The organism is Enterobacter cloacae complex sp. SYL003 (genome assembly GCF_049236925.1).
Taxonomy (GTDB): domain Bacteria; phylum Pseudomonadota; class Gammaproteobacteria; order Enterobacterales; family Enterobacteriaceae; genus Enterobacter; species Enterobacter intestinihominis.
Map to the genome: position 1 here is coordinate 459,033 of NZ_JBMKJK010000001.1, position 55,714 is coordinate 514,746.

58 protein-coding genes, 2 pseudogenes and 1 other annotated feature (1 of these 61 running past the window's edge) are annotated in these 55,714 nt (G+C 53.8%); of the genes and pseudogenes, 27 read left to right on the forward strand and 33 right to left on the reverse strand.

Annotated elements, in window-relative coordinates:
* Positions 1–48: 48 nt before the first annotated feature.
* The 4 genes and pseudogenes from ACOT1A_RS02205 (at position 49) to ACOT1A_RS02220 (ending at position 3,469) form a co-directional block, all read left to right on the forward strand.
* The gene (locus ACOT1A_RS02205; protein ID WP_248046792.1) at positions 49–1,350 is read left to right on the forward strand and encodes an FRG domain-containing protein; all 1,302 of its coding nucleotides are present in this window, start codon (positions 49–51) and stop codon (positions 1,348–1,350) included.
* Positions 1,351–1,628: 278 nt separating this feature from the next.
* A pseudogene (locus ACOT1A_RS02210) lies at positions 1,629–2,059 on the forward strand (replication endonuclease); the annotation flags it as partial.
* A gap of 297 nt (positions 2,060–2,356) precedes the next feature.
* Positions 2,357–2,836, forward strand: coding sequence for a hypothetical protein (locus ACOT1A_RS02215; protein WP_239992664.1), 480 nt, complete (start codon positions 2,357–2,359; stop codon positions 2,834–2,836).
* Between the two features lie 204 nt (positions 2,837–3,040).
* Positions 3,041–3,469: a WapI family immunity protein gene (locus tag ACOT1A_RS02220; RefSeq protein WP_243452303.1), complete on the forward strand. Its 429-nt coding sequence runs from the start codon at positions 3,041–3,043 to the stop codon at positions 3,467–3,469.
* 157 nt (positions 3,470–3,626) lie between these two features.
* On the opposite strand, the pseudogene ACOT1A_RS02225 reads toward ACOT1A_RS02220, so the two are convergent.
* Both ACOT1A_RS02225 and ACOT1A_RS02230 read right to left on the reverse strand, forming a co-directional pair.
* Positions 3,627–4,088, reverse strand: a pseudogene (locus tag ACOT1A_RS02225) (DDE-type integrase/transposase/recombinase); the annotation flags it as partial.
* A gap of 307 nt (positions 4,089–4,395) precedes the next feature.
* Positions 4,396–4,692: a YciI family protein gene (locus ACOT1A_RS02230; protein WP_003856755.1), complete on the reverse strand. Its 297-nt coding sequence runs from the start codon at positions 4,690–4,692 to the stop codon at positions 4,396–4,398.
* A gap of 221 nt (positions 4,693–4,913) precedes the next feature.
* On the opposite strand from ACOT1A_RS02230, the gene tonB reads away from it, so the two are divergent.
* Positions 4,914–5,636, forward strand: a complete 723-nt coding sequence (tonB, locus tag ACOT1A_RS02235) for a TonB system transport protein TonB (protein WP_032622462.1) — start codon at positions 4,914–4,916, stop codon at positions 5,634–5,636.
* Positions 5,637–5,674: 38 nt separating this feature from the next.
* Here the strand turns inward: tonB and yciA are convergent, their stop codons facing one another.
* The 5 genes from yciA to ACOT1A_RS02260 form a co-directional block, all read right to left on the reverse strand.
* Positions 5,675–6,070, reverse strand: a complete 396-nt coding sequence (gene yciA, locus ACOT1A_RS02240; protein ID WP_022648341.1) for an acyl-CoA thioester hydrolase YciA — start codon at positions 6,068–6,070, stop codon at positions 5,675–5,677.
* Between the two features lie 98 nt (positions 6,071–6,168).
* Positions 6,169–8,355 (reverse strand): TonB-dependent siderophore receptor, encoded by a 2,187-nt coding sequence (locus ACOT1A_RS02245; protein ID WP_045622002.1) that lies wholly within the window; start codon positions 8,353–8,355, stop codon positions 6,169–6,171.
* Between the two features lie 180 nt (positions 8,356–8,535).
* Positions 8,536–9,075 (reverse strand): septation protein A, encoded by a 540-nt coding sequence (locus tag ACOT1A_RS02250; protein ID WP_003856762.1) that lies wholly within the window; start codon positions 9,073–9,075, stop codon positions 8,536–8,538.
* A 13-nt stretch (positions 9,076–9,088) separates the two neighbouring features.
* Positions 9,089–9,832: a YciC family protein gene (locus tag ACOT1A_RS02255; RefSeq protein ID WP_023300270.1), complete on the reverse strand. Its 744-nt coding sequence runs from the start codon at positions 9,830–9,832 to the stop codon at positions 9,089–9,091.
* A 25-nt stretch (positions 9,833–9,857) separates the two neighbouring features.
* Positions 9,858–10,262, reverse strand: coding sequence for a YkgJ family cysteine cluster protein (locus ACOT1A_RS02260; RefSeq protein ID WP_017384228.1), 405 nt, complete (start codon positions 10,260–10,262; stop codon positions 9,858–9,860).
* A gap of 282 nt (positions 10,263–10,544) precedes the next feature.
* Between ACOT1A_RS02260 and ompW the strand changes: the two genes are divergently transcribed.
* Entirely contained in the window at positions 10,545–11,177 is a 633-nt protein-coding gene (gene ompW / locus ACOT1A_RS02265; protein ID WP_126314944.1) for an outer membrane protein OmpW, read from the forward strand.
* A gap of 286 nt (positions 11,178–11,463) precedes the next feature.
* Here ompW and yedF read toward each other — a convergent pair whose 3' ends face one another.
* The 8 genes from yedF to trpL form a co-directional block, all read right to left on the reverse strand.
* Entirely contained in the window at positions 11,464–11,697 is a 234-nt protein-coding gene (yedF, locus tag ACOT1A_RS02270; RefSeq protein ID WP_003856774.1) for a sulfurtransferase-like selenium metabolism protein YedF, read from the reverse strand.
* Positions 11,694–12,905, reverse strand: coding sequence for a selenium metabolism membrane protein YedE/FdhT (gene yedE / locus ACOT1A_RS02275; protein ID WP_126314943.1), 1,212 nt, complete (start codon positions 12,903–12,905; stop codon positions 11,694–11,696). Before yedE ends, yedF begins: the two co-directional genes overlap by 4 nt.
* A gap of 174 nt (positions 12,906–13,079) precedes the next feature.
* A complete protein-coding gene (gene trpA, locus ACOT1A_RS02280; protein ID WP_063146359.1) occupies positions 13,080–13,889 on the reverse strand; it encodes a tryptophan synthase subunit alpha in 810 nt (269 codons plus the stop codon).
* Entirely contained in the window at positions 13,889–15,082 is a 1,194-nt protein-coding gene (gene trpB, locus ACOT1A_RS02285) for a tryptophan synthase subunit beta (protein ID WP_003856780.1), read from the reverse strand. Before trpB ends, trpA begins: the two co-directional genes overlap by 1 nt.
* Before the next feature lie 10 nt (positions 15,083–15,092).
* A complete protein-coding gene (gene trpCF / locus ACOT1A_RS02290; protein ID WP_022648333.1) occupies positions 15,093–16,451 on the reverse strand; it encodes a bifunctional indole-3-glycerol-phosphate synthase TrpC/phosphoribosylanthranilate isomerase TrpF in 1,359 nt (452 codons plus the stop codon).
* Between the two features lie 3 nt (positions 16,452–16,454).
* Positions 16,455–18,050, reverse strand: a complete 1,596-nt coding sequence (trpD, locus tag ACOT1A_RS02295; RefSeq protein ID WP_022648332.1) for a bifunctional anthranilate synthase glutamate amidotransferase component TrpG/anthranilate phosphoribosyltransferase TrpD — start codon at positions 18,048–18,050, stop codon at positions 16,455–16,457.
* A complete protein-coding gene (locus tag ACOT1A_RS02300; protein ID WP_063853504.1) occupies positions 18,050–19,612 on the reverse strand; it encodes an anthranilate synthase component 1 in 1,563 nt (520 codons plus the stop codon). The genes trpD and ACOT1A_RS02300 overlap by 1 nt, the downstream gene beginning before the upstream one ends.
* 23 nt (positions 19,613–19,635) lie before the next feature.
* Positions 19,636–19,730 (reverse strand) — a sequence feature (Trp leader region).
* A complete protein-coding gene (gene trpL / locus ACOT1A_RS02305; RefSeq protein ID WP_071524153.1) occupies positions 19,707–19,751 on the reverse strand; it encodes a trp operon leader peptide in 45 nt (14 codons plus the stop codon). It overlaps the preceding feature by 24 nt.
* A 139-nt stretch (positions 19,752–19,890) precedes the next feature.
* Between trpL and rnm the strand changes: the two genes are divergently transcribed.
* From rnm to rluB, 3 genes are all read left to right on the forward strand, one after another.
* Positions 19,891–20,772, forward strand: coding sequence for an RNase RNM (rnm, locus tag ACOT1A_RS02310; protein ID WP_032622438.1), 882 nt, complete (start codon positions 19,891–19,893; stop codon positions 20,770–20,772).
* The gene (locus ACOT1A_RS02315) at positions 20,769–21,389 is read left to right on the forward strand and encodes an L-threonylcarbamoyladenylate synthase (protein WP_276169788.1); all 621 of its coding nucleotides are present in this window, start codon (positions 20,769–20,771) and stop codon (positions 21,387–21,389) included. The genes rnm and ACOT1A_RS02315 overlap by 4 nt, the downstream gene beginning before the upstream one ends.
* 97 nt (positions 21,390–21,486) lie before the next feature.
* On the forward strand, positions 21,487–22,362 hold the full coding sequence (rluB, locus tag ACOT1A_RS02320) for a 23S rRNA pseudouridine(2605) synthase RluB (protein WP_003856794.1): 876 nt from the start codon (positions 21,487–21,489) through the stop codon (positions 22,360–22,362).
* Positions 22,363–22,397: 35 nt separating this feature from the next.
* Here rluB and cobO read toward each other — a convergent pair whose 3' ends face one another.
* Together cobO and ACOT1A_RS02330 are read right to left on the reverse strand one after the other, a co-directional pair.
* Complete coding sequence (cobO, locus tag ACOT1A_RS02325; protein WP_154051336.1) at positions 22,398–22,988, reverse strand: cob(I)yrinic acid a,c-diamide adenosyltransferase; 591 nt, start codon at positions 22,986–22,988, stop codon at positions 22,398–22,400.
* The gene (locus ACOT1A_RS02330) at positions 22,985–23,746 is read right to left on the reverse strand and encodes a YciK family oxidoreductase (RefSeq protein WP_022648324.1); all 762 of its coding nucleotides are present in this window, start codon (positions 23,744–23,746) and stop codon (positions 22,985–22,987) included. Before ACOT1A_RS02330 ends, cobO begins: the two co-directional genes overlap by 4 nt.
* A 252-nt stretch (positions 23,747–23,998) precedes the next feature.
* Here ACOT1A_RS02330 and sohB point away from each other — a divergent pair, with 252 nt between their 5' ends.
* The gene (gene sohB / locus ACOT1A_RS02335; protein WP_046619714.1) at positions 23,999–25,045 is read left to right on the forward strand and encodes a protease SohB; all 1,047 of its coding nucleotides are present in this window, start codon (positions 23,999–24,001) and stop codon (positions 25,043–25,045) included.
* Positions 25,046–25,080: 35 nt separating this feature from the next.
* On the opposite strand, the gene ACOT1A_RS02340 is transcribed toward sohB, so the two are convergent.
* Positions 25,081–25,332 (reverse strand): YciN family protein, encoded by a 252-nt coding sequence (locus ACOT1A_RS02340; protein ID WP_003856804.1) that lies wholly within the window; start codon positions 25,330–25,332, stop codon positions 25,081–25,083.
* Positions 25,333–25,730: 398 nt separating this feature from the next.
* Between ACOT1A_RS02340 and topA the strand changes: the two genes are divergently transcribed.
* The 6 genes from topA to acnA all read left to right on the forward strand — a co-directional run bounded on the left by topA (position 25,731) and on the right by acnA (position 33,216).
* On the forward strand, positions 25,731–28,328 hold the full coding sequence (gene topA / locus ACOT1A_RS02345; protein ID WP_276169787.1) for a type I DNA topoisomerase: 2,598 nt from the start codon (positions 25,731–25,733) through the stop codon (positions 28,326–28,328).
* Positions 28,329–28,514: 186 nt separating this feature from the next.
* Positions 28,515–29,489, forward strand: coding sequence for an HTH-type transcriptional regulator CysB (gene cysB, locus ACOT1A_RS02350; protein WP_006810844.1), 975 nt, complete (start codon positions 28,515–28,517; stop codon positions 29,487–29,489).
* Positions 29,490–29,825: 336 nt separating this feature from the next.
* Positions 29,826–29,966, forward strand: a complete 141-nt coding sequence (locus ACOT1A_RS02355) for a YmiA family putative membrane protein (protein WP_096168876.1) — start codon at positions 29,826–29,828, stop codon at positions 29,964–29,966.
* Between the two features lie 8 nt (positions 29,967–29,974).
* Positions 29,975–30,139, forward strand: coding sequence for a hypothetical protein (locus tag ACOT1A_RS02360; protein ID WP_162200559.1), 165 nt, complete (start codon positions 29,975–29,977; stop codon positions 30,137–30,139).
* Between the two features lie 137 nt (positions 30,140–30,276).
* The gene (gene ymiC / locus ACOT1A_RS02365; protein ID WP_032103392.1) at positions 30,277–30,375 is read left to right on the forward strand and encodes a small membrane protein YmiC; all 99 of its coding nucleotides are present in this window, start codon (positions 30,277–30,279) and stop codon (positions 30,373–30,375) included.
* 165 nt (positions 30,376–30,540) lie between these two features.
* Positions 30,541–33,216 (forward strand): aconitate hydratase AcnA, encoded by a 2,676-nt coding sequence (gene acnA, locus ACOT1A_RS02370; protein WP_276169786.1) that lies wholly within the window; start codon positions 30,541–30,543, stop codon positions 33,214–33,216.
* Positions 33,217–33,253: 37 nt separating this feature from the next.
* Here the strand turns inward: acnA and ribA are convergent, their stop codons facing one another.
* Positions 33,254–33,844 carry a GTP cyclohydrolase II gene (gene ribA, locus ACOT1A_RS02375; RefSeq protein ID WP_013096372.1) on the reverse strand — a complete coding sequence of 197 codons (591 nt, stop codon included), beginning with the start codon at positions 33,842–33,844 and terminating at the stop codon, positions 33,254–33,256.
* Positions 33,845–34,040: 196 nt separating this feature from the next.
* On the opposite strand from ribA, the gene pgpB reads away from it, so the two are divergent.
* The 5 genes from pgpB (at position 34,041) to yciH (ending at position 37,689) form a co-directional block, all read left to right on the forward strand.
* Positions 34,041–34,808, forward strand: a complete 768-nt coding sequence (gene pgpB / locus ACOT1A_RS02380; protein WP_032622464.1) for a phosphatidylglycerophosphatase B — start codon at positions 34,041–34,043, stop codon at positions 34,806–34,808.
* 148 nt (positions 34,809–34,956) lie between these two features.
* On the forward strand, positions 34,957–35,265 hold the full coding sequence (locus tag ACOT1A_RS02385) for a LapA family protein (RefSeq protein WP_006810839.1): 309 nt from the start codon (positions 34,957–34,959) through the stop codon (positions 35,263–35,265).
* Positions 35,266–35,271: 6 nt separating this feature from the next.
* On the forward strand, positions 35,272–36,441 hold the full coding sequence (gene lapB, locus ACOT1A_RS02390) for a lipopolysaccharide assembly protein LapB (RefSeq protein WP_003856819.1): 1,170 nt from the start codon (positions 35,272–35,274) through the stop codon (positions 36,439–36,441).
* Positions 36,442–36,625: 184 nt separating this feature from the next.
* Entirely contained in the window at positions 36,626–37,363 is a 738-nt protein-coding gene (gene pyrF / locus ACOT1A_RS02395) for an orotidine-5'-phosphate decarboxylase (protein WP_276169785.1), read from the forward strand.
* Positions 37,363–37,689: a stress response translation initiation inhibitor YciH gene (gene yciH / locus ACOT1A_RS02400; protein ID WP_022648317.1), complete on the forward strand. Its 327-nt coding sequence runs from the start codon at positions 37,363–37,365 to the stop codon at positions 37,687–37,689. Before pyrF ends, yciH begins: the two co-directional genes overlap by 1 nt.
* Before the next feature lie 104 nt (positions 37,690–37,793).
* Here yciH and osmB read toward each other — a convergent pair whose 3' ends face one another.
* The 3 genes from osmB to ACOT1A_RS02415 all read right to left on the reverse strand — a co-directional run bounded on the left by osmB (position 37,794) and on the right by ACOT1A_RS02415 (position 39,247).
* Positions 37,794–38,012, reverse strand: coding sequence for an osmotically-inducible lipoprotein OsmB (gene osmB / locus ACOT1A_RS02405; protein ID WP_003856823.1), 219 nt, complete (start codon positions 38,010–38,012; stop codon positions 37,794–37,796).
* Between the two features lie 262 nt (positions 38,013–38,274).
* Positions 38,275–39,027, reverse strand: a complete 753-nt coding sequence (locus ACOT1A_RS02410; RefSeq protein ID WP_022648316.1) for a DNA-binding transcriptional regulator YciT — start codon at positions 39,025–39,027, stop codon at positions 38,275–38,277.
* Between the two features lie 37 nt (positions 39,028–39,064).
* Complete coding sequence (locus tag ACOT1A_RS02415) at positions 39,065–39,247, reverse strand: hypothetical protein (protein ID WP_022648315.1); 183 nt, start codon at positions 39,245–39,247, stop codon at positions 39,065–39,067.
* Positions 39,248–39,438: 191 nt separating this feature from the next.
* On the opposite strand from ACOT1A_RS02415, the gene ACOT1A_RS02420 reads away from it, so the two are divergent.
* A complete protein-coding gene (locus ACOT1A_RS02420) occupies positions 39,439–40,308 on the forward strand; it encodes a crotonase/enoyl-CoA hydratase family protein (protein ID WP_022648314.1) in 870 nt (289 codons plus the stop codon).
* Here ACOT1A_RS02420 and pdeR read toward each other — a convergent pair.
* The 5 genes from pdeR to ACOT1A_RS02445 form a co-directional block, all read right to left on the reverse strand.
* Positions 40,305–42,293 carry a cyclic di-GMP phosphodiesterase gene (gene pdeR / locus ACOT1A_RS02425; protein ID WP_276169901.1) on the reverse strand — a complete coding sequence of 663 codons (1,989 nt, stop codon included), beginning with the start codon at positions 42,291–42,293 and terminating at the stop codon, positions 40,305–40,307. The two genes, ACOT1A_RS02420 and pdeR, sit on opposite strands and share 4 nt — an antisense overlap.
* Before the next feature lie 206 nt (positions 42,294–42,499).
* On the reverse strand, positions 42,500–44,434 hold the full coding sequence (locus tag ACOT1A_RS02430) for an exoribonuclease II (RefSeq protein ID WP_023300251.1): 1,935 nt from the start codon (positions 44,432–44,434) through the stop codon (positions 42,500–42,502).
* An 88-nt stretch (positions 44,435–44,522) separates the two neighbouring features.
* Positions 44,523–45,509 carry a CMD domain-containing protein gene (locus ACOT1A_RS02435; RefSeq protein ID WP_276169784.1) on the reverse strand — a complete coding sequence of 329 codons (987 nt, stop codon included), beginning with the start codon at positions 45,507–45,509 and terminating at the stop codon, positions 44,523–44,525.
* A gap of 153 nt (positions 45,510–45,662) precedes the next feature.
* Entirely contained in the window at positions 45,663–46,451 is a 789-nt protein-coding gene (gene fabI / locus ACOT1A_RS02440) for an enoyl-ACP reductase FabI (RefSeq protein WP_003856831.1), read from the reverse strand.
* A 281-nt stretch (positions 46,452–46,732) separates the two neighbouring features.
* The gene (locus ACOT1A_RS02445; RefSeq protein WP_022648310.1) at positions 46,733–47,134 is read right to left on the reverse strand and encodes a RidA family protein; all 402 of its coding nucleotides are present in this window, start codon (positions 47,132–47,134) and stop codon (positions 46,733–46,735) included.
* A 132-nt stretch (positions 47,135–47,266) separates the two neighbouring features.
* Between ACOT1A_RS02445 and ACOT1A_RS02450 the strand changes: the two genes are divergently transcribed.
* Positions 47,267–47,857, forward strand: a complete 591-nt coding sequence (locus ACOT1A_RS02450; RefSeq protein ID WP_022648309.1) for a TetR/AcrR family transcriptional regulator — start codon at positions 47,267–47,269, stop codon at positions 47,855–47,857.
* On the opposite strand, the gene sapF is transcribed toward ACOT1A_RS02450, so the two are convergent.
* The 6 genes from sapF to pspF form a co-directional block, all read right to left on the reverse strand.
* Positions 47,854–48,660: a putrescine export ABC transporter ATP-binding protein SapF gene (gene sapF, locus ACOT1A_RS02455; protein WP_003856838.1), complete on the reverse strand. Its 807-nt coding sequence runs from the start codon at positions 48,658–48,660 to the stop codon at positions 47,854–47,856. The two genes, ACOT1A_RS02450 and sapF, sit on opposite strands and share 4 nt — an antisense overlap.
* Before the next feature lies 1 nt (position 48,661).
* Entirely contained in the window at positions 48,662–49,654 is a 993-nt protein-coding gene (gene sapD / locus ACOT1A_RS02460) for a putrescine export ABC transporter ATP-binding protein SapD (RefSeq protein ID WP_003856840.1), read from the reverse strand.
* Entirely contained in the window at positions 49,654–50,544 is an 891-nt protein-coding gene (sapC, locus tag ACOT1A_RS02465) for a putrescine export ABC transporter permease SapC (protein ID WP_003856843.1), read from the reverse strand. The genes sapD and sapC overlap by 1 nt, the downstream gene beginning before the upstream one ends.
* Positions 50,531–51,496, reverse strand: a complete 966-nt coding sequence (gene sapB / locus ACOT1A_RS02470) for a putrescine export ABC transporter permease SapB (protein WP_022648308.1) — start codon at positions 51,494–51,496, stop codon at positions 50,531–50,533. The genes sapC and sapB overlap by 14 nt, the downstream gene beginning before the upstream one ends.
* Positions 51,493–53,133 (reverse strand): ABC transporter substrate-binding protein SapA, encoded by a 1,641-nt coding sequence (sapA, locus tag ACOT1A_RS02475; RefSeq protein WP_276169783.1) that lies wholly within the window; start codon positions 53,131–53,133, stop codon positions 51,493–51,495. Before sapA ends, sapB begins: the two co-directional genes overlap by 4 nt.
* An 88-nt stretch (positions 53,134–53,221) precedes the next feature.
* Positions 53,222–54,214 (reverse strand): phage shock protein operon transcriptional activator, encoded by a 993-nt coding sequence (pspF, locus tag ACOT1A_RS02480; protein ID WP_162882544.1) that lies wholly within the window; start codon positions 54,212–54,214, stop codon positions 53,222–53,224.
* A 151-nt stretch (positions 54,215–54,365) separates the two neighbouring features.
* On the opposite strand from pspF, the gene pspA reads away from it, so the two are divergent.
* The 4 genes in view from pspA to pspD are tightly spaced (at most 49 nt apart) and all read left to right on the forward strand, a layout consistent with a single transcriptional unit that may run on beyond the window.
* Positions 54,366–55,034 carry a phage shock protein PspA gene (gene pspA / locus ACOT1A_RS02485; RefSeq protein ID WP_022651342.1) on the forward strand — a complete coding sequence of 223 codons (669 nt, stop codon included), beginning with the start codon at positions 54,366–54,368 and terminating at the stop codon, positions 55,032–55,034.
* Positions 55,035–55,083: 49 nt separating this feature from the next.
* Positions 55,084–55,308 carry an envelope stress response membrane protein PspB gene (pspB, locus tag ACOT1A_RS02490; RefSeq protein ID WP_022648304.1) on the forward strand — a complete coding sequence of 75 codons (225 nt, stop codon included), beginning with the start codon at positions 55,084–55,086 and terminating at the stop codon, positions 55,306–55,308.
* Entirely contained in the window at positions 55,308–55,667 is a 360-nt protein-coding gene (gene pspC, locus ACOT1A_RS02495) for an envelope stress response membrane protein PspC (protein ID WP_006810819.1), read from the forward strand. The genes pspB and pspC overlap by 1 nt, the downstream gene beginning before the upstream one ends.
* A gap of 12 nt (positions 55,668–55,679) precedes the next feature.
* Positions 55,680–55,714, forward strand: partial view of a phage shock protein PspD gene (gene pspD, locus ACOT1A_RS02500; RefSeq protein WP_006810818.1) — the 5' portion only. The gene runs 190 nt beyond the window's last position; only the first 35 of its 225 coding nucleotides appear in the window; the start codon lies at positions 55,680–55,682; its stop codon lies off the right edge, out of view.

Consider the following 55,714-nt stretch of genomic DNA (forward strand, 5'->3'; position numbering starts at 1 on the left):
CATGTCGGTTTCTTGAGTTCACTTTTTGACTCTAGCCCATGGATAAAAATGAAAAATATTAAAGTTAGTACGCTTAATGAGTTGGAAGCGTTGATAGACGAATTTGGTCAAGACGTACTGTTTAGGGGGCAACTTACTCACTATGGTGAACCTGGAGAGCCATCCATTATCGCTTCATTTGATCGGCAGGATTGTATTCCAACAGAAACAATCAAATGGTCCCGTTATGCGAGCAAGGTTCTTGAGGTGCTAATTGGTGAGCATGTCAATGACATAGGTTATGTTCAGGCCCTTTTGCAACATTATGGATGGAGATCATTTTATATAGACTGCTCTTCTAGTCCTGCTGTAAGTGCATGGTTTGCTAGCCATAAGTATACCGAATCACCCAGCATCGACATGTGTGAAGATTGTGATGAAAACTTTCTATGGGAAAGAAAAAAATACGTTAGTTATGTCTATGAAGAGGGTGAAGGTCACCTTTATGTGATTGATAAATCGATTGCTAATGAGGTGGGGCTCATAGATCTTGCCACTTTAACAATTAAGGCGTCTCATCCTCGAACTGAAGCGCAAAAGGCGTGGCTCTTGGGACCTACGATGGGAAAGGCCGTTCCAAAAAATTGCTTCATTGCTCAAATAACAGCAAGTAGAGCTATTTTTCGTGATTATGCAGCCTTACATGGTTTAACGAAAACTGATTCTCTTTTCCCGCCTGTGTCAAAAGACCCCATTCTCAAAGCACTTTTAGATTTACCATGGAGAGAAATAGAGTCGCTACGTGATCCGGAATTCCCTGTGCCTGTATTTAAACGAGCGCTTGAAATACCTGAGTATCAGGATAGTTTTAAAAAAATTGCGTCACCAGATACAGCATTTTACCAAGGCGGTAAAATTAGTGAAATTTTCATGTCGATTGATACGGTTAAAGGTGAATTGACAGGGGGGAAGGTTGTTTCAGCTCCGGGGGTAATTATTTTTGGAACTGCACCAGCCGAAACTCCAATGAGATTTCCTAAAATCGAAAAAATGATTGAAGGTAAAACTTACCTTGCATTCGAAATCGATGAAATTATTAAGCATCCCGGCATGGGCCATAACGTCGTATACCAAAAAGGAATAGGTATAATCAATCATGCGCAGGATCTTTTTGAGGTTTGTGAGTTGGTGGTCATGCATCCTGGATTAGAGATGACAAACGCTGGTTTATGCCCTGGATGGTATTACCGCAGACAACCTTCTGGCTTATGGGAGCGTGAACATAACGCTAATGAATGTGACTGCAAAAACGACAGTATCCATCAACGACATATTTCAGCTCTTATTATAGCTGAGCATGAACTTCGTTAACTCTAGCGAAAACGATTTAATTAATGGATTTCTATTCACTGAGGACCGAAATTTGCTCATCAAGAGTAAGCCCCGCTACTGCAGGGCTTCTTGTAACGATGTGGTCAATCTGTGGACATGACATGAAATAAATCCTTTTATTTCATTGTGTTGAGGCGCATAAAAAAGCTCCTGAGGGAGCCTTTTTAATGTCTGGCGTAGCTGGAAAGCCGCGCCAGACAAGGCTTCACGTTTTACTACTAGCAGTCAAAAGCCATAAAAAGCGGCTCTGACGCGCCCGGAGTCCTGTCAATAACTGTGGAAAGCTCACAGGCGGTGGCGATCCAGTTATGACCCCCACACCGTCCGAGCAAGCCGCAGCGGTGTTAAATCTGATTGAGCGCGGGGTTATCGGTTGGAATGAGCCAGACGTTGTGTAGGTGCTTAACGAGGCGTTAAAAGCTCGCGCACCGCGCAAACATCGGCATCAAAGAAGCAATGCGCCGCTCAAAACCAGCGAGCAAGCGCCATCAGCCCGGATGACAAAGTCCGAAAGGGATCGCGTCGCAAAAATTCGTTTCGATTTAGCTCAGGACGGCATTACCCCGGAACGGTGTGAGCTCGACGCGCTGGCGCGTGGGGCACGGTGATTTATGGCAAGAAAAGTTTCAAATATCCGGCTACTGACGAGTGGCCTGGAAATTCAACTGAAATGGAGTGGACTTTATGAAAGATTATTTATTCAGATGGCTAATTATCGCAAGAGAAAATAACCGCAAATATAGCGAGATCAGCGATACGAAAATTGAGGGGTTTACACCGGTGATAGGTTCGATAATTCCGCCGCCACGTCGACGATAGCAACGCCGCCGGTGCTGAAACTCGCTTTCAGTGTCGGTGGTGTTGAACAACGAGCCCTGAGAGGCGTTAACTTCTAAGCCGATAAAATCAGAATCAGGAAAAGTAGATTGAAGTAAAAACGTCCTTTATGATGACTCAAAGGTTAGCCCAAAAGGAAATCATGACAATGAGCGTTGGATTAATTACAGACCAGCCAGGACGTTTCTACACCTTCCAGTCAACATTGCCAGCCGGTGAATATTTCGAATTTCGCCCACGCAATCCTCCACTGAACTCAAAACCCATCGTTGATGACGAAAGCGGGATGTGTATTGGTTATTCCGTCGCTCAGGCTCCCGGTTTATGGCAGATTTATGATGCAGACGGCATGTTTGTTAGGCTGGAAGAAGCGCCATTAGAAGCCCCCCTGATTGACCCAACAGACCTCGCTCTAATTGCTTTTGGTGCATTTCGTCTTTTACGGGCAGGTCAGTCGTTACTGAAAAGTGGTGTCAAAGCCGCCGTAACTGTGAGGCTCAGTGAGGCTACCATCAGTCTCTTGCGTGGCCGCCTTAAAATGGGCTTATCAGCTCGCGCGCTCAGGATGAGTGAGTCATCTGTAAAACACATGCTGACCCCAGGTCGTTATGTGCCTTTGCAGATTTAGGAAAAGGCCATTCGTTATGGCATAAGAACGCCGGATCCTCTCAAAAAGCCAGGGCTTTTCCGTTACGAGGCTCGTATGTATAAGCTTGTGGAAGACAGGCAAAATAAAGGCACTTATATTTATAAGTCTTACCGTCTTGAGGTTTTGGTCAGGGAAGCTGACTGGACTATCATGCATTTTCAGTACATGCCGTAAGGGGGGATCATGATAGATATCACAAGCGGTGACAGACACCTTAAATTAACGCCTTATGAAAGGCTGGCTGAACCCGAAGAGCCTGCCTATAGCCGTATTATGGTTTGGGTTGAATTCTCAATCCCAGCCTTAAAAACAGAGTTTGCTGCAGAGTTTTTTGTCGGTCAGTTGGAGCAGTTCAGGAATGATACACATGATTTCCATCTGGCCTTAAAGACAGGGGCGAAATTTAAGGATATTAATTTAACCTCGGCATTCGAGCAGGTTGTGCTTAAGTTTCATCAGGCACATTTTGCCGGGGCTGTTGGCGTTTGCATGGTACTTAAGCCTGAAAACCATGCTGACAGTATTACCCTTGATGATTCCTTCGATATTGATGAAAGTTACTTTCCCGACCTGCTCTCTGGACTGGACGACATCATTTCATGGCAAAACTGATGCTTGCATCAAGCCACAAGACCGGCACTCAGAATGCCGGTCTTGTTATGCCATTTACTCGCGATTTTCTCGTATTTAAGCTCTACATGCATCAGGTGCATGAGTTTGCATCCGTTTTTTACTCCAGCATTTGCCAGTCAGCGCCAGCGCTGGCACAGCTTTCCGCAACCGCGTTGTCGTGGCAGTTACAGCGACGACTCATGCTGCCTTCCAGACCGTGTGATTTCAGGAACGACTGCCACTCATGGCTCGTGTACTGACTGCCCTGATCAGAGTGAACCAGTACCTGCTTTTGAGGATTACGCCTCAACACCGCCATAAGTAATGCGTTCAGGACAATCTCTTTTGTCATGCGGGGTTGCATTGACCAGCCGATAACTTTGCGTGAGAACAGCTCAACCACCACGGCCAGATACAGCCAGCCTTCGTGGATTTCGGCCTGAGCATCTGACTGTTCATTATAAGTGGAAGAATCCGGACCGTACTTCTTTATCCAGGCGTAAAGACTGTGAGTGGTGATATCGAGACGTGTTGCAACACTGGAAACAGAATGACCGCGTTCAACAACCTGTTTGACTGCTTCAATTTTAAACTCTTCAGGATAACGCTTACCGCTCATGGGCACCTCTCTTTAAGTCATCTTAAATGACTCTGAGGTGTCTGTTAAACCCGTGGCGATTCAGAGCTAACAGTGGCATGTTCCTCTCAAGTCAAAATCTGAAATTTAAGTATGGGAACGTAATGCGTGAGCTTGTTAAGTAATCTTGCCGAGAAATCTTTTTAATAGAGAATGATTTAAATGAAACTTCCCGCATGGGCGGGAAGTGATGTGTCAATGTGGTCAATATGTGGACTCGGCCTGTAATAAACCATTTTATTTCATTGTGTTAAGGTGTTTAAAATGGCTCCCGAGGGAGCCTTTCATTTCAGAACACTTTTTTATACGGGCGAACCGTGACTTTCTCGTACACGCCGGCTGCGACGTACGGGTCTGCTTCTGCCCAGGCCTGCGCGGCTTCCAGAGATTCAAACTCGGCAATCACCGTGGAGCCGGTAAAACCCGCCGCGCCCGGATCGTTGCTGTCAACGGCAGGCATCGGGCCTGCGGTCAGCAACCGACCTTCATCCTGTAGCAGCTGTAAACGCGCCAGATGGGCAGGGCGAACGGAAAGACGTTTTTCCAGAGAATCAGGTACATCTTCAGCGTAAATCACATAAAGCACGGCAAAGCTCCTTAACCGGTAAAAGTGACATTTACGTTATGTGAAAGCACAAATGACTGCAATGTAAAGATAATAACAATGTTAAAACCCTGATCTGGATGCCCCTTTTTTGCCCTCTTATACGCTTAAATTGCGCCAGGACAAAGTGTCTTATTGAATATGATTGCTATTTGCATTTAAAATCGAGGTTCGGTTTTTTAACGTTGATGATTATGACTTCGATGACCCTTGATTTACCTCGCCGCTTTCCATGGCCGACGCTGCTTTCCGTCGTTATTCACGGTGCTGTCGTGGCGGGTCTGCTCTATACCTCGGTTCATCAGGTTATTGAAATGCCAGCGCCAGCGCAGCCAATTTCTGTGACCATGGTATCGCCCGCGGATCTTGAACCGCCGCAGGTTGCGCCGCCGCCGCCACAGCCCGTTGTTGAACCCGAGCCGGAACCCGAGCCGATTCCTGAACCGCCAAAAGAAGCGCCGGTGGTGATCCATAAGCCAGAGCCGAAACCTAAGCCGAAGCCAAAACCCAAGCCGGTCAAAAAGGTGGAAGAGCGTCCGAAACGCGAAGTGCGTCCGGTTGAGCCACGCACCACGCAGCCGGTTGAAAATGCCGCCCCGTCACGTCCGCTGATGAGTAACACCACGACCGCGACAAAACCGACGGTAACGGCGCCAGCGGGCCCGCGCGCGCTGAGCCGTAACCAGCCGCAGTATCCGGCACGTGCTCAGGCGTTACGTATTGAAGGGCGTGTACGGGTGAAATTCGACGTTACGGCTGATGGACGTGTGGATAACGTGGAAATCCTGTCCGCACAGCCGGCGAATATGTTTGAACGCGAAGTTAAATCGGCCATGCGCAGGTGGCGCTATGAAGCCGGTAAACCCGGCAATGGGTTGATTGTAAATATTGTCTTCCGCCTGAACGGCGGGGCACAGATGGAATAAAAGAAGCCTCCGCAAGGAGGCTTTTTTTTACCTGAGGATCAGCTCCGTGGGAGCTGGCGGGGCTTACCGTCGCTATCCACTGCCACGTAGATGAACAGGGCCTCCGTCGCCTTATAGCGCTGACCAATCGGTTCAGAAGAGACTTTTTTCACCCATACTTCAATGTTAATGGAGATAGACGTATTGCCGCGTTTTACGCAGCGTGCGTAACAGCAAACCACGTCCCCCACCGCGACAGGGCGCAGGAAGGTCATGCCATCGACCCGGACGGTTACCACGCGCCCGTGTGCAATCTCTTTTGCCAGGATTGCACCGCCCATATCCATCTGCGACATTAACCAGCCACCAAAAATATCGCCATTGGCATTCGTATCCGCAGGCATTGCCAGTGTGCGTAAAACCAGTTCGCCCTGTGGGGCGTCATTTGTTGTCATTGTTTTTAAACTCGTAACTGAAGACTTCAGGCGGGATGCTACTATGATTTCTGGCTGGAGAGAATAGGGTTAGCGCCCGCAGCGCGGGCGCCTGAAGGTCAGAAGGACATGGTTACGCCAGCGTAATAGGCGCGGCCCGGTTCGTTATAGGTAGATGCACCGTCATTTTCACGGTAAATCTGCTTGTCAAAGAGGTTGCTGATGCCGGCATTCAGGCGCAGGTTTTTGGTCAGCTGATAGTTACTGCCGATACCCACGATGGAATACGCGCCGATCTCTCTGTTGGACATCGCATTTTCCTCTTTGCGGATTTCAGCGTTTTCTCTGGGCTTCTGGCGGCCGTACATCGTCCAGCTTACGTTGGCTGAAAGCTTGCTGTTAACCTCCCAGTCCAGCATGGTGTTGACGGTATATTTGGGGATAATCGACAGCGGATTACCGGTGTCTTTACTTTCAGACTGAATCATATACGTCGCATTAGTACGCCAGGTTAGCGTGTCGCGAATAACAGGGACGGTGAGGTTGCCTTCCAGCCCTTCAACAACGGCCTTACCACCGTTCTCCCATTGCAGGATATTTGCGCCGCTGCTTGTCTGCCCCAGCACATCCGTTCCTGAAACGATCTTGTTTTTGTAATCATTGCGGAACCAGGTAATTCCAGCCTCGTAGCCTTCCAGGGCAAAGGCCAGGCCGATCTCTTTGTTCACGCTGATTTCCGGATCCAGATCCGGGTTACCTAACAGATAACAGCTTCCTTCGGAAACGTTATTCGGGCAGCCATTGCCGCGGGTGGAAAGCAGATAGCCTTCGCTGGATTGATACAAGTTTGGCGCTTTAAATACCCGAGCGATACCCGCTTTAACCTTGAACATGTCACCCAAATCCTGAGAGAGGTTCAGGCTCGGACTCCAGTTGCTGCCAAATTGATTGTGATAATCAAAGCGGAGCCCTGGGATCAGGTTGGTGCCCTGACGCGCTTCAATATTGTCCTCAAGATAGATGCCGGTGAGGTCAGCGCTGTTTTTGCTGTTGCGCTCAGAAGCCGTGCCGGGAACGCCGTTAATCACTTCTCCCGACACATTTGTCGACTGCATTGAGGCCGGATCGTTCAGTTCATCACGGTTCCATTCTGCACCCACGGTTAGCGTCTGTTCGACCAGCCAGAAGAAAGGAATGTTCAGTTCACCCGTTGAACGGTATGACTCCAGCCGGCTGGTATCGTATTTATCGCTATTGATCATCCCTTCAACTTTGCCCGTAGAGCCTTCTTCCAGTCGGGTGTTGTTGGTCTTTTCATAATAAACCCCGAACTTTGACTGACCCCAGTCCCAGATGCCGTTGTGCGTAATGCCATAAGACTGGCGGTACATTCGGTTGGTTTCGTGTCCATACAGGGACGACACCAGACCGTCAGGGCTGACGTTGCTGTTGCTGTATTGAGTATCACCCGCGTAGATATTGCCCTGGCGGCTGTAGCTGTAGTCGAAATCGATAATCTGCTGTGGCGTGAGTTTCCAGGAGAGCAGGGCATTAATGTCCTTGTTACGTACGCCCTCTCGCCCGGCGGCGTAAGAGCCGTTTTGCGCGGTGTTGATGTCCTGAGCATCTGCGTCGGTTTTGTTGATGTTCCCGTACAGGCGCATCGTTAACGCATCGCCCGCGAGGGGGCCGCTCAGATCAAAATTAGCGCGTTTCGTCGCCCCCTCTTTATCATTTTCAGGCTGGTTAGTGTACAGGGAGAGGGAGCCGTGCCAGTCGTTGGACGGGCGTTTGGTAATGATGTTGACGACGCCGCCGGCAGCCCCCGAACCATAGCGGGCGGCAGCTGGTCCCCGGAGCACTTCAATACGCTCAACCATCTCTGGCGGAACCCAGTTGGTGTCCCCGCGGGTGTCGCGCTCCCCGCGCCAGCTGTAGCGCACCGAGTTACGTGACGTCACCGGCACACCGTCAATCAGAATCAGCGTGTTCTCTGGCCCCATACCGCGGATGTCGATCTGACGGTTGTTACCACGACTGCCTGTCGCGCTGTTTCCGGTGAGGTTAACCCCGGGCATTTTGCGAATAATTTCCGAAAGATCGTTAACCGGTGGATCCTTTTCTATGTCCTTTGCCGTGATGATGGAAACCCCCGGCTGTTGCTTTAGGGCCTCTTCAGCGGTTGCCTGAACGACCATTGTTTCACCATCGGCGAGAGGATCTTCCGCTGCGTGCGCGCTCTGGTATAGCGTTGAAAGAATGGCGAGCGTAAGTGTAGCCGGGGCAAATCTTATTATGTTATTCATCAACTCATTTCCATTTGTTAAAAATGCGATGAAGAATATTAATGATAGTGATTCTCATTACAATAAAGCGACAGCAATCTCCATAAAATCTTCATGATTCAGACATTTTCGCAGGAAGGTTGTGGAGAAAAGGGAAGGCGGGAAAAGAGGCCAGACCGCGTGACGATCTGGCCAGAAGGATCAGTGCTTGTCATCCTGCGGCATGTGGCGATAAATATAAACGCCGCTGAGTAGGGTGAAGATAAGGGTCAGCGCCGTCAGGCCAAACACCTTGAAGTTGACCCAGATATTCTGCGGCAGCCAGAATGCGATATAGATATTCGCCAGACCACACAGAATAAAAAATAGCGCCCAGGCGATATTCAGACGCCCCCACACAGCCTGCGGCAGCGTCAGTTCTTTCCCCAGCATGCGCTGGATCAGCGGCTTCTTCATCACCCACTGGCTGATGAGCAGCGCGCCCGCAAACAGGCCGTAAATCACTGTGACCTTCCATTTGATAAATTCATCATTGTGGAAGAACAACGTCAGACCACCAAACACCGCCACCATCAGGAAAGTGATGAGCGCCATCTTTTCAACTTTGCGATAGCGAACCCAGCTGTAAATCAGCACCACAGCCGTTGCCACAATCAGCGCCAGCGTGCCGGCATAGATGTCGTACAGCTTATAAAAAGCGAAAAATACGATCAGCGGTAAAAAATCAAGAAACTGCTTCATTCTGCGATCCCGGTTACTGACGAATTAACATGTACAGGCGGAACAAATAGACCAGCAGTACAGCTGAAATCAGATTGCTCAGCGTATTGGCGACAACCGCGCCGACGTTTGGCGTTAATACCGCAAAATTCGGCGCAAACAGCAACAGTAGAGTCTTGGCCAGCAACCAGCTGATAACGGCCGGGGCGACCAGACGCATATTCGCCCACGCGAGCCTTATACTGCTGCGCATGGCGGTGAAAATACCCATTTTGTCTTGCACAACCATTACTGGCGCAAATGAAAGCACGATAGCCAGCAGCACGCCCGGAACGACAACCAACATTATCCCCATCTGGACCAGCAGCGTAGTCAGGAAGATAAGGATAAACAGTTTCGGCAGCACCGGAGCACTGGCCCCGATGGCACGTAACGCGCTGACGCGTTGGCCGGCAGACACCAGCTGGATCATCAGCAACACGCCACCCGCCAGAATGGCGTTGCCGATTAGCCCCGAGAAGGTAGATGCCGCAGATGCACGCAGCAAGATTTGCTGTTGCTCTGGCGTCATATTCTGCACAAGGTCAAATAACCCTGCGCTGCCTGCAAGATGATCCCCCTGGCTCAGCGAGGCAATCTGTTCATCACTGGGTGAGAACGCATGACCCAGCACCACCGTAATAAAGGCGCACAACAACGCGATCAGTAAAAAAGTAACGAACTGATTGCGGAAAAAATTTCCCGTGTCACGGTAGACAGACTTCGCCGTGATAGACATGCACTCTCCTTGAGTATTGCAGGTGTTAATTAGCCGGCAATTGTACACCGGATAACACGCTGGTGGCAGCATCAAGGCTTGTATGGAAAAGCATATCTTTGTAAAGCGGCGGTAATCCATAGCGGGCGCGGGCGCGATTGCATGCCTCATTGACCTGTCCATCCTCTCCCGACATCGCGAAAGTGCGGCACGGGCTGGGGCGATCCGCGTAAATGGAACAGCGGGTGGATACCCCAGGTTCACCTTGCAGTGCCACACAGCGGCTCTGTTTTTGGTTGGTGCCGCGCATGCAACGCAGGAAAGGGGTCAAGGGTTCAGTGAGATCAACCGGAACGGTGCCGCCGCCATCGCTGGCTTCAGCCCAGTAGAAAGAGACTCGAAAATACGCACAACAGGCTCCGCACGTCATGCACGGGTTATGATCACTCATGGCACACCTGCAAAAGTAGAACGCATCAAATCAGATTGTGAGAGCGATAAATTATCCAGCCGCTACAGGAAGCGCAAGAGAGGAAAAACAGAAAATTTTTTAACTATGAAATGCCAAAAATTGACGCGGTAACAACTTATTGCTTTATGAGGCGTCACCAAAAATTAACCTAGATCAATGAATGTTAACTTACTGGTTTTAATGTGATCTGTGTTAGATCACTTATTACTCATTTGTGAGTATATTCTCCTCCGCAATTAAAACCACAACGATGGAGCGGATATGAAAAAATTAGCGGTGGCAGCCCTTATCTTAAGCAGTCTCTCTGGCGGCGCGTACGCGCATGAAGCAGGTGAATTCTTTATTCGTGCCGGTTCGGCAACGGTGCGTCCAACGGAAGGTTCCGACAATGTACTGGGTATGGGCGGGTTTAACGTTAGCAATAACACCCAGTTAGGCCTGACATTCACGTATATGGCTACGGATAACATTGGCGTTGAGCTTCTGGCCGCCACGCCATTCCGTCACCGCGTCGGTTTAGGGCCGACCGGGGACATTGCTACGGTGCACCATTTACCACCAACCCTGATGGCGCAGTGGTACTTCGGCGATTCCAGCAGCAAATTACGCCCTTATATTGGTGCAGGCGTTAACTACACCACCTTCTTTGATGAGAAATTTAACGATACCGGTAAAGAGGCTGGGCTATCCAATCTCAGCCTGAAAGACTCATGGGGCATGGCGGGGCAGGTTGGTCTGGATTATCTGATTAACCGTGACTGGCTGATCAACGCCTCGGTCTGGTATATGGACATTGATACGGATGTGCGCTTTAAAGCTAGCGGTGAGCAGCAGAGTATCAGTACCCGTCTGGATCCGTGGGTATTTATGTTCTCAGCGGGTTATCGTTTCTGACAGAAGATATATCCCCGGTCAGCCGGGGATTGCTGTATGGTGGTTGTTCCACATACCTGGCTGGAGGGGATATCCCCAACATCAAATTTGAGTGTCCGGTTTGTGCAGGTAAACAGTTTCAGTTCACGACGTTCAGCCCAGCACATAGCCTACCTCACGGTGCTATCTGTTCCGTTTGCGGAACACGTCTCACCACTCATTCATGCCTGCCGAAACTCAGACGACGACGGTGGCCAAAGCCAGTAAACTAGATAAGGCCTCTGAGAGGCCTTTTTGGATCGTGAAATCACTTCTGAATTAAATAACGAATCGTTGGTCCGTCCTGCTGGATATCCAGCACGGTATAGCCGTGATTTTTGGCATCAAGCGGAATGTTATTGATCGACTGGGGGCAATCGCTCACCACTTCCAGAATTTCACCTTTCTTAAGCTGCGGTAACGCCTCAAGCGTGGCGACGGCCGGGTAAGGGCAGGGTTCACCCACCATATCGAGACGATAATCAGGCACGATCTCTTTCATGCGGCATTCTCCTGAGTTTCAGTTTTGACGGTGGCACGCCGGAAGAAGCGCTTTTCTTGCGCAATAACCAGTAAGAAGGCGATAAGCAGCAGGGCGTAGGTCACCATGAGCCCCCCGAGTGGACCAAAGGTATTCAGCAAATTGACCTTGTCCCAGTTGGTTGCCAGTACTGGAGAGACGTCATCCCAGTAGTACGCCAGGAGGGTTGAGCCAATCACGTTACCCAGACCAACCCACCAGTAATGCACCTGGCCTTCCACGGCGCGATACATCCAGCCAGTTTCACACCCGCCCGCCAGCACGATGCCAAAACCAAACAGCAGCCCGCCAATGACCGCATTAGGACCGGCCCACATGATTTTCGGCTCAACGCCGAGCTGAACATAGCTAAAGATCCCGATCGCGCTCACGGCCATCCCGGCAATAATGGCTTTCGCCATCATGGTACGTCCGGTGATCCACATATCGCGAAACGCGGAGGTAAAGCAGATCTGCGCGCGTTCAATCAGCAGACCAAAGCCGACGCCGAACAGCATGGCCAGACCGAGTTTGGGCTGATTCATCGCCGTGCAAATCGCCCAGGCAACCATAGCAAAAAAGACCAGCATACCGAGGCGGAAGCGACGACGCGCCTGATCGGGTTTTTGCGTTAACGGAGATGCAGCGCTAACTTTCGTCATTTTCATCGGAATGCGGAACAGTGGCAGCAGGGTGAACTTTGCACCGAAATATGAGCCTATGGCGGTGGCGACGGCAAAGAACCAGGCATGCAGCGAGAACTGCGGAATACCGGTAAAGAACGCGGCCAGATTACAGCCCATCGCCAGGCGGGCGCCAAACCCGGCAATGATACCGCCGACTACGGCCTGCATAATGCGGATGCGGCTTTTCGGCATGCGCAACTTAACGTTGTTGGCCCACAGCGCGGCCGCAAAACATCCGCCAAACATGCCAATGATCATCATCCCGTCGATGCGGGTCAGCGGTGTGCCCTCAAGATGGATCAGTTTGAAGTAACCCCACTCTTCGGCATGAACGCCTGCCAGCTGTAATAGCTGCCCACCCCAACGGGTAAACTCGCCCGTAACAGCCCAGAAGGTGCCGGTAATACCGAAATAATAGGTAGAGAGAATGCCTGCCGCGATAACGGCCGGAACAGGTGACCAGAACTTAACCATGTAAGTCTGTTTGAAGGAATGCCAGGACATGAATAACCTCTGAACTCAGAAGGGTAACGCTAAAAAGAGCCCAGATCATACGCTTACGCGAAAGTTTGAAAAGTCATTCACACCGAAAATATCGACAGGATCAATTTTGACCTGCTTCTTTCAGGAAGAGATAAGGGAAAACCGCCTGACGCCGGGGCCAGACGGTGTTAACGGTTACGCCTTGTGTGTGGCCGCTTTCATGGATGTGACGAATGCGTGTAACTCAGCCAGCATCTGCTCTGGCTTATCCACATTCTTCTCGATGATTTTCACGATAGCCGAACCGGAAATGGCCCCGGCGGCTTTCGCGTCAATCGCCGCAGTAACCTGATCCGGAGAGGAAATCCCAAAGCCCTGAAGCGGCGGTGCAGCATGGTATTCTGCCAGCTTCTCCACCAGATGATGCAGCGGAAGCGCGGCTTTGTTTTCCGCACCGGTGACGCCCGCACGGGAGAGCAGGTAGGTGTAACCCCGTCCGTAAGAGGCAATCTGGCGCAACAGATCGTCATCGGCATTCGGTGGACAGATGAAAATCGGCGCGACGTTGTGGCGCATCGCCGCCTGACGGAACGGCGCAGACTCTTCAACGGGCACGTCAGCCACCAGCACGGAGTCAACGCCCACGCGGGCGCACTCTGCGTAAAACGCATCAATACCGCGGCTGAACACCAGGTTGGCGTACATCAGCAGGCCGATCGGAATGGTCGGGTGCTTCTGGCGGATCGCCGCCAGCATTTCGAAGCACTGGCCCGGCGTCACGCCCGCAGCAAACGCGCGAAGCGTCGCATTCTGGATTGTCGGGCCATCCGCCAGCGGATCGGAGAACGGAATCCCCAACTCCAGCGCGTCGGCACCGGCGTCAATCAGGGTATCGATAATCTTCAGCGACAGCTCCGGACCGGGGTCGCCCAGCGTCACGAAGGGAACGAAAGCGCCTTCCTGGCGGGCTTTCAGTTGTGAAAATGCGTTGTCGTAGCGTTCCATCAGATTTCCCCTCGTGCTTTCAGAATATCGTGAACGGTGAAAATATCTTTGTCACCGCGACCGGAAAGGTTTACCACCAGCAGCTGCTCTTTTTCCGGGTTTTCCTTCATCATTTTCAGCGCGTGCGCCAGCGCGTGGGAAGACTCCAGCGCCGGGATGATCCCTTCATTGCGGCACAGCGTTTTGAAGGCCTCCAGCGCTTCGTCATCAGTGATGGAGACATAATCCGCGCGACCGGTGCTGTTGAGGAACGCGTGCTGCGGCCCTACGGACGGGAAATCCAGCCCGGCTGAAATTGAGTAAGACTCCTCAATCTGCCCTTCATCGGTCTGCATCATCGGGGCCTTCATGCCGAAATAGATCCCCACGCGACCATGCTTCAGCGGCGCACCGTGCTCGCCCGTTTCAATGCCGTGGCCGGCAGGCTCAACGCCAATCAGCCCAACGCTGGTTTCGTCGATAAAATCGGCAAACATGCCGATGGCGTTAGATCCGCCGCCAACGCAGGCGATCACCGCATCCGGCAGGCGACCCTCTTTTTCGAGGATCTGCGCTTTAGTCTCTTCACCGATCATGCGCTGGAATTCACGCACGATGGTCGGGAACGGGTGCGGGCCTGCCGCGGTACCGAGCATATAGTGGGCGGTTTCGTAGCTGCCAGACCAGTCGCGCAGCGCTTCATTACAGGCATCTTTCAGCGTGGCAGAACCGCTGTGCACCGGGATCACTTCCGCCCCCATCAGACGCATACGGAACACGTTTGGCGACTGGCGCTCAACGTCCTTCGCCCCCATGTAAATGCGGCATTTCAGGCCGAGCAGGGCGCTGGCGAGCGCTGAGGCCACACCGTGCTGCCCCGCGCCGGTTTCGGCGATGATTTCGGTTTTACCCATCCGCTTCGCGAGCAGCGCCTGGCCCAGCACCTGGTTAGTTTTATGCGCGCCACCGTGCAGCAAATCTTCACGCTTAAGATACAGCGTAGTTTTAGTGCCTTCGGTCAGGTTGCGGCACTTTGTCAGCGCCGTCGGACGACCGGCGTAGTTTTTCAGCAGGTCAGTAAACTCCGCCTGAAACGCCGGATCTTTCTGCGCGCTCACGAACGCTTCTTCCAGCTGGCGCAGCGCGGGCATCAGGATTTGTGGGACGTACATCCCACCAAACTCACCAAAATACGGGTTAAGTAATGTCGTCATCTTCTCTTCCTTAATATGCACGCAGAGTTTTAAATACCGATGCCAGCTTGCTGGCGTCTTTTATGCCCGGTTGGGACTCTACGCCTGAATTGAAATCGAGGCCGGCGCAGCCGGTTTTGGCTGCTTCCACACAGTTATCGGGGCTTAATCCCCCCGCCAGCAGGACATTGTCCAGCACTTCGCCACGCAGCAGTGACCAGTCGAAACGCTGCCCCGTGCCGCCCTGGCCGTTGTCGAGCACGTATTTATCAACATGCGTAAGGTTACGCGCGGGCAGGATGGCGCCAACGCTTTGCGCTTTCCAGATCTGAACCTGAGGTGCCAGAACATGTCGCAGAGCATCGATGTATGTCTGATCTTCATCGCCATGTAGCTGAACCGCGCTCAGGGATAACGCGTCCGCTTTCGCCGCAACGTCGTTAATATCCGCATTGCGGAACACGCCCACGTAGCTCAGTGGCGCAGCCGCAATCACCCTGCGCGCCTGTTCTTCATTAACGGCGCGAGGAGAGGACTCAACAAAGATCAGACCACCATAGATTGCGCCCGCCTCATACGCCGCCTGCGCATCCTGCTCACGGGTCAGGCCGCAAACTTTGTTCTCACCCAGCAGCACGCGGCGAACGGCCGCATTAAGATCGTCGTGTTCCATCATCGCGGAACCGATCAGGAAACCGTTGGCAAAGTGGCTGAGTTCGCGCACCTGAGCGTAGCTGTTGATTCCGGATTCGCTGATCACCGTGACGCCCGCACCCAGACGCGGCGCAAGCTGGCGCGTACGGTTGAGGTCAATCGACAGGTCGCGCAGGTCGCGGTTGTTAATGCCGACCACTTTGGCTTCTAGCGCGATGGCGCGCTCCAGCTCCTCTTCGTTGCTCACTTCGGTAAGCACGCCCATATTCAGGCTGTGCGCGACGGCGGAGAGCTGGCGATACTGTTCGTCATCCAGCACGGAGAGCATCAGCAGGCAGGCATCGGCCTGGTAAAAGCGCGCCAGCCAGATCTGATACGGGTCGATAATAAAGTCTTTGCACAGAATCGGCTGCGGCGCGATGCCGCTGACTACGGGCAGAAAATCGAAGCTGCCCTGGAAATATTTCTCATCCGTCAGCACAGAAATGGCAGACGCATGATGCTTGTAGATACCGGCAATACGCGCCGGGTCGAAATCGTCACGGATCACGCCTTTGGACGGAGACGCTTTTTTACACTCCAGAATAAACGCGGTACGCGCGCCCTGGAGGGCATCATAGAAACGACGGCTGCTCGGAACGACGTCATTCTGAAAACTGGCGAGCGGCTGCTGTTGCTTACGGGCTTCCACCCAGATGGCCTTATCGGCGACGATTTTCGCTAAAACGGTCTGCATTATTTACCCTCTTGCCGCAAGTGCGGTAACGCGATCGTAAGCTGCACCGGAGCGCAGTACGTCCAGAACTTTTTGGGCGTTGGCTTTCAGATCTTCCTCGCCATGTAAACGCATCAGCATGGCTACGTTGGCCGCCACGGCGGCCTCATGGGCGGCCTCACCTTTACCTTGTAATAAGCGCGTGAGAATGTCACGGTTTTCTTCCGGCGTGCCGCCCGCCAGGGCGTCCTGATGGTACGGGGTCAACCCGAAATCAGCGGCCTCAAGCTGATAGTTCAGCACTTCGCCGTTATTCAGTTCGGCCACCAGCGTGGGCGCATGCAGGGAAACTTCATCCATCCCGCCGCTGTGTACCACGGCGGCGCGTTGGTAACCGAGGACGCGCAGCGTCTCCGCAATCGGCAGGACCAGCTCCGGGCTGTAAACGCCAATCAGCGCCAGCGGCGGGTGCGCCGGGTTAATGAGTGGACCGAGCACATTAAACAGCGTCCGGGTTTTAAGCTGCTGGCGAACGGGCATCGCGTGGCGGAAACCGGTGTGATACTTCGGCGCAAACAGGAAACAGACGCCCAGGTCATCCAGCGCTTCACGGGAACGCTCGGCGTTCATGTCCAGATTGATACCGAAAGCCGCCAGCAGGTCGGACGATCCGGAACGGCTGGACACGCTGCGGTTGCCGTGCTTCGCCACTTTCAGTCCGCATGCCGCCGCCACAAAGGCGCTGGCGGTCGAAATATTGATGCTGTTGCTGCCGTCGCCACCGGTCCCAACGATATCGGCAAACGGATAGTCCGGGCGCGGGAACGGGGCAGCATTTTCCAGCAGCGCGGTTGCCGCACCGGCGATCTCCTGCGGGCTTTCGCCGCGCACTTTCATGCTCACCAGCGCAGCGGCCAGCTGCTCAGGCTTCAGCTCGCCGCGCACTACGGCGGAGAAAAGCTGGTGGCTCTCCTGCTGGCTCAGGGTCTGGGCCTGATACAGTTTTTCCAGAATCGGTTGCAGGGTGTTGGTCTGCTCCAGCTTTTGCAGCGCCCAGTTGAGCGTTTGCTCCAGCAGGCGCGCGCCGTTAGACGTCAGGATAGATTCCGGGTGGAACTGCATCCCGCAGACGCGATCCGCATCGTGACGCACCGCCATCACCATCCCTTCAAACGAGGCGTTAATCGTCAGCCCGGCCGGAATATTGCTGCCGACCAGTGAGTGGTAACGCGCCACCGGAAGCGGGTTCGGCAGACCGGCAAACATCGCCTGACCGTCATGTTCAATGCTTGACGCTTTACCATGCAGGATCTCCCCCGCCTGACCCACGTAACCACCGTAGGCTTCGACAATCGCCTGGTGGCCGAGGCAGATGCCGATAATCGGCAGCTTGCCGCGCATACGGGTCAACAGCTCAGGCATACAGCCCGCTTCGCTCGGTGCGCCTGGCCCCGGGGAGAGCATCAGCACCGGGTTTTGCATGGTCGCCAGACGGTCAATCAGCGTCTGGGCCGGAACGTGGTTGCGATAGATAACGACGTTGTGTCCATTCGCACGCAGCTGATCTGCCAGGTTGTAGGTAAAGGAGTCGATATTATCGAGCAGCAGAATGTCAGCCATCAGAAAATCTCCTGTGCATGGTGTGCGGTAGCAATGGCGCGCAGTACCGCGCGCGCTTTACTGCGGGTTTCGTCGGCTTCCGACTGCGGAACAGAATCCAGCACAATCCCGGCCCCGGCCTGGACGGTAGCAATGCCGTCCTCAACGTAGGCGGAGCGAATCACGATGCAGGTATCGAGGTCACCGTGAGCGGTGAAATAGCCCACCGCGCCACCGTAGCTGCCGCGACGGCGGCCTTCAGCTTCGGCAATCAGCTGCATGGCGCGGACTTTCGGCGCGCCGCTCAACGTGCCCATGTTCATGCAGGCGCGGTAGGCGTGCAGGACGTCGAGGTCGTGGCGCAGCTCACCCACCACGCGGGATACCAGATGCATGACGAAGGAGTAGCGGTCGACTTTGGTCAGGTCTGCCACATAGCGGCTGCCCGGCGTACAAATACGCGCCAGGTCGTTACGCGCCAGGTCAACCAGCATCAGGTGTTCGGAGAGCTCTTTGTGGTCGGTACGCATTTCCAGTTCGATGCGGCTGTCGAGATCGCGGTCCAGGGAGCCATCGGCACGACGGCCGCGTGGACGGGTTCCCGCTATCGGGTAGATCTCAATCTGGCGGCTGGTGGCGTCGTACTTGAGGGAGCTTTCCGGTGACGCGCCGAACAGAGTGAAATCATTGTCCTGCATAAAGAACATGTACGGGCTTGGGTTGCTCTTTTTCAGCACATCGTAAGCCGCCAGCGGCGACGGGCAGGGCAGTGAAAAGCGACGGGACGGCACCACCTGGAAAATCTCCCCGGCACGAATCGCTTTTTGCATCTGACGGACCACCGCGCCGTACTGATCGTCGGTCTGACTCACCTCGCAGGTCATCTTTTCAACACGCTGCACCGGGAGCGCGGGCGGTGCTTCTGACATCTGCTGTTGCAGTTGGCCGATGCGCTGCGCGAGGCGATTTTTCTCAGACACAGATGGCGTGAACAGGCTAGCCTGAATGCGGGTGTATTTTTTCTGATGGTCGATCACCAGCAGGGTTTCGGCCAGGTAGAAACAGTAGTCCGGGCAGCGGTTACCCTGCTCGGTTTCCGGTAAATCTTCAAAGCCAGCAACCAGGTCGTAAGCAAACAGCCCGCCAAAGAACATTGCTTCGCGCTCATCTTCCGGCACTTTGACCAGATTTTGCAGCAGGCGGAAGGCGTCGAAAACGGAGAGTGAGCAGAGGCGGGCATCTTCATCCAGCAACTGGCTTACCGGCGGGAAATGCAGAATTCGCAGGTCCGGATGACGCTCATTTTCAATGCCTGAAGGCAGAGCCGCATCCAGCAGCGGCAGCAGCGACGCACCATTCTCGGATAACGCCTTAATAGTGACAGTGTCACCCGCTGCGGTAATGCGCAGCGCGCTGTCAACCAGCAGCAGGCTTTTGAGATCGTCCTTGCTGTCGATATCAGCAGATTCCAGCAGCAGCGTCGCAGGACGTGCACCGCACACCTGATGAAAGAGCGCGGTAGGGTTATGGCGATAGGCCGCCTCGCAGGTCAGCAGTTCGAGGTGGGGTTTGGCTGTTTGCATGTAGTTATTCTCATATTCTGTTCAAAAAAAAGCCCGCTTGGGAGCGGGCCGGGTATCTGTTTGCTTTTCGCAGACGCGTGACACTGCCCGAAGATCAGGAAGTACGCCACCAACCGTGCAGAGCGAAATGTGCTGTCATTTTCAGATACCTTTCTCGTGTGAACTTGCGTACTAGTTAACTAGTTCGATGGCGTGTTGTCAACCCCTGATTTCAGTATTTCGCGGTAAGTCGGTATCATAGGTGCTTCGGATGTCTCCAGACTGTTATGGGAAGTGCTTTGAGCGATACCACCTACGCCGTAATTTATGATTTACACAGCCATACGCAGGCTTCAGATGGCCTGCTGACGCCCGAAGCCCTGGTCCATCGCGCCGTTGAAATGCGTGTCGGCACGCTGGCAATAACCGATCACGACACAACAGACGCCATCCCCGCCGCGCGCGCCGAGATTGCCCGAAGCGGGCTGGCGCTAAATCTGGTGCCCGGGGTCGAGATCTCCACGCTCTGGGAAAACCACGAAATTCATATCGTTGGCCTGAATATTGATACAGAACATCCGGCAATGTGCGCATTTTTGCAAGAACAAAAAGCACGACGCAATCAACGCGCGGAGTTGATAGGCGAACGTCTTGAGAAGGCGCATATCCCCGGTGCGCTGGAAGGCGCGCGCAAGCTGGCGAACGGTGGGGCGGTCACGCGCGGCCATTTCGCCCGTTTTCTGGTTGACGCCGGTAAAGCGACGACCATGGCGAATGTGTTTAAAAAGTATCTGGCTCGCGGGAAAACCGGATACGTTCCTCCCCAGTGGTGTACAATAAAACAAGCTATTGATGTGATTCATCATTCTGGTGGTAAGGCCGTATTGGCCCATCCGGGGCGGTATAATCTTTCTGCTAAATGGCTGAAAAGGCTGCTGGCCCACTTTGCCGAATCCGGCGGTGAGGCGATGGAAGTTGCCCAGTGTCAGCAGGCACCCAATGAGCGTTCGCAGCTCGCGACCTACGCCCGTCAGTTTGGCCTGCTTGGGTCACAGGGTTCAGATTTCCATCAGCCCTGCGCGTGGATTGAACTGGGGCGCAAGCTCTGGTTACCCGCTGGCGTTGAGCCCGTCTGGCAGCTCTGGGAACAGCCACAGCAAATTGAAGAGAGGGAAGTATGAGTCAGTTTTTCTATATCCATCCGGTTAACCCACAGCCACGTCTGATTAACCAGGCTGTGGAAATCGTCCGTAAAGGTGGCGTTATTGTCTACCCAACCGATTCTGGCTACGCGCTGGGCTGTAAAATCGAGGATAAAGGGGCGATGGAGCGCATCTGTCGCATCCGCCAGCTGCCGGACGGCCACAATTTCACCCTAATGTGTCGCGATCTCTCTGAGCTGTCGACCTATGCGTATGTCGACAACGTGGCCTTTCGCCTGATCAAAAACAACACGCCGGGAAACTACACCTTCATTTTGAAAGGGACAAAAGAGGTGCCGCGTCGTCTGTTGCAGGAAAAACGTAAAACCATCGGCATGCGCGTGCCGTCGAACCCGATTGCCCAGGCGCTGCTGGAAACCCTCGGCGAGCCGATGCTGTCTACCTCGCTGATGCTGCCGGGCAGTGAGTTTACCGAGTCCGACCCGGAAGAGATCAAAGATCGTCTGGAGAAAGTGGTGGAGCTGATTATTCATGGCGGCTATCTAGGTCAGCAACCGACCACCGTGGTGGATCTCACCGAAGACGCGCCAGAAGTGATTCGTGAAGGCGTGGGCGATGTTAAGCCTTTCTTGTAAGGGTGTAAGCAGATATACTACGCGGCCATCAAAGCAGGGCGTTGCCCTGTTTTTGACCTGATTCGACGCCTGTGAAGGCGACACCTGAGGAAGCTCAATGAGCGAGAAGTTACAGAAAGTGCTGGCGCGTGCCGGCCACGGTTCGCGCCGTGAAATCGAAGCCATTATTGAAGCAGGTCGCGTGAGTGTGGACGGTAAAATCGCCACACTCGGTGACCGCGTTGAAATCGTACCGGGGCTGAAGATCCGCATTGACGGCCATCTTATCTCCGTAAAAGAGTCCGCTGAACAGATCTGCCGCGTGCTGGCTTACTACAAGCCGGAAGGCGAACTGTGTACCCGCAACGATCCGGAAGGCCGCCCGACGGTGTTCGACCGTCTGCCAAAACTGCGTGGCGCCCGCTGGATTGCCGTAGGGCGTCTGGACGTGAATACCTGTGGCCTGCTGCTGTTCACCACCGATGGTGAACTGGCAAACCGCCTGATGCACCCGAGTCGTGAAGTGGAGCGTGAATACGCCGTTCGTGTTTTCGGCCAGGTTGATGAGAACAAACTGCGCGATCTGTCGCGTGGCGTTCAGCTGGAAGACGGCCCAGCGGCGTTCAAAACCATCAAGTTTACCGGAGGTGAAGGCATTAACCAGTGGTACAACGTTACCCTGACAGAGGGACGTAACCGCGAAGTGCGTCGTCTGTGGGAAGCGGTCGGTGTCCAGGTAAGCCGTTTGATTCGTGTCCGCTATGGCGACATCCTGCTACCGAAAGGCCTGCCACGTGGCGGCTATACCGAGCTGGATCTGACGCAAACCAACTACCTGCGCGATCTGGTTGGCCTGACGCCAGAAACCACATCGAAAGTGGCGGTAGAGAAAGATCGTCGTCGTATGAAGGCGAACCAGATCCGCCGTGCGGTTAAACGTCACAGCCAGGTTAGCAGCAATCGCCGCTCTGGCAGCCGTAATAACAACGGTTAATCTAAAAGCCCGGTGAATATACCGGGCTTTTTTCTTCAGTAATCAATCCCTATTTGCGCTTTGATACCCGCATCGAACGCATGCTTAACCGGACGCAGCTCGCTGATGGTATCGGCCAGCTCCAGAATGTCCCGATGACACCCGCGCCCCGTGACGATCGCCGTCTGGTGTGCAGGGCGGTTCCTGAGGGCCTCCAGCACGGCTTCCAGCGGCAGGTAGTCATAGGCCACCATATACGTGATCTCATCCAGCAACACCATGTTCAGCGACGGGTCAGAGAGCATTCTTTTGGCATGCTCCCAGACGGCGAGGCAGGCTACGGTATCTGTTTCCCGGTTCTGGGTATCCCAGGTAAAACCGGTCGCCATCACCTGAAACTCAACGCCATGCGGTTCGAGCAGATTACGCTCGCCGTTGGGCCATTCACCCTTGATAAACTGGATCACGCCCACTTTCTGACCGTGCCCGACTGCGCGGGTGGCGGTCCCAAATGCGGCGGTGGTTTTGCCTTTGCCGTTGCCGGTGAACACGATGAGGATCCCGCGCTCGTCCTGAGCGGCCGCCACGCGTGCATCAACCTGTTCTTTCAGACGCTGCTGGCGCTGCTGATGACGGTCTTCACTCATTGCGATATCCCCGGTTTGCGGCCTGGCTGAGCATCGAATGTCATTCCGGTTTTACGACGGCTGTCGTCACCCATTAGCCACAGGTAAAGAGGCATAATATCGGCCGGGGTTTTAAGCTTTTGCGGATCTTCTGTCGGGAACGCGCTGGCACGCATTTTAGTGCGCGTACCGCCAGGGTTAATACAGTTAACCCGCAGATGGCGGTTTTGATACTCTTCGGCCAGCACCTGCATCATTCCTTCGGTGGCAAATTTTGAGGCGGCGTAAGCCCCCCAGTTCGCACGACCCTGACGCCCCACGCTGGAGGAGGTAAACACCAGCGAACCGGAATCTGAGTTAAGTAATAAAGGAAGCAAGGCCTGGGTCAGGAAAAACGTCCCGTTGACGTTAACCTGCATCACCTGCTGCCAAATCTCCGGATCCTGTTCATCCATCGGGCGCACTTCGCCCAGTAACCCCGCGTTGTGCAGTACGCCGTCCAGACGCGAATAATGCGTACTAATGCGCTGGGCAAGGGCCTGACATGACGCTGACGTACAGGTCAGCAGATCGAGCGTATACCAGGGCGTGGGGGTACCGCCGGCGTTTTCGATTTCACGGGCAACGGCTTTGAGCTTTTCTTCATTACGTCCCAGCAGAATAAGGCTCGCACCGTATTCAGAATAAGTCAGCGCCGCTTCGCGACCAATCCCGTCGCTGGCACCGGTAACCAGAATGATGCGGTTCTGTAGAAGGTTTTTTTGTGGCTGATAATGCACGGTGGCTCCTCAGGCGCATTGGACGTGACTTGCACCTTTATTTATGACTTTTCGGCTTTATGCCCGAAACCGCGTCAGAATTCAATCAGTCTACAGGACAGAACGCTGGGAAATTAACAATTTGCAAAGATTTAAACCAGAAACGGGGGATTCCTGAAGCCGCCTCGCAGAGCTAATGTCCAGAGCGAGACGCCTGCGCAGGGCTGTTGTACACTGGCGTGAAAGATTCGTGGTTAAATCAAGGTGGAACGCGTGGAATTACTTTCTCAGTATGGGTTGTTTTTGGCCAAAATCGCTACGGTGGTTATTGCTGTCGCGGTGATTGCCGTCCTGATTGTCAACCTGACGCAGCGTAAGCGTCAGCGTGGTGAGTTACGCATTACCCGCCTGAGCGAGCAGTATAAAGAGATGCGGGAAGAGATGTCTCTGGCGCTGCTTGACGATCATCAACAGAAGCTGTGGCTAAAAGCCCAGAAGAAAAAACATAAGCAGGACGCCAAAGCCGCGAAGGCGAAAGCTAAGCTCGCCACGCCACAGGCTGACGCAAAACCGCGCGTCTATGTGCTCGATTTTAAAGGTAGCATGGATGCGCATGAAGTCTCCTCTCTGCGTGAGGAAGTGACCGCGGTGCTGGCCGTGGCGACAGCCCAGGATCAGGTGGTGGTACGCCTTGAAAGCCCGGGCGGCGTAGTGCATGGATATGGACTGGCGGCTTCGCAGTTACAACGTCTGCGGGATAAACAGATCCCGCTCACCGTGGCGGTAGATAAGGTCGCGGCGAGTGGCGGCTATATGATGGCGTGCGTGGCGGATAAAATCGTCGCAGCACCGTTCTCCATTATCGGCTCGATTGGGGTGGTTGCGCAGATCCCTAACTTCAATCGTTTCCTGAAAAATAAAGAGATCGACATCGAATTGCATACGGCGGGTCAGTACAAACGTACGCTAACGCTGCTCGGCGAAAATACCGAAGAGGGACGGCAGAAGTTCCGGGAAGATCTGAACGAAACCCACCATCTGTTCAAGGATTTCGTGCACCGCATGCGCCCAACGCTGGACATTGAGCAGGTGGCTACGGGCGAACACTGGTACGGCACGCAGGCGCAGGAGAAAGGGCTGGTGGATGAAGTGGGTACCAGCGACGACCTCCTGCTCAACCTGATGGAAGGCCGTGAGCTGGTGGGGGTGCGCTTCACCCGACGTAAGCGCTTGATCGACCGTTTTACCAATAGTGCGGCAGAAAGCGCGGATCGCCTGCTGCTACGCTGGTTGCAGCGCGGACAAAAGCCGCTGCTGTAAAGAAAAACGCGAGGCAGATGCCTCGCGTTTTCGTTTTAATCGACCAGGTGGTACTTCTCTGAGAGGGTATGCGCCAGGTATTTAAACATGTTAAACACGGCGGTGCTTTTCGGGGTTGGTAACCCTTGTTCATCAAGGAAGTATTCACCGCTGAACACCAGCACGCCATTACGTTGTTCCACGCCAGTCGCTTCGATACCCGCCAGGGTGTCTTCATGGTCGCGAATGAGTTTGTTTGCTTCGATAAGCAGTGAAGCTCGGTCAATGGGTTGGGTCGTATTCTGCATATTCCACTCCTTAAACAGTGACAATAGTCTACGCCTGGGTCGCTTCGGGGGCAAATTTTCCCTGCTATTCGCGGGTATAAGGAACAGGGGCTGGCTGGCGGGATTTGCTTTTGCATGCTAATAAAGTTGCGTAACGAATTTTATCAGGTACAGTGTGCGCTTTCGTCATTCTGGCAACAGAATTGCTTGACATTCGACCGGGAATTCGTCACGAATGAACTTTGATGTGAGAAAAATACCCGAAAACTCAATGACCTGGATGTCGCCATACTGACGTTCGGTAAGACAAAGGGGTTGATATCCCCTGACGACGTCGCAATATCAATGGCTCGTCGTCAGCGGAAGGGAAATCAACGTGCGGCGTATTCCTGGAAGAATTAAATTAGGTAAAGGTGAATATGGGTAAAGCTCTCGTCATCGTTGAGTCCCCGGCAAAAGCCAAAACGATCAATAAATATCTGGGCAATGACTACGTGGTTAAGTCCAGCGTTGGTCACATTCGCGATTTGCCGACAAGTGGCTCAGCCAGCAAAAAGAGCGCAGACTCTACCTCCACCAAAGGGGCTAAAAAGCCTAAAAAGGATGAACGTAGCGCGCTTGTCAACCGCATGGGTGTTAACCCATGGCACAACTGGGATGCACAATACGAAGTGCTGCCAGGCAAAGAAAAAGTCGTTAACGAGCTGAAACAGCTTGCTGAAAAAGCAGACCACATTTATCTCGCAACCGACCTTGACCGCGAAGGGGAGGCCATCGCATGGCACCTGCGGGAAGTGATTGGGGGGGATGACAAACGCTACAGCCGTGTAGTGTTTAACGAAATTACAAAGAATGCGATTCGTCAGGCGTTTGAAAAGCCGGGTGAACTGAATATCGACCGTGTTAACGCTCAGCAGGCGCGTCGCTTTATGGACCGCGTTGTAGGCTACATGGTTTCGCCGTTGCTGTGGAAAAAGGTCGCTCGCGGCCTGTCTGCGGGACGTGTACAGTCTGTGGCTGTTCGTCTTGTTGTCGAACGTGAACGCGAGATCAAAGCGTTTGTCCCGGAAGAGTTCTGGGAAGTGGATGCGAATGTCACCACGCCGGGCGGCGATGCGCTGCCGTTGCAGGTGAGCCACCACAACGACAAACCGTTCCGTCCTGAAAATCGCGATCAGACCATGGCCGCCGTAGCGCTGCTGGAAAAAGCGCGTTATCAGGTGCTGGATCGTGAAGACAAACCGACCAGCAGCAAGCCTGGCGCACCGTTTATCACGTCAACGCTTCAGCAGGCGGCAAGTACGCGTCTGGGTTACGGCGTGAAGAAAACCATGATGATGGCCCAGCGTTTGTATGAAGCGGGTTACATCACCTACATGCGTACTGACTCCACCAACCTGAGCCATGACGCTGTCAGCATGGTGCGTGGCTATATCGAGGACAACTTCGGTAAGAAATACCTGCCGGACAGTCCTAATCAGTACGCCAGCAAAGAGAATTCTCAGGAAGCGCACGAAGCGATCCGTCCTTCTGACGTTTCCGTTCTGGCGGAATCTCTTAAAGATATGGAAGCGGACGCCCAGAAGCTGTATCAGCTGATCTGGCGCCAGTTCGTGGCCTGCCAAATGACGCCAGCGAAATACGACTCCACTACGCTGACCGTTGGCGCGGGTGATTTCCGCCTGAAAGCGCGCGGCCGCATCCTGCGTTTCGACGGCTGGACAAAAGTGATGCCTGCGCTGCGTAAAGGTGATGAAGACAGAACGCTGCCTTCCGTCAACAAAGGCGACGAGCTGTCGCTGGTTGATCTGGTACCGGCCCAGCACTTCACCAAGCCGCCTGCGCGTTTCAGCGAAGCGTCGCTGGTAAAAGAGCTGGAAAAACGCGGCATCGGTCGCCCGTCTACCTATGCGTCAATCATTTCGACCATTCAGGATCGTGGATACGTTCGCGTTGAGAACCGTCGTTTCTATGCTGAAAAAATGGGTGAGATTGTTACCGACCGTCTGGAAGCTAACTTCCGTGAGTTGATGAACTATGACTTCACCGCGCAGATGGAGGACAGTCTCGATGAGGTTGCCAGCCATAAGGCCGAGTGGAAGAAAGTTCTCGACAGCTTCTTCAGCGATTTTACCAACCAGCTTGAGAAAGCTGAGAAAGATCCTGAAGAAGGCGGCATGCTACCTAACCAGATGGTACTGACCAGCATCGACTGCCCAACCTGTGGCCGTAAAATGGGGATCCGTACCGCAACCACGGGCGTGTTCCTCGGCTGTTCTGGTTATGCGCTTTCGCCGAAAGAGCGTTGCAAAACTACTATCAACCTCGTGCCGGAGAACGAAGTTCTCAACGTGCTGGAAGGTGACGATGCGGAGACCAACGCACTGCGCGCCAAGCGCCGCTGTAAGAAATGCGGCACGGCGATGGACAGCTACCTGATCGATCCAAAACGTAAACTGCACGTTTGCGGTAATAACCCAACCTGCGACGGTTATGAGATCGAAGAAGGTGAGTTCCGCATTAAGGGCTATGACGGTCCGATCGTTGAGTGTGAGAAATGTGGTTCCGAAATGCACCTGAAAATGGGACGCTTCGGTAAGTACATGGCATGTACCAACGACGACTGTAAAAACACGCGTAAGATCCTGCGTAACGGTGAAGTTGCGCCGCCGAAGGAAGATCCGGTTCCGCTTCCTGAGCTGCCGTGCGAGAAGTCAGATGCGTATTTCGTGCTGCGTGACGGCGCTGCCGGGGTATTCCTGGCGGCCAACACCTTCCCGAAATCGCGCGAAACCCGTGCGCCGCTGGTAGAAGAGCTGTACCGCTTCCGCGACCGTCTGCCGGAGAAACTGCGTTACCTGGCCGATGCGCCACAGCAGGATCCGGAAGGCAACAAAACCGTGGTGCGCTTCAGCCGTAAAACGAAGCAGCAGTACGTGGCGGCAGAGAAAGAGGGCAAAGCGACCGGATGGTCAGCCTTCTTTGTCGACGGGAAATGGGTTGAAGGCAAGAAATAATCTTCCCTTACCGTAACTTACCTGTAAAAGGGCCGGACTTCCGGCCCTTTTTTATTACGTAGTTATTATTTTTTGTTCCGTACTATACAGCCTGGCTATAAATGATATAGTGGTTATAGTTAACCCGTTTCTTATTATCAAATCGTATTAAGCGATTGACGCATGCGCTAAATCGGATGGTCTGGCATGAAATTACAGCAGCTTCGCTATATCGTTGAGGTCGTCAATCATAACCTCAATGTCTCTTCCACCGCAGAAGGTCTTTATACCTCTCAGCCCGGCATCAGTAAGCAGGTGCGTATGCTGGAGGATGAGTTAGGTATTCAGATATTTGCCCGCAGCGGTAAGCACCTGACTCAGGTCACCCCGGCAGGACAGGAAATCATACGCATCGCACGGGAAGTGCTCTCCAAAGTCGACGCCATTAAATCCGTCGCCGGGGAACATACCTGGCCGGATAAAGGCTCTCTGTATATTGCCACCACGCATACACAGGCGCGTTATGCGCTTCCCGGGGTGATCAAAGGCTTCATAGAACGCTATCCCCGCGTTTCCCTGCATATGCATCAGGGCTCACCGACCCAAATCGCAGAGGCCGTGTCTAAAGGCAATGCTGATTTTGCCATCGCGACGGAAGCTCTTCATCTGTACGATGATCTGGTCATGCTCCCGTGCTACCACTGGAACCGCTCTATTGTCGTGACCCCCGATCATCCGCTGGCGGGGAAGGGCGAAGTGACAATCGAAGAGCTGGCGCAATACCCGCTGGTTACCTATACGTTCGGATTTACGGGCCGTTCTGAGCTAGACACCGCCTTTAACCGCGCCGGATTAACGCCACGGATCGTCTTCACTGCAACTGATGCGGACGTCATTAAAACGTACGTGCGTCTGGGTCTGGGCGTAGGCGTTATTGCCAGCATGGCGGTGGATCCTGTATCAGACCCGGATCTGGTGCGTCTGGACGCGCATGATATCTTCAGCCACAGCACCACCAAGATAGGTTTTCGTCGCAGCACGTTCCTTCGCAGCTATATGTATGATTTTATTCAGCGCTTCGCACCGCATTTAACGCGTGACGTGGTCGACACGGCCGTGGCGTTACGCTCCAATGAAGACATCGAAGAGATGTTTAAAGACATCAAACTTCCTGCCAAATAATTACACCCGGTATCTTTCTCTTCTGGAAAGATACCGGTTTCCCCCTTTAAATCTAAATTAGAATTAACCTCATCTGCGCCTACTGTCATATATCGTCATAACCCATTTGATGAATAGGGTTTTACTGTCGCAAATTTGCGACAAAAGTAGAAACTAATTTACAGGTGTGCAAATTATTCTTTTCAATTATTTATTTCTGGTCAAAAGATTGAATTTTCCCAGGCTCAGATTCGTAAATTCACTGGCTTTTCGGCTAAAGTTTCTTTAGGATTTATCTCATCAGATGATTACTTGTGCCAATTGTTTGGTCTCTAAATGATAAGCGATATCGATTGTATGAGGTTAGCAATGCCGTCAGGAAGTGAAGAACCGCAAAGGGATCCCGCGCTTAAGCGTAAAGCCTGGCTGGCGGTCTTTCTCGGCTCTGCCCTGTTCTGGGTGGTTGTTGCTCTTCTCGTCTGGAAATATTGGGGTTGAATATGGTCATGACGGTGCGTACTGACGCGAGAAAAGAGATGTGTCAGCTTCGTGACAATGCTCACAAAGCGCGTAAGGCGCCAGGAACCAGCGTGCCAGCCTCCTGGCAACTGACGCCACAGCAGCAGGCCTTTATTGATGTGTTCGCAGAAGACGAACCCAAAAAACAATAATTTTGATTTTTGCGTAATGATGCAAATAGTCTGAATAAAGACTGTGCACTTTTGTACTCCTTAATAAATACACATCAGCAATATAGAACGAGGGCAGACCTCGCATCCTTAAATAATTAAAGTCTGGTGTCCCTATGATGAATAACATGACAACCGTAAAATACTGGTCATGGCTCGGCGTATTCTCAGCGTCGATCCTCTTCTGGTGTCAGCTCCTCTGGCTGGCCTTACACTAAATCGTAAAACCTCGCCACGGCGGGGTTTTTTGTTTAATCCCTCGCGTTGGACCATTCCTAAATTTATCAATTTGGGTTGTTATCAAAACGTTACGACATCTTTGTGTTATCTTTAATTACAGCCCTGATGATTGTCAGGACATCCCTGTTTTTAAGGAGGAGCTTATGTCGTTAACCCTACGCGAAGCCAGTAAGGACACATTACAGGCGGAAAATAAAACCTGGCGCTACTACAGCTTACCGCTGGCTGCCAGGACGCTTGGGGACATTTCGCGGTTACCCAAGTCGTTGAAAGTACTAATGGAAAACCTCTTGCGCTGGCAAGATGGCGACTCGGTTACCGAGGAGGATATCCAGGCTCTGGCAGGGTGGCTGAAAAATGCTCACGCAGACAAAGAAATTGCCTACCGCCCGGCCAGGGTATTGATGCAGGATTTCACCGGCGTGCCGGCGGTTGTGGACTTGGCCGCCATGCGTGAAGCTGTTAAGCGTCTCGGGGGCGATACGGCTAAGGTGAACCCGCTCTCACCGGTAGACCTCGTCATCGACCACTCCGTCACCGTCGATCACTTTGGTGACGACGATGCTTTCGGTGAAAACGTCCGTCTGGAGATGGAACGTAACCATGAACGCTATGTCTTCCTCAAATGGGGTCAGCAGGCGTTCAGCCGCTTCAGCGTTGTTCCACCAGGCACCGGCATTTGTCACCAGGTCAACCTGGAATATCTCGGCAAAGCCGTCTGGAGTGAATTGCAGGATAAAGAGTGGGTGGCTTACCCGGATACGCTGGTGGGCACCGATTCACACACGACCATGATTAACGGCCTTGGCGTTCTGGGCTGGGGCGTCGGTGGTATTGAAGCGGAAGCGGCCATGCTCGGCCAGCCGGTATCGATGCTCATTCCCGATGTGGTGGGCTTTAAGCTGACCGGTAAATTGTCCGAAGGCATTACCGCCACGGATCTGGTTCTGACGGTCACCCAGATGCTGCGTAAGCATGGCGTGGTGGGTAAATTCGTTGAATTTTATGGTGATGGTCTGGATTCACTGCCGCTGGCGGACCGGGCCACCATCGCCAACATGGCGCCGGAATATGGTGCGACCTGCGGCTTTTTCCCGATTGATAGCGTTACGCTGGAGTATATGCGCCTCAGTGGTCGCAGCGAGGAGCAGGTGGTGCTCGTAGAGGCCTACACCAAAGCGCAGGGCATGTGGCGTAACCCGGGTGACGAGCCGGTATTTACCAGCACGCTGGAACTGGATATGGGCACCGTTGAGGCAAGCCTCGCAGGGCCGAAACGACCGCAGGACCGCGTTGCCCTGAGCAACGTTCCGAAAGCCTTTGCCGCCAGCAATGAGCTGGAGGTTAACGCCGCGCAAAAAGATCACCGTCCGGTGGACTATGTTCTGAACGGGCATCAGTATCAGCTCCCTGACGGCGCCGTGGTGATCGCCGCTATAACTTCCTGTACCAACACGTCCAACCCGAGTGTGTTAATGGCTGCCGGGCTGCTGGCAAAAAAAGCGGTAGAACTGGGACTCAAGCCACAGCCGTGGGTTAAGGCGTCCCTGGCGCCTGGTTCGAAAGTGGTTTCCGATTACCTGGCGCAGGCCAGACTCACGCCGTACCTCGACGAGTTGGGCTTTAATCTGGTGGGTTACGGCTGTACGACCTGCATCGGTAACTCTGGTCCACTGCCTGAGCCTATTGAAGTGGCGATCAAGCAGGGTGATTTGACCGTTGGCGCGGTACTTTCCGGTAACCGAAACTTTGAGGGGCGTATTCATCCGCTGGTGAAAACCAACTGGCTGGCCTCGCCGCCGCTGGTTGTAGCCTATGCTCTGGCCGGAAACATGAACATTAACCTGGCGACCGATCCGATTGGTCACGATCGCAATAATGAACCTGTCTATCTGAAAGACATCTGGCCATCATCGCGTGAAATTGCGCGCGCGGTAGAGAAAGTTTCCACCGAGATGTTCCGCAAAGAGTATGCGGAAGTGTTCGAAGGTACAGCGGAATGGAAAGCGATCGACGTGGTGGGTTCCGATACCTATGACTGGCAGGATGATTCTACCTATATTCGCCTGTCGCCCTTCTTCGATGAGATGCTGGCGGAGCCTGCACCGCTGAAAGACATTCACGGCGCGCGCATTCTGGCGATGCTGGGCGATTCCGTCACCACTGACCATATCTCACCAGCGGGGAGCATCAAAGCGGACAGTCCGGCAGGTCGGTATCTGCAAAGCCGTGGCGTGGAACGTCGCGATTTTAACTCCTACGGTTCGCGCCGCGGTAACCACGAAGTGATGATGCGCGGGACATTTGCCAACATCCGCATTCGTAATGAAATGGTCCCGGGCGTGGAAGGGGGCATGACGCGCCACCTGCCAGATACAGAGGTCATTTCAATTTATGACGCAGCCATGAAGTATCAGCAGGAGGGTACGCCGCTGGCCGTTATTGCCGGTAAAGAGTACGGCTCTGGTTCCAGTCGCGACTGGGCGGCTAAAGGTCCACGTCTGCTCGGGGTTCGCGTGGTGATTGCCGAATCCTTTGAACGTATCCACCGCTCAAACCTGATCGGGATGGGGATCCTGCCGCTGGAGTTCCCGCAGGGCATAACGCGTAAAACGCTGGGTCTGACCGGGGAAGAGCAGATTGATATCAGCGGTCTGCAAAATCTGCAACCGGGTAAAACCGTTCCGGTGAAGTTAACGCGGGCAGATGGTACAACAGAAGTGCTGGATTGTCGGTGTCGTATTGATACGGCAACAGAGCTAACCTATTACCAGAACGACGGCATTTTACATTATGTGATTCGAAAGATGCTGGACTGATAAAACTCGCCCGGCAGAAGTGCCGGGCGTTTTGCGTTTACTCGCTCAGCAGGTGCCCCATCTTTGCAGCTTTGGTATCGAGGTAGTGCGCGTTTTTCGGATTGCGGCCAACAATCAGCGGCACGCGTTCAACGATATTGATGCCCGCTTCAGTGAGGATCTCCACTTTTTTCGGGTTATTGGTCAACAGACGCACTTCGTCCACGCCCAGCAGCTTGAACATATCTGCGCAGAGGGTGAAATCGCGCTCGTCAGCAGCAAAGCCGAGCTGATGGTTTGCTTCGACGGTATCATAGCCCTGATCCTGCAACGCGTAGGCGCGGATTTTATTCAGCAGACCGATATTGCGTCCTTCCTGGCGGTGATACAGCAGCACGCCACGTCCTTCCTCTGCGATATGAGAAAGAGCGGCTTCGAGCTGGAAACCGCAGTCACAGCGCAGGCTGAAGAGCGCGTCACCGGTCAGACACTCAGAATGAACGCGGGACAGTACCGGCGTCTGCCCCGAAATGTCACCGTATACCAGGGCGACGTGATCTTGTCCGGTTGCCAGTTCTTCAAAACCCACCATCAGGAAATCGCCCCATGGGGTTGGCAGTTTGGCTTCTGCCACACGTTTAAGCTGCATGTGATTCTCCATACCAGGCTGACACGTTTCGTGCCTTTGCCCCATTTTGCTTTCTGTATTGGACTATTTTGCCACAGCCCGGCTACTTCACCTAATCACCACCACGCTATACGGACGTTAAACGCACGATCCGACATATCCACCAGAAGGTGGAAATTCAGTTATGATTGTGGTGCTTAGTGAAAAAGGAGAGGACATGCTTTCAATTGCCAGACGCACGGCCGCAGGCGCCGCCGTATTGCTTGTTATACCCCTGATCGTTTGGTTCTCCGGCTGGATGTGGAAGCCCGGACAAAACGAGACGTGGCTGAAAGCCTTATACTGGATAACTGAGACGGTCACCCAGCCCTGGGGGATTATTACGCACGTGCTGCTCTGTGCCTGGTTCCTGTGGTGCCTGCGCTTTCGTCTTCGCGCGGCGCTGGTATTATTTGCCATTCTCGGAGGTGCCATTCTTGTCGGGCAGGGGGTGAAGTCGTGGGTGAAAGATCGCGTGCAGGAACCCCGTCCCTTTGTTATCTGGCTGGAAAAAACGCACCATATTCCGGTAGATGAGTTCTACACTTTAAAGCGTAAGGATCGCGGGGCGTTGGTGAAAGAACAGCTTGCGGAACAGCAGGATATCCCGACATTTTTACGCAAACACTGGCAAAAAGAGACCGGCTTTGCGTTTCCTTCCGGACATACGATGTTTGCTGCCAGCTGGGCGCTACTCGGCGTGGGGCTGCTTTGGCCACGTCGACGTACCCTCACGATTGCGATTTTGCTGGTCTGGGCGACAGGCGTAATGGGCAGCCGGATGCTGCTGGGTATGCACTGGCCGCGTGATTTGGTGGTGGCTACGCTGATTTCGTGGGTACTGGTTACGCTGGCGACCTGGCTTGCACAACGTTTCTGTGGGCCTCTGACGCCACCGCAGGAAGAGAAGGAAGAAATAGCCGAAAGGGAGTCAGGCGGAACCTGAAGCTTGATATTCCGCATTTTGACCATAAATCCATGAAGGGCGCATTACTTTTTCCGTTTCGCGCCCGCCACTAAAATGGTAGCTTATAAGGCTGATTGCAGTGAGTTGAACACGCTTTATACGCTCGAACCACATAACGGGAAGTCATGTGAAATATTTACTCATTTTCTTACTGGTGTTGGCGATTTTTGTCATTTCAGTCACATTGGGCGCGCAAAACGATCAACAGGTAAGTTTCAACTATCTGCTGGCGCAGGGCGAGTACCGGGTGTCGAGCCTGCTGGCTGTGTTATTCGCAGCGGGTTTTGTCATCGGATGGCTTGTATGTGGCCTGTTCTGGCTTAAGGTTCGTGTTTCCCTTGTTCGCGCTGAACGTAAAATTAAACGACTTGAACATCAACTTACGCCTGCGACTGACATTCCGGCGAGCTCTGGTGTGCCGGTAGTCAAGGAATAATCGAATATGCTGGAGTTGTTGTTTCTGCTTTTGCCTGTCGCCGCAGCCTATGGCTGGTATATGGGCCGCAGAAGCGCGCAACAAACAAAACAGGATGAAGCAAACCGACTCTCCCGTGACTACGTTGCGGGGGTGAACTTCCTGCTGAGCAATCAGCAGGATAAAGCGGTCGATCTGTTCCTCGACATGCTCAAAGAGGATACCGGCACCGTAGAGGCGCATCTCACCCTGGGAAACCTGTTCCGCTCGCGCGGAGAGGTTGACCGTGCCATTCGTATCCACCAGACCCTGATGGAAAGCGCTTCGTTGACCTATGAGCAACGGTTGCTGGCCGTTCAGCAGCTTGGACGGGATTACATGGCCGCGGGGCTTTACGATCGCGCCGAGGATATGTTCTCTCAGCTGGTGGATGAGACCGATTTCCGTATCGGTGCGCTTCAGCAACTTCTGCAAATCTACCAGGCAACCAGCGACTGGCAAAAAGCGATTGATACCGCCGAACGGCTGGTCAAACTCGGCAAAGATAAACAGCGCGTCGAAATTGCCCATTTTTACTGCGAGCTTGCCCTTCAGCAAATGGGTAGCGATGACATGGATAAGGCCATGGCATTGCTAAAAAAAGGCGCCGCGGCCGATCGCAACAGCGCCCGCATCTCGATAATGATGGGGCGGGTCTTTATGGCTAATGGTGATTACGCCAAAGCCGTGGAAAGCCTGCTTCGCGTTATCGATCAGGACAAAGAGCTGGTCAGCGAAACGCTGGAAATGCTGCAAACCTGCTATCAGCAGTTAGGTAAGCAGGATGAGTGGGTTGCATTCCTGCGCCGCTGTGTTGAAGAAAACACCGGTGCCACAGCCGAGCTGATGCTGTCGGATGTCGTCGAAGAGCACGAAGGGAGTGATACCGCCCAGGTATACATTACCCGTCAGTTGCAGCGCCATCCGACGATGCGCGTCTTCCACAAGCTGATGGATTATCATCTTAACGATGCAGAAGAAGGGCGCGCTAAAGAGAGCCTGATGGTGCTGCGAGACATGGTCGGTGAACAGGTGCGGAGCAAGCCGCGCTATCGCTGCCAGAAATGCGGCTTCACCGCCTATTCGCTCTACTGGCATTGCCCTTCCTGCCGGGCCTGGTCCACCATCAAGCCAATTCGTGGTCTGGACGGGCAGTGATTTTTTAAAACACTCCATTTTAGTTACAACATACTAAAGAGTGCATTATTTCTTTCAGCACCGTGCGGTCTGTGGTTCAACAGGAAAAGCATTCGATTCTGTTCATTTACCCCGAGGGCAGGTAGAATGCACGCCGTTTATCTGTTCCGCGCCGCTGCGCGCCCATAGACGAAAAGGGCTGGTCATGACGTCTGTTACTTCCTCCACTTCCCGCGTAGTTACCGATTCTCCTGTAGTTGTTGCTCTGGATTACAATAACCGTGACGCCGCACTGGCCTTTGTTGATGGTATTGATCCCCGGGATTGCCGTCTTAAAGTAGGCAAAGAGATGTTTACGCTGTTCGGTCCGCAAATCGTCCGCGATCTGCGCCAGCGTGGTTTCGACGTTTTCCTCGACCTGAAATTCCACGATATTCCGAATACCACTGCCCACGCCGTTGCTGCGGCGGCTGAACTGGGTGTGTGGATGGTTAACGTTCATGCCTCCGGTGGGGCACGTATGATGACGGCTGCGCGCGAAGCGCTGGTGCCGTTTGGCAATGACGCTCCGCTTCTTATCGCCGTCACCGTGCTGACCAGTATGGATGAATCTGACCTTCGTGACCTGGGTGTGACGTTGTCACCTGCCGAACATGCGGAGCGTCTGGCGCGCCTCACGCAACAGTGTGGGCTTGATGGCGTGGTCTGTTCAGCTCAGGAGGCGGTTCGCTTCAAATCTGAGTTAGGCCGCGAATTTAAACTGGTGACGCCAGGTATCCGTCCGGCAGGCAGCGAGTCAGGGGATCAGCGACGCATCATGACGCCAGAGCAGGCGCTGAGCGCGGGGGTAGACTATATGGTAATTGGTCGCCCGGTGACGCAATCCGCTCATCCGGCAGAGACTCTGAAAGCGATTAATGCATCACTGAAAAAGGGGGCATAATGCGTGATGCCAACACTCGTCTGGTCTATTCAACAGATACCGGGCGCATTGAAGAGCCAAAAGAGAAAGCTGAACGTCCGAAAGGCGATGGAATCGTGCGTATTCAGCGCCAGACCAGTGGCAGAAAAGGGAAAGGCGTTTGCCTTGTCACCGGGATTGATCTGGATGATGCAGAGCTGGTAAAGCTCGCCGCTGAGCTTAAAAAGAAGTGCGGATGCGGTGGGGCAGTAAAAGACGGCATAATTGAGATTCAGGGCGATAAGCGGGATTTAATTAAAACGCTGCTGGAAGCCAAAGGTATGAAAGTCAAACTGGCGGGCGGTTAAAATAAATGAGCCACGGACATTGCCGTGGCTCTTTTTTTTACGTGCGTAAGTCAGACCTGAAAATACAAAATATATTATTATACCGGTGAGAGCCGTTATGGTGATTATTTGCCCACCTGGTGACCGATAATACCACCTACGGCAGCACCACCTAATGTACCCAGCGTACTACCATCCGTTAATACTGCACCACCAAGCGCACCAGCACCGGCACCAATCGCGGTGTTACGGTCACGTTTAGACCAGTTAGAGCAAGCGCTCAGAGACATTGCTACAGTGATTGCCAGAACAGCGGCGGCTAATTTTTTGCTGGTAAAGGTCATAATACTTTCTCCTGAATTATCGATTCACGGAAAGGAATGCACTTTAAGTATAGACAATATCCATACTTAAATTCTGTTCCCGTGAAAGCTGGTCGCGCAGGCGTTACATCATCACGCAGGTGATAGTCACTTCCTGTTATATCGCTAATATTAATTTTACGTGTTTAGAACAGTTTCAACAGGTAAAAACTCTTAAAGGAAGGGTCGGAATACTCTCAGAGAAAGGTTTAAGTGCGCCCATTATTCGGGCGCAGCAGGATAATCAGGCCGTTTTTTTCACAATATCGACAGTCAGGCCGTCTTGTTCTAATTGCTGGCGATATTCATCGCGTAAACGCTCATCCGTAATCACACGGCTGAAGCGCGAAGCCGGACCCATCGTATAAGGGTGTACGGCGCCAAACTTAGAGCTATCGGTCAGCACAATCGCTTCACACTCTTTGGCGAGTACGGCGTTCACCACGTCTGAACGCATCATGTCGCGACCGGTAAAGCCGGTGTCGGGCTGCCAGCCGTCTATGCCAATGAATGCCTTACTGAAGTGAACCTGCTGAACATATTGACGCGTTAATGGCCCCACCATGCTTTCGCTTTTCTTCTGGTAAATGCCGCCCAGCAGAATGACCTCGCAGCGAGTTTCCTTCAACAGATGGGCGATATAGCTGCTTACGGTAATGATGGTAACGTCTTTTTGATCGGCAAGCGTGCGCGCCAGAAGGGCGTTACTGCTGCCATTTTCAATAAAGACGGTCTCACCGTTATTCACTAAGGATGCAGCAAACTCCGCCAGTTCCCGCTTGAGCGCAAAATTGTTCATCATGCGGGTTTCAACGTCGTCACTGTCCAGTGGAACGGCATATCCGTGCGCACGCCGCAGGTAGCTCTGTTTTTCCAGAAGATTCAGATCCTGACGAATGGTGACTTCAGAAACGCCGGTAGCTTTAGCGAGATCGACTACGCTTACGCGTCCCTGATCGATCACCATCTGCAAAATGATTTGTTGTCGGGAATTCATAGCATCCATTTAAAAGGCAAGGGCGAAAACGACGTGGTTACACTTCCCACGGGGCTTTTGGTTGAGTGGATTCTGATGCGTTATCAGTGCCGTTCTCAGCCAGCAGTTCAGACTTGAGAATCTCAAGATTACGGATAGCAGAGTGATAATCGCCCGCGACAAGAATATCCAGCACAGTATCAATACGCTGTGCCACGGCTGTTGCATCAATGTTAGACATAAGCTCACCCTGAAGCGAAAAGTTAATATTATCAATGATGCAGAAAATTGATTCAAAAGAGAAGGTAAAAAATGCAATAACCAAAGTTCATAATTGAAAGTGACAAATTTAACCCCCGTATGCTGCGGGTTGTAGGGGTGGATTAGTCTAAAACTGCGCGCAACGCGCTTTTTTATAAGAGGAATTCGACTATGACAGTTATCAACCAGACAACCTGCACATTGTTTACTGATGCTGAACGATTCACTCAACTGGCGGCTTATTATGAGGCCGAACGGCGCACGGTGTGGATGATGTTACGTGCCACGCCACGGCCTTGCTTCAATCATGCGCTGATCGAGGAGATCATGAATCTCTCCTGGCTGGTTCGCCAGTCCGGATATGTCGTTGATTTTTGGGTCACCGGATCGCTGGTCCCTGACATCTACAATACCGGCGGTGATTTACAATTCTTCGTTGAGTGCATCAAAAACAACCGACGCGAAGCGTTACGCGCCTATGCCCGGGCCTGTGTGGACTGCGTTCATGCCGCCTCACGAGGGTTCGATACGGGTGCTGTCACGCTGGCGATGGTGGAAGGAAGCGCGTTAGGGGGCGGGTTTGAAGCCGCGCTCGCGCATCATTTCATTCTGGCCCAGCGCGATGCCCGATTAGGCTTTCCGGAAATCGCGTTCAATCTGTTCCCGGGCATGGGCGGTTATTCACTGGTGGCGCGTCGTGCCGGCATGAAAATGGCAGAGGCGCTGATTTATAAAGGTGAGTCGCATACGGCGGAATGGTATGAACAGCACGGTCTTGTGGATCTCTTATTCGAGCCGTTACAGAGCTATGTTTCGGTACGGACGTTTATCGACACGCTACAGCCGAAGCTGAACGGCGTAAGGGCCATGCTGCGCGCGCGTACGCGTGTTCTGCCACTTCCGCGAAGCGAGTTGATGGACATTACAGAGGATTGGGTGGATGCCGCCTTCTGCCTTGAACCGAAGGATATCGCCTACATGGAGCGGCTGGTTATGCTGCAAAATCGCCATCAGGCGACGGGCTTACGCAAAGCCAGCTAACGGACATTCCTGGCCTGATAGCGCTTTAGCCATCGCTCGAATGCGGCTGCGGGCATGGGCTTAGCAAAAAGATAACCCTGCCGTTCGTTGACGCCATTCTTCGTCAGAAAGGCGTCTTCTTTTGCACTCTCTACCCCTTCAGCAATGACCTGCAGATTCAACGCCTGTGCCACGGCGACTATCGCGCGCACGAGCGACTGTGAAATGGACTGCTTATGGATATCCCGGACGAAGGACTGGTCAAGCTTGATGGCGTCGATAGGGAAGCGCGCCAGCTGCGACAGGGAAGAGTACCCCGTACCAAAGTCATCAAGGTGAATTTGCGCCCCCAGGCGGCTAAATTGCTGGATCACTGACAGGGCCAGCTCTTCATTTTCGATGAGACAGCTTTCGGTCAATTCCACGTCAATCGGGCAGTATTCAAAATTCAGGTCTTTCAGCGCCTGCTTCAGGTCACTGAAGATGGTCTGGTCCGCCAGCTGACGGGCGGAGACGTTGACCGCGACGCGCAGGTTGATCCCTTTGTCGCGCCATTTTGCCACCTGGCGCACCACATCGAGCATAACCCAGCGGCCAAGGGGCACTATCAGCCCTGACTCTTCTGCATAGGAGATAAATTCCATCGGCGGGATCAGGCCACGCTCTGGTGACTGCCAGCGCACCAGCGCCTCCAGACTTCTGACTTCGCCGCGCCAGGTCATTTTTGGCTGGTAGTGAATTAACAGCTGATCGTTATCCAGCGCTTTACGCAGGTTGGTATCCAGCCACAGATATTCAAATACGCGCTGGTTCATCTCTGGCGAGAAGACGCAGAATTTACCCCGGCCATTTTCCTTGGCGGTGTACATGGCGGTGTCGGCATTGCGAATGACGCTTTCCCGATCGTTACCGTGCTGGGGCGCAAGCGCGATACCAAGCGAGCAGCCGGTGTAAACCTCAATCAGCCCGATGCGGAAAGGCTGCCGCAGTCGGGTCAGAATGCGCGACGCCATAGCTTCCAGCGCGCCCTGCGAGGTATCGGTGGCCATCACGATAAACTCATCCCCACCCAGGCGCGCCAGGGTTTGTCCGTCGTCCAGGCAACTCAGGATCGCCAGCGCAACGGCCTGTAGCAGCTGGTCGCCAAACATATGCCCATAGGCATCGTTCACTTTTTTAAAGTTATCCAGATCGAGATAAACCACGCCCACCTGCGTTTCACCCCGGCAGGTGATGGCGTCGGAGATCAGCTCATGGATGGCATTTCGGTTAGGCAAACCGGTAATCGTATCCGTATTGGCGAGAACGCGCAGGCGCTCCTGGGCCCGACGCTCTTCCGTGATGTCGGTACCCGAACAGATGAGGAAAATTTCATTTTTCCCGCTGCCGCTGTGAACGAATTTATTTCTGAAGAGAAACAGGCGTTGCCCCTTGCGGGTCTTGATCCAGCGTTCGACTTCGTAGGAGCTGCCGTTACGAAAAAAACCGGTGATGTTGCGTTTTGAGGCCGCGGCTTCGCTGCGGCTCATGAACAGTTTAAACACGTTTTGCCCGATGACTTCCTGTTCCTTCAGGCCCGTATATTCTTCACTTAAACGGTTGAAGCGCTGAATATTCCCGTTCTGGTCGAGGATGACAATTACGGAGTTAGCTTCGGACACCACCTGTTCGGCGAAGGAGAGTCCCTGCGCCAGATCGCGCGCCACGGAAGGCGTGTCGTTCCATGCTGATGCCGTTCCCGCCCACTCATTTTTGTTAATTTTACGACCGACAAGATGGACGGGAACGTCCAAACCATACAAGGGAAGGGTCATGGCAATGCTGGCGGTGATAACGGTGAGCTGGCGAATCAGAGCAGCCTGCTCATCGTCCAGCGCAACCACCTGAACGATGTCAGCGCTTTCACTGGCAGCAAGATACAGAGCATTGCTGTCTGCTGTTAGTCGCCACCAGGGGCTATGCGTACCCATGTAACGAAACAGCAAATTCTGCTCCAGATCGTCCATCCCGTTTTCTCCCGCGGCTGCTGAGTAGCGCACAAATTATTCATTTGCAGTCGACTATGACGGCTCTTTTTACTGTAGATAATTCTGGCGAAATGTGGCGGTAGGAAACAGAAAAGTGTGAGAAAAAACGATGATTTTGCGAGAGATAATGCTTGGGAGAACTCCCGGCCATCCCTGAACGGAACGGCCGGGAGTCTACGCGGTTATCAGGCGACAGGGCGCGCGATAATGCTGCGGGTTTCCATGCGGACTTCAGCGATGTTTACATCAATCACGTCAGTGACTTTGTAAACCGTTTCGCCTTTAATTTGCACGGTCCCGTTTTCCTGGCTACAAACCAGTTCGTCGCGAACGGCATGCAGGAACGGGGCAGGAATAAAGGCAACGGCGCCATTATCCACCAGACGCACGCGCATACCGCCGCGGCTGATGTCAATGATTTCAGCCGGAAAACGGGTGTCAGTCCCTGCCTTATCATTCAGGAAACGCGCGTACAACCAGTCGCCTACATCACGCTCCGCCATACGGTTCAGACGGCGACGCTCTGCCATCTGCAACGTAGTCTCATCCTGTGGCCGGGCAACAGATTCCCCTTTGATGATCGCTTTCAGCAGACGATGGTTAACCATGTCGCCGTACTTACGGATCGGGGAGGTCCAGGTGGCGTAAGCCTCAAGACCGAGACCGAAGTGCGGGCCTGGCTCCGTGCTGATTTCCGCAAAGGACTGGAAGCGGCGAATGCGGCTGTCAAGGAAACCTGACGGCTGTGCGTCCAGCTCGCGGCGCAGCTTGCAGAAGCCTGGCAGGGTCAGCACCTCTTCCGGATCGACGTGGACGTCATGGGTCTTGAGCAGGGCGGCCAGCGCTTCGGTGTTAGCCGGGTCAAAGCCGGTGTGCACGTTGTAAATGCCAAAGCCTAACTTGTCGCGCAGCACGCGTGCGGCGCAAATGTTGGCGGAGATCATCGCTTCTTCAACGATACGGTTGGCAATACGGCGTGGCTCGGCGACGATGTTGAGCACTTCGCCTTTTTCCCCCAGCACAAAGCGGTAGTCCGGGCGGTCCTTAAATACCAGGGCGTGGGTCTGGCGCCACTCACTGCGGCTCTGGCAGACGCGATGCAGCAGACGAATTTGCGCAGCGATATTATCGGATTCAGGCTTCCAGCTGCCGGTATTTTCCAGCCAGTCGGACACGTTGTCATAAGCCAGTTTGGCTTTGGATTCGATGGTGGCGGCGAAGAATTCGATATCTTCTTCAATGGTACCGTCAGCCGCGATGGTCATGCGGCAGGCCAGTACCGGACGCACTTCATGGGGACGCAGGGAGCAGAGATCGTCGGAAAGCTCGCGCGGCAGCATCGGGATGTTGAAGCCCGGCAGGTAGTTGGTGAACGAACGCACTTTGGCCATTTCGTCCAGCTTGCTGCCTTCGACAATCCATGCGGTAGGGTCGGCGATGGCAACGGTCAGATGCATTTTGCCATCCGCTGCCTCTTCGGCATACAGCGCATCGTCCATATCCTCGGTGCTGGCGCTGTCGATGGTGACAAAGTCCAGCGCTGTCAGATCGCGACGCTCAAGACCTTCGTCCTGCATTTTGGTCGCGACGCCATCCGGCGCTTCTTTTTCGAGGTTGTGGCGCGCCAGCGTCACCCACCATGGGACGAAATGGTCGTCGCCAAAGGTGATGAACTGGGTCAGCTCGGCGTAGAAACCGCGATCGCCTTTTAAAGGATGACGGCGCATTTCGGCAACCGCCCAGTCACCCTCGACAAAGTCATGCTCAACGCCACGCGCAGCGCGGCAAGGGATGGCATCTTTCAGGAGAGGATGATCCGGTACGATAGAAAGACGATCGTCTTTTTTATGCACTTTCCCGACAAAGCGGGTCAGGAAAGGTTCGATCAGTGCTTCCGGCTCGGCAGACTCTCGTTCCTTTTCGGTATGAATAACGGCCGAAATGCGGTCGCCATGCATCACTTTCTTCATCTGAGGAGGCGGAATGAAGTAGCTCTTCTGTCCGTCAACTTCAAGAAAGCCAAAGCCCTTTTCCGTGGCTTTTACGACCCCTTCTGCACGGGGCGTCTGGGAATGTAGTTGCTGTTTAAGCTGCGCTAGCAGCGGGTTGTCCTGAAACATAATGTTCTATTTTCGTAGCCATTGAGCGGCTGACAGTTTTACGCGATTCTCACTGCTACAGCAAGCGCTCTTTAGGTAAAGCGTGTGGTTATTCCTCTTTGCCAAGCGCCACGCGAAGACGGTCCAGCCAGCCATTAAAAGCGCCGTGGGTTAACAGGTTAATTGCCTTGCCCGGTGGGATACCGGCCTCCGTGAGAGGCGTTAACTGGGCGGCGCTAAAACGATCGGGAGACGTAAGCAGCAGCGCATGGGCGGCTGAGAGCGATGCAGATGGCTGGGCTTCGCTTTGTGGGTGGTTAACCAGTATCTCGCCCGTCAGATTCAGCAGCATCGGCTCATGGCAGAGAACCTGCGTGAGCGCTGAAAGCGCAGGTTCGGCCTGCCAGCGTGAGAGCGCCTCAAGTTGAACCGCACTGGCATATTTTAGTTCGACTACGGGCTGGGTGGCTGTCCATCGGGTAAAGCTCAGCGGTAGTGTATGGGGCTGAATGTGGTGTCCCGGTAGCCAGCGTACCGGATGGCCAAGCAGCGCCTGAAACACTGCAACCGCCCGCGCCTGAAAACCAGTAAAGCCGATGATCTGGTTGATAAGCACAATGTCATACGTTGTCAGTCCCACCTCATCAAGCTGAGTTTGCGCTTTATCGTCAATGACGTCCGGAGAGCTCGCCAGCTGGCGGGCATACTGAGTGATTTCTGCAAGGCGTCGATTGCTTTCCCGGGAAGAGTCGGGGCCCGGAAGGGGGGCGAGGAGCGCCGCGTAGTGGTTACAGAGCCGCTGGACGCCACACGCCTGGGAAACCGTCAACGCCGTGCTCAGTCTGTCGTAGGCGCTAAGCGTGTGCAGACGGTTTACGGGAGTATCGAGCGGGAATAAGAGGCGGCACAAGGTTCGGGCTGGCGTAAGCCACCCACAACAGCTTGCGGCAATGTCGTCAGGCAGGGCTAAATCGAGCAAAAAACGATCGTCGACGTTAGCGGCTTCAGGCACCAGCGGCAGAACGTCCGTCTGCGAATGATTCGACTGGGTTTCGTGATACCAGTGGCCTTTGCCGGAAAAACGGCGTTGTTCCATGGGCGTTCCTTGATCTCAAAATGGCGATCAATATCCTGGCGTAAGGCGGATGAGGGGAAAAATATTGTTAGGTGATAACAAATAGCAGAACGGAATAACGAAGTGCGGGGAGGGGAGAAAACTCTCTTCCCAGGCGGGAAGAGAGTAACAGACTTATTTGATTTCCAGCTCGTTCATGGCTGCGATGTTGAAGCCGCCGTCCACGTGAACCACTTCGCCGGAGATACCTGCGGAAAGGTCAGAGCACAGGAATGCCGCAGAGTTACCCACATCTTCGATGGTAACGGTACGACGAATCGGGGTAACCGCTTCGCAATGTGCCAGCATTTTACGGAAATCTTTGATCCCGGAAGCGGCCAGAGTACGGATTGGACCCGCAGAAATTGCGTTAACACGCACGCCTTCAGGACCCATTGCGTTCGCCATATAGCGCACGTTGGCTTCCAGAGACGCTTTCGCCAGACCCATAACGTTGTAGTTAGGGATAGCGCGTTCTGCGCCCAGATAGGACAGGGTCAGCAGGGCTGCGCCCGGGTTCAGCATCGCGCGGCAGGATTTTGCCATCGCAACGAAGCTGTAGGAGCTGATGTCATGAGCGATTTTGAAGCCATCACGGGTAACCGCGTTCACGTAGTCGCCGTCCAGCTGATCGCCCGGAGCGAAGCCGATGGAGTGAACGAAACCGTCGAATTTCGGCCATGCTTTTGCCAGTTCAGCAAACATGCCATCAATGCTTTCGTCTTGTGCAACGTCACATTCCAGAACAATGCTGGAACCCAGCTGCGCGGCAAATTCTTCAACACGGCCTTTCAGCTTGTCGTTCTGGTAGGTGAACGCCAGCTCAGCGCCTTCGCGATGCATAGCTTGTGCGATGCCGTATGCGATGGACAGTTTGCTGGCAACGCCAGTTACCAGAATGCGCTTACCGGAAAGAAAACCCATAGCTTTAATCCTTATATTCATTGCTTATTTTGCCTTGTAATTCATGGCGTTACAGGCAGTATTTCAAAATCATTCGAAATTAGCTCGAAATTATAGCCCACTCACAGCCCCTTGTGTCACGATATTTCTCGCTCACGTGCCGTGACTGGGCGCACGAAAGACGTTGAACTGACTCTTTATCAGGCTATTTCGTGTGTATTCCAGCAGTATATCACCAGGTGCTGGGTTCGCCTCATCCAACCAGAGGTTGGCCAGAAGCTTCACGCTAAGACGGCCGGATATTAATTCGCTGGCGAGGGGATTCGGGCAATAACCTTAATTTCAAAATCAAATCCGGCCAGCCAGTTAACGCCGATAGCCGTCCAGTTTGGGTAAGGTGGCTGTGGAAACACCAGTTTCTTCACCTCCATGATGACGGGGAACTGGTTTTCTGGATCGGTATGAAACGTCGTGACATCAATCAGATCGTCAAAAGTGCATCCTGCGGCGGCCAAAGTCGCCTGTAAATTATCGAATGCCAACTGCACCTGAGCGGCGAAATCAGGCTCAGGCGTGCCATCGCTGCGGCTGCCGACCTGACCGGAAACAAATAACAGATCGCCAGAGCGAATGGCAGCCGAATAGCCATGTTCCTCATAAAGGGCATGTCGATTGACAGGGAAGACAGGATTACGTGGATGCATGGCATTTCCTTTTCTGTCAGAGGCGTTGTTGTGGTTACTTAAGAGAAGTAACATACGCAATGTATGTGAAAAAATGTAATTCACATACGCCGCGTATGTCAAATTAAAAATATCGCTTTTATAGGAAGTTCTATGGCTACAAAACGTCGTGCTGAAACGGCTCAGGAAAATCGCGAAAAATTGATTCATGCGGCGCGAAAGGCGTTTGCTGAGAAAGGCTTTGCTGCAGCGTCGATGGATGAACTGACGGCAAGCGTGGGGTTAACGCGCGGTGCGCTGTATCATAATTTCAGAGATAAGAAAGGGTTACTGGCGGCGGTGGTCGCGCAGATAGACAGCGAAATGGCGGGCAACGCGAAAGCCGTTGCCGCGGCCACAGACGATGATTGGGAAAGACTGCTGGCGGAGGGTATCGCCTACATCAACATGGCGCTCGTTCCGGAAGTTCAGCGTATCGTGCTTCTTGACGGTCCGGCCGTTCTGGGCGATCCGGCGCAATGGCCCAGCCAGAACAGCTGTCTTGAGTCGACCCGCCAGACCATCGAAAAATTAATCGAACGCAACGTGCTTAAAAAAATGGATGCGAAAGTCGCAGCCCATCTGTTGAACGGCGTTGCGCTGAATGCTGCCTTGATGATTGCCGCGAGTGACGAGCCGCAGAAGACGCTGCCGCATGCCATCGAGGTGTTTACTCTGCTGGCAAGCGGGTTACGCAACGGCTAACGATCTTTCCGCCACGCATCGGCCGTCAATGCTTCACCAAAGTGTCCGGCAATCAGGCGTTTTGTCAGGTCGTGGAGCGGGGAGGCCAGCACGTCAGCGGTACTGCCGCGCTCAACGACTTCACCCTGGTGCATCACCAGCACCTGATCGCTGATGTGCTTCATCATGCCCAGGTGCTGAGTCACGTAGATATACGATATCCCCTGCTTTTCCTGTAGCTCCAGCATCAGGTTGATGAGTTGCGAACGCATCGACATGTCCAGCGACGCCAGCGCTTCGTCGGCGATAATGACCTTCGGGCGCAGGATCAGCGCGCGGGCCAGTCCGAGACGCTGTTTTTGGCCAGGGGCCAGCATGTGGGGGTAATAGCTGACATGGTCGGGCAGGAGACCTACCAGACGCAGGGTTTCGACAATCCGTTTGCGACGCGCTTCCGGCTCCAGGTCGGTATTCAACCGCAGCGGGAAATCCAGGATCTGCGAAATACGCTGGCGCGGGTTGAGGGACGTTGACGGATCCTGAAAAATCATCCGAATGCGCTGGCTGCGGAAAGAGTAGTCACCAAATTCCAGAGGATGATCGTCAATCAGTATTTCACCGCCGCTTGGCTCAACCATACCCGCGAGCATTTTTGCCAGGGTCGATTTGCCCGAGCCGTTTTCACCGATAATCGCCAGCGTCTGCTTTTCGCGCAGCGTAAAACTCAGCGGTTTAACCGCCTCGACGGTCTGACGGTGAAACAGGCCGGTGCGATAGCGAAAGGTCTTACTCAGGTTACGCACTTCCAGTAAGGTTTCGACCATTTCACTCTCTCTCCATGTTCAGCGGGAAATGACAGGCAAACAGATGATTTTTCGGCCCTGTCAGGCGCGGTGTTTCAATGCATTTACGCTGAGCATACGGGCAACGCGGACCCAGACGGCAGCCAATGGGCAGCGATTCCAGCAGCGGAATCGCGCCAGGCAGAGTATTCAGACGGCTCTTGTGTGGCATTGCGCTGCCGAAATCAGGGATCGCCCTGATCAGCGCCTGCGTGTAGGGATGATGCGGCGTCGTCACCAGGTCTTCACTTGGCGCGGTTTCTACCGTTTGTCCGCAATACATCACGTCAATTTTATCCGCCCACTTGCTCAACATTTGCAGGTCATGGCTGATCAGCAAAATGGTGGTGTTGTTATTCTGGTTCAGACGCGTGAGCAGGCGGAAAATCTGCGCCTGAGTCGTTGGCTCCATCGCGTTCGTCGGTTCGTCCGCAATCAGCAGACGCGGCTGATTGGCCAGGGCGATAGCAATCATCACTTTCTGGCATTCACCGTCGGTCAGTTCGTAGGGGAAACTGCGCATCGCGTCTTTATGGTCTTTGATCCCCACACGGTGCAATAGCTCAATGGCACGGCGTTTACGCCAGCCGAAACGCTGCCACCAGCGGCCTTTATAGGTCCAGCCGGGGATATTCTGCATCAGCTGTTTCCCAACGCGCTCGGACGGATCGAGACAGGATTGCGGCTCCTGAAAAATCATCGAGACGTTATGGCCCACCAGTTTACGGCGTTCGCGCGGGGAGAGACGCAACAGATCGATGTCGTCGAAACGCATACGGTCGGCGGTCACCCGCCAGTTGTCCTTCGCCACGCCGCAAATGGCTTTGGCGATTAGACTCTTACCGGAACCCGATTCGCCCACCAGCCCGCGTATTTCGCCCTCTGCGAGCGTAATACTGATGCGATCCACCGCTTTAACCCAGCCTTCGCCCGTTTTAATTTCGATCGTGAGGTTGCGGATATCAAGTAACGGCATTATTGCACCCCCGCATTGATTGCGCGGCGGATCCCGTCGCCAAGCAGGTTAACGAGCAGAACGCTCACCATGATGGCCGCGCCCGGCAGCATGACCGTCCACGGCGCAACGTAAATCAGCTCCAGCGCATCGCCGAGCATTGCGCCCCATTCCGGGGAGGGGAGCTGTGCGCCCAGGTCCAGGAAGCCCAGCGCTGCGATATCAAGAATCGCCATCGACAGGGCGCGGGTGATCTCCGTCACCAGCCCGGCGGCAATGTTAGGCAGCACGGCAAACCACAAAATATTAAACGTGGTGGCACCGTCCAGACGGGCGGCGACGACATATTCTTTCTCCAGTTCGTCGTGAACCAGGCTGTAAACCGATCGCACCATGCGCGGCAGAATGGCCAGCCAGACGGCGAACATCGCATGTGTGAGGTGCGGCCCCGCGAAGGCCACGACGATAATCGCCAGCAACAGCGAAGGAATCGAGAGCAAGGTATCAAGAATATGGTTAAGCACGGCAGACCGCAGCCCGTGGGTAGAGCCGGCAAAAATGCCCAGCGCAAGGCCGCATATCGCGGCGGCAAGGGTGACCACGAACGCGCCGCCTACCGTAGGTGCGGCGCCGCTCAGTAAACGACTTAGCACGTCGCGTCCGAGATCGTCAGTCCCCAGGAAGAACGAAACCTCCCCGTAACGCGACCACGATGGCGGTAAAAGCTGATAACCAAGGAACTGCTGATCGATGCCATACGGCGCAAACCACGAACCCAAAACACACAGCAACACGAGGCCAATGCAGCCGTAAAAGCCGATCATCGCCGTGGTGTCGCCGTAGAAATTACGCCACACGGTGCGTAGCGCACCAGGCGTGCGCTTTTCGCTGTAGACGTTATCGTAAGGCATACCATTCCTTATGCTTCAACGGGTTGGCCATGGCACCCAAAATATCGGAAACAACGTTAACAATAATAACCAGCGAGCCAATCACCATCACTCCGGCGGAGATCGCAGCGTAATCCTGCTGGCGAATGGCGTTGATCATCCAGCGTCCAAGGCCCGGCCAGCTGAAAACCATCTCGGTGATCATCGCCAGCGTCAGCATGGTTGAGAATTGCAGCCCAAGCCGTGGGATTACCGGCGGCAACGCATTGTGCAGCACATGGCGACGTAGAATCGTCAGGCGAGACAGTCCGCGTGTGGCGGCGGCTTTCACATAGTTTTGATCGAAGACTTCGATAGTGCTGATGCGCATCAGGCGGATCACTTCGGTCGTCGGTGCGACGGCCAGCGTGAGCACTGGCAGCACCATATGGCGCAGGGCGCTCACGATCATTTCGTCGCGCCAGACTGAATCGGAAAGCCAGGCGTCAACGATGGCGAAGCCGCTCACCGTTTGTACGTTATACAGCAGGTCGAAACGGCCAGACACCGGAAGCCAGCCTAACGTCAGTGAGAAGAAGAGGGTAAGCAGCAGCGCCAGCCAGAAAACAGGGATGGAAAAGCCAATTAAGGCAAGCGCGCTGATGAATTTATCCTGCCATTTATTGCGATAAATTCCCGCCAGCATCCCCACCGGGATCCCCACCATGAGGGCAAAGCCAAAGGCGAGTATACACAGCTCCATGGTGGCCGGGAAAACCATCTTCAGCTGCTCAGAGATGAGCTGTCCGTTGATGCTGGACACGCCAAAATCCCAGTGCAACAGGCCGTTAAACCAGAACAGCCAGGCGTCCCAGAGGGATGAGCCCTGAAGCGGGGCGTGCGGCGTAAAGTAGCTAAGGCTAAAGCCGACAAAGGTCAGGAAGAACAGGGTGACCAGCAGTAACAGCAGCCGCCGCAAGGTAAATATAATCATGGTTTTTTCACCTCTTGTTCTTCCTCACGAGTCACGCCCGCGAAGGAGGCGTTACCAAACGGGCTGAGTACCAGCCCTTTTATATCGTAACGGTAGGCCTGAAGGCGCAGGGAAGAGGCAAGCGGCAACACGGGAAGCTCTCTGGCCAGAATATTTTGCGCTTCATCGTAGGCCTCAATGCGTGAAGCAAGCTGTTGAGATGAGAGGGCTTTTTGCAGCACAGCATCAAATTCCCGGTTACACCAGTGCGCGTAGTTGGTCTGGGAGTTGATCGCCGCACAGCTCAGCAGCGGACGGAAGAAGCTGTCCGGGTCGTTACTGTCGGTAGACCAGCCAGCCAGCGTTAAGTCGTGATTCATGTCCATCAGACGCGCCTCCTGGAAACGGCCTTCGACAGGAACGATGATCACCTTCACGCCCACCTGGGCCATATCTGCCTGCAACAGTTCGGCGGTTTTCAGCGGGCTAGGGTTCCACGCCTGAGAGCTGGTGGGTACCCACAGCTGAAGCGTCAGGTTTTCTGCCCCCAGTGCTTTAAGCTGTTCGCGCGCTTTCGCCGGATTATATTCCGTGATCTTCGCCTCGCCGTCATAGGCCCAGGAGGCGCGGGGCAGAATAGAGGCGGCGGTTTCCGCGGTGCCGTAATAAATCGACTGCATCAGACGCTGATTGTTGATCGCTAACGCCAGCGCATGGCGCACGGCCGGATTATTCAGCGGTGGCTTATCGGTGTTAAACGCCAGATAGGCGATGTTCATTCCCGGGCGTAGGGTCAGGCGCAGGCGGGGGTCGTCGCGCAAAATAGTCAACTGGCTGGCCGCAGGCCACGCAAGAACGTCGCACTCACCGGTCAGCAGTTTGGAGAGGCGACCTGTTCCACCTGAACCCAGATCGACAATAACCTGCGGCATCAGCGGTTTGCCGCGCCAGAAATGATCGTGTCGTTGCAGGCGAATGTATTGTCCGGCGCGGTACTCAGCTAACTGGAAGGGTCCTGTGCCCACAGGCTCACGATCGAGACGTTCCTGACGATCCTTTATCGTCAGCTGATCCGCGTATTCGGCTGACATGACGGACGCGTAGTGCGTCGCCAGGTGCCAGAGGAATGAGGCGTCCGGGCGCGTCAGGCGAAACTCAACCGTGCGGTTATCCAGCTTACGAACGCTTTTGACCGTGTCCGCGAATTGCAGACTGTCGAAGTAGGGGAAGTTTCCGCCGTTGACGTTATGCCACGGATGGTTGCGGTTAAAGATGCGCTGGAAGGTGAAAACCACGTCATCCGCGTTGAGCTTTCGGGTTGGGGTAAACCACGGGGTGTGCTGAAAAGCCACATCATCGCGTAGACGGAAGCGGTACGTGGCGCCGTTATCAAGCACTTCCCAACTTTCAGCAAGCTCTGGAACCAGCCGATAGGTATAAGGATCGACGTCGAGCAGGCGATCGTAAATCTGTGCGGCCAGCGTATCAACAATCACGCCGCTCCCCGCCTTTTGCGGGTTAAAGGTATCAACTTGCCCGCTGACGCAATAGACGAAACCACTATCACGAATATCAGGAGGCGCAGTACGATCGGGCGCAGCAAAGGCCAGATTGCTGAACAGACCGAGTGCAAACAGGGATGATAAAACCAGGCGCATAGTTTTTAAGGTTTTTAGATTCGATCTGCAAAGTGTATCGCACTTACGCCTGCTTCGTAAAAATGTCTGGGGGTAAGTGCTGATAATGTCAGCGCATTTGATGTTTTTTGAGCAATGCCCTTAACTGATGGTAGGTCAGACCCAGCAGTTCAGCTGCCCGTTTCTGGTTATATTTCGCCTCTTTCAGGCTCCGTTCCAGCAGTTGCTGCTCCTGCTGATGCTGGAACTGGCGTAAATCGAGCGGCAACGCCGGATCATGCTGGCGCGCCGCCGGAGCAAGGGGCTGTTTAACCTCGCGCCGAAACGGATCGAGAATAATGTTGTCCAGTTCGGTCTCGCTGCTGCCATGACGGTAAACAGACCGTTCCACCACGTTTTTCAGTTCACGGATATTCCCCGGCCAGTGGTAACCGAGCAGGGTCTCGGTGGCCTGTTCGCTGAAGCCCGGAAAGAGCGGCAGGCCCAGTTCCCGGCACATCTGAATGGCAAATTGATCGGCCAGCAGCATGATATCGCTGCGTCGCTCACGCAGCGGCGGCAACTGGACGACATCGAAAGCCAGCCGGTCCAGCAGGTCGGCGCGGAATTTATCTTCTGCCACCATCGCGGGCAGATCGGCGTTAGTGGCGCACACCAGGCGAACGTTTACCTGAAGCGGCTGACTTCCGCCAACGCGTTCCAGTTCGCCATACTCAATGACGCGCAGCAGCTTTTCCTGCACCAGCATTGGCGCGGTCGCCAGCTCGTCGAGAAAGAGCGTTCCGCCGTCGGCACGTTCAAAACGACCGGGGTGCCGTTTTTGTGCGCCAGTAAACGCGCCGGCTTCATGACCGAAAAGCTCCGTGTCGAGCAGATTTTCATTCAGCGCCGCGCAGTTAAGCGAAATAAAAGGCCCGTCCCAGCGGCCAGACAGAAAGTGCAGACGGTTAGCGATAAGTTCTTTACCCGTTCCGCGCTCACCGATAATGAGCACCGGTTTATTCAGCGGCGCCAGGCGCGATACCTGCTCAAGCACTTCCAGGAAGCTGTTTGCCTCGCCAAGCAAATTGTCTTTATATTCAGCCATGATGAAATTAACCACTCCTTAGTGATATTCACCAGGTGAGAATAGCCGCTGGATGGATAAATATCAATCACACCCAGTAAAATCAATAAGATAAAAAGTTGGCATGGGATTTGTATTAACTACTCAGCAGGGCATCGCCCGATAACAGAACTATGAGGATTGAATTATGGGTATTTTTTCTCGTTTTGCCGACATCGTGAACGCCAACATCAACTCGCTGCTGGAGAAAGCAGAAGATCCGCAGAAGCTGGTGCGCCTGATGATTCAGGAGATGGAAGACACGCTGGTTGAAGTACGCTCCACCTCCGCCCGCGCGCTGGCAGAGAAGAAGCAGTTAACGCGTCGTATCGAGCAGGCGACTGCCCAGCTTAACGAGTGGCAGGAAAAAGCTGAACTGGCGCTGCGCAAAGATAAAGAAGATCTGGCCCGCGCTGCGCTGATTGAGAAGCAGAAGCTGACCGACATGGTGGCCACGCTGGAACATGAAGTGACGCTGGTGGATGATACTCTGACGCGTATGAAGAAAGAGATTGGTGAGCTTGAAAATAAACTCAGCGAAACCCGTGCACGTCAACAGGCGCTGGCGCTGCGCCACCAGGCTGCAAGTTCGTCCCGCGACGTGCGTCGCCAGCTGGACAGCGGCAAACTGGATGAAGCGATGGCGCGTTTCGAATCGTTCGAACGTCGTATCGACCACATGGAAGCGGAAGCCGAAAGCCACAGCATCGGTAAGCAGAAAACCCTGGATCAGCAGTTTGCTGACCTGAAAGCCGATGATGAAATTAGCGAGCAGCTGGCGGCGCTGAAAGCCAAAATGAAGCAAGACAACCAATAATAAATCCTGCGGCACCTGAGCGTGCCGCATCGCAAGACAAGGAGTACACATGAGCGCGCTTTTTCTGGCAATACCCCTGACAATTTTCGTGCTGTTTGTTCTGCCCATCTGGTTATGGCTGCACTACAGCAACCGCTCTTCTCGCGGGGAGCTGTCGCAAAGCGAGCAACAGCGGCTGGCGCAGCTCTCTTCTGAGGCAAACAAAATGCGCGAACGTATTCAGGCGCTGGAAGCCATCCTGGATGCGGAACACCCGAACTGGAGGGAGCGTTAATGGCTGGACTAAATCTGAATAAAAAACTGTGGCGCATCCCGCAGCAGGGCATGGTTCGGGGCGTTTGCGCCGGGCTGGCACACTATCTGGATGTCCCGGTAAAACTGGTACGTGTGGTCACCGTATTGTCGATTTTCTTTGGCCTGGCCTTTATTACACTGGTGGCTTACATCATTCTGTCGTTTGTACTTGATCCGATGCCGGAAGGTGAACTGGATGCGGAAAACACGCCAACCAGCAGCGATCTTCTTAACGCGGTGGATGAACAGCTGAGCGCAGGGGAGAAGCGATTGCGCGAGATGGAACGTTATGTCACCTCCGATACCTTTACGCTGAGAAGTCGTTTCCGTCAGCTTTAAGAGAGAACTTACATGAAACAAAACTGGCAACAGGCCGGTCAGAAGGT

Coding starts and splice junctions, on each gene's coding strand:
- ACOT1A_RS02205 (WP_248046792.1), top strand. CDS start 49: ATGAAAAATATTAAAGTTAGTACGCTTAATGAGTTGGAAGCGTTGATA.
- ACOT1A_RS02215 (WP_239992664.1), top strand. CDS start 2,357: ATGAGCGTTGGATTAATTACAGACCAGCCAGGACGTTTCTACACCTTC.
- ACOT1A_RS02220 (WP_243452303.1), top strand. CDS start 3,041: ATGATAGATATCACAAGCGGTGACAGACACCTTAAATTAACGCCTTAT.
- tonB (WP_032622462.1), top strand. CDS start 4,914: ATGACCCTTGATTTACCTCGCCGCTTTCCATGGCCGACGCTGCTTTCC.
- yciA (WP_022648341.1), bottom strand. CDS start 6,070: ATGACAACAAATGACGCCCCACAGGGCGAACTGGTTTTACGCACACTG.
- ACOT1A_RS02245 (WP_045622002.1), bottom strand. CDS start 8,355: ATGAATAACATAATAAGATTTGCCCCGGCTACACTTACGCTCGCCATT.
- ACOT1A_RS02250 (WP_003856762.1), bottom strand. CDS start 9,075: ATGAAGCAGTTTCTTGATTTTTTACCGCTGATCGTATTTTTCGCTTTT.
- ACOT1A_RS02255 (WP_023300270.1), bottom strand. CDS start 9,832: ATGTCTATCACGGCGAAGTCTGTCTACCGTGACACGGGAAATTTTTTC.
- ACOT1A_RS02260 (WP_017384228.1), bottom strand. CDS start 10,262: ATGAGTGATCATAACCCGTGCATGACGTGCGGAGCCTGTTGTGCGTAT.
- ompW (WP_126314944.1), top strand. CDS start 10,545: ATGAAAAAATTAGCGGTGGCAGCCCTTATCTTAAGCAGTCTCTCTGGC.
- yedF (WP_003856774.1), bottom strand. CDS start 11,697: ATGAAAGAGATCGTGCCTGATTATCGTCTCGATATGGTGGGTGAACCC.
- yedE (WP_126314943.1), bottom strand. CDS start 12,905: ATGTCCTGGCATTCCTTCAAACAGACTTACATGGTTAAGTTCTGGTCA.
- trpA (WP_063146359.1), bottom strand. CDS start 13,889: ATGGAACGCTACGACAACGCATTTTCACAACTGAAAGCCCGCCAGGAA.
- trpB (WP_003856780.1), bottom strand. CDS start 15,082: ATGACGACATTACTTAACCCGTATTTTGGTGAGTTTGGTGGGATGTAC.
- trpCF (WP_022648333.1), bottom strand. CDS start 16,451: ATGCAGACCGTTTTAGCGAAAATCGTCGCCGATAAGGCCATCTGGGTG.
- trpD (WP_022648332.1), bottom strand. CDS start 18,050: ATGGCTGACATTCTGCTGCTCGATAATATCGACTCCTTTACCTACAAC.
- ACOT1A_RS02300 (WP_063853504.1), bottom strand. CDS start 19,612: ATGCAAACAGCCAAACCCCACCTCGAACTGCTGACCTGCGAGGCGGCC.
- ACOT1A_RS02315 (WP_276169788.1), top strand. CDS start 20,769: ATGAGTCAGTTTTTCTATATCCATCCGGTTAACCCACAGCCACGTCTG.
- rluB (WP_003856794.1), top strand. CDS start 21,487: ATGAGCGAGAAGTTACAGAAAGTGCTGGCGCGTGCCGGCCACGGTTCG.
- cobO (WP_154051336.1), bottom strand. CDS start 22,988: ATGAGTGAAGACCGTCATCAGCAGCGCCAGCAGCGTCTGAAAGAACAG.
- ACOT1A_RS02340 (WP_003856804.1), bottom strand. CDS start 25,332: ATGCAGAATACGACCCAACCCATTGACCGAGCTTCACTGCTTATCGAA.
- topA (WP_276169787.1), top strand. CDS start 25,731: ATGGGTAAAGCTCTCGTCATCGTTGAGTCCCCGGCAAAAGCCAAAACG.
- cysB (WP_006810844.1), top strand. CDS start 28,515: ATGAAATTACAGCAGCTTCGCTATATCGTTGAGGTCGTCAATCATAAC.
- ACOT1A_RS02355 (WP_096168876.1), top strand. CDS start 29,826: ATGAGGTTAGCAATGCCGTCAGGAAGTGAAGAACCGCAAAGGGATCCC.
- ACOT1A_RS02360 (WP_162200559.1), top strand. CDS start 29,975: ATGACGGTGCGTACTGACGCGAGAAAAGAGATGTGTCAGCTTCGTGAC.
- ymiC (WP_032103392.1), top strand. CDS start 30,277: ATGAATAACATGACAACCGTAAAATACTGGTCATGGCTCGGCGTATTC.
- acnA (WP_276169786.1), top strand. CDS start 30,541: ATGTCGTTAACCCTACGCGAAGCCAGTAAGGACACATTACAGGCGGAA.
- ribA (WP_013096372.1), bottom strand. CDS start 33,844: ATGCAGCTTAAACGTGTGGCAGAAGCCAAACTGCCAACCCCATGGGGC.
- pgpB (WP_032622464.1), top strand. CDS start 34,041: ATGCTTTCAATTGCCAGACGCACGGCCGCAGGCGCCGCCGTATTGCTT.
- lapB (WP_003856819.1), top strand. CDS start 35,272: ATGCTGGAGTTGTTGTTTCTGCTTTTGCCTGTCGCCGCAGCCTATGGC.
- pyrF (WP_276169785.1), top strand. CDS start 36,626: ATGACGTCTGTTACTTCCTCCACTTCCCGCGTAGTTACCGATTCTCCT.
- yciH (WP_022648317.1), top strand. CDS start 37,363: ATGCGTGATGCCAACACTCGTCTGGTCTATTCAACAGATACCGGGCGC.
- osmB (WP_003856823.1), bottom strand. CDS start 38,012: ATGACCTTTACCAGCAAAAAATTAGCCGCCGCTGTTCTGGCAATCACT.
- ACOT1A_RS02410 (WP_022648316.1), bottom strand. CDS start 39,027: ATGAATTCCCGACAACAAATCATTTTGCAGATGGTGATCGATCAGGGA.
- ACOT1A_RS02415 (WP_022648315.1), bottom strand. CDS start 39,247: ATGTCTAACATTGATGCAACAGCCGTGGCACAGCGTATTGATACTGTG.
- ACOT1A_RS02420 (WP_022648314.1), top strand. CDS start 39,439: ATGACAGTTATCAACCAGACAACCTGCACATTGTTTACTGATGCTGAA.
- pdeR (WP_276169901.1), bottom strand. CDS start 42,293: ATGGACGATCTGGAGCAGAATTTGCTGTTTCGTTACATGGGTACGCAT.
- ACOT1A_RS02430 (WP_023300251.1), bottom strand. CDS start 44,434: ATGTTTCAGGACAACCCGCTGCTAGCGCAGCTTAAACAGCAACTACAT.
- ACOT1A_RS02435 (WP_276169784.1), bottom strand. CDS start 45,509: ATGGAACAACGCCGTTTTTCCGGCAAAGGCCACTGGTATCACGAAACC.
- fabI (WP_003856831.1), bottom strand. CDS start 46,451: ATGGGTTTTCTTTCCGGTAAGCGCATTCTGGTAACTGGCGTTGCCAGC.
- ACOT1A_RS02445 (WP_022648310.1), bottom strand. CDS start 47,134: ATGCATCCACGTAATCCTGTCTTCCCTGTCAATCGACATGCCCTTTAT.
- ACOT1A_RS02450 (WP_022648309.1), top strand. CDS start 47,267: ATGGCTACAAAACGTCGTGCTGAAACGGCTCAGGAAAATCGCGAAAAA.
- sapF (WP_003856838.1), bottom strand. CDS start 48,660: ATGGTCGAAACCTTACTGGAAGTGCGTAACCTGAGTAAGACCTTTCGC.
- sapD (WP_003856840.1), bottom strand. CDS start 49,654: ATGCCGTTACTTGATATCCGCAACCTCACGATCGAAATTAAAACGGGC.
- sapC (WP_003856843.1), bottom strand. CDS start 50,544: ATGCCTTACGATAACGTCTACAGCGAAAAGCGCACGCCTGGTGCGCTA.
- sapB (WP_022648308.1), bottom strand. CDS start 51,496: ATGATTATATTTACCTTGCGGCGGCTGCTGTTACTGCTGGTCACCCTG.
- sapA (WP_276169783.1), bottom strand. CDS start 53,133: ATGCGCCTGGTTTTATCATCCCTGTTTGCACTCGGTCTGTTCAGCAAT.
- pspA (WP_022651342.1), top strand. CDS start 54,366: ATGGGTATTTTTTCTCGTTTTGCCGACATCGTGAACGCCAACATCAAC.
- pspB (WP_022648304.1), top strand. CDS start 55,084: ATGAGCGCGCTTTTTCTGGCAATACCCCTGACAATTTTCGTGCTGTTT.
- pspC (WP_006810819.1), top strand. CDS start 55,308: ATGGCTGGACTAAATCTGAATAAAAAACTGTGGCGCATCCCGCAGCAG.